Below are 57671 nucleotides of genomic sequence, written 5' to 3' on the forward strand. Positions count from 1 at the left end.
AAGCATCAACCTTAATTCCTATACCAGCCAAACGTGAGTCGACATCAATGCCCGCATTGCGCATTCCTTGAATTAAATACATTAAACCAAGTATCGACCGTTTCATTCTTCTATCAATTTCCCTAGACTCAAATGTTTTACTATAAAGAAGAAAGAAAATTAATTGCCGAATCTATCAATTTTCACGTCGATACAATCATGTTTAAACTGATTAAAAAACGTTAGTCTTGCCTGCAATCCTCTTTTCAGCTTATGCAGGGTTTCCAATGCTAAACACAAAGCAAGATGCTATTCAAAAAACTAAAATCGCTATTATTGGCGCTGGATTTGGTGGCCTAGCAATGGCTATCCGTTTACTGCAAAATCAACAGCAAGACTTTGTTATTTTAGAAAAATCAGACGATGTCGGCGGAACTTGGCGAGAAAATCGCTATCCAGGTGCGGCATGTGATGTTCAATCTCATATGTATTCTCTCTCTTTTGCACCCAAAACTGACTGGTCAAAACGCTATGCTGAAGCACCAGAGATTTTTCAATATATTCAAGATATTACAAAAAAATATAAGATTAAAAATTATTGTAAATTCAACCATGATGTAACTCATGTCCAATATGATGAAATGCGTCATGTGTGGACTTTAGATTTTAAAAATCAACCTTCGATTGAAGCTCAATTTGTTGTTTTTGCATCAGGCCCGTTGCATATCCCACAAATCCCTCATATTCAAGGCATCGAAAAATTCAAAGGAAAAGTTTTTCACTCTTCACAGTGGGAGCATGACTATAACCTAAACGGTAAATCAGTCGCTTCTATCGGTACAGGTGGTAGTGCAATCCAATATATTCCAGAAATAGCCGGAGATGTTAAACAGCTCTATGTATTCCAAAGAACGGCAGCTTGGGTAATACCACGTGATGAACGCAAATACTCTCGTTTGAGTAAAGTATTATTCAAATCTTCTAATCTTTATCGCCAAATTCATCGTAGTCGTCTTTATTGGAGTAATGAGTCGCGCGTTGTACCCATTGTTCAACCCCAAATTATGAAATATGGTCAAAAGTTGGCAGAAGCTTTCATTCGCTTCCAAGTGAAAGACAAAGAAGTAGCCAAGAAACTTACACCTGACTTTGTGATGGGATGTAAACGTATTCTTATTTCAAATAAATATTTCCCTACATTTAACCTTAAAAATGTTGAGCTAGTAACGGATAGTATTCAAGAAATCAAAGAAAACAGTATTGTCACTAAAGATGGTAAAGAACGATCTATTGATTGTTTAATTTATGGTACTGGTTTTATTACTGACCCACGCATTTACTTGAAACATTTCACTTGTATTGGACGCAATCAAGTTGAGTTAAAACAGGCGTGGAAAAATGGTGCTGAAAGTTATTATGGCATTATGACTAAAAACTTTCCGAATCTGTTCCAATTAGTCGGACCTAATACAGTACTAGGCCATAATTCGATTATTTTTATGATTGAATCTCAAGTAAATTACATTTTACAACTCATCCAACTTGTAGAAAAGTCTGGGCAAAAAGCAGTTGAGATTAAACCAGAAGTTCAAGATACTTTTAACGAACGGATTCAAAATCAGCTTAAAGGAACTGTATGGCAAGCTGGAGGTTGTAGTAGCTGGTATCAATCTGCCGACGGAAAAAACTTTTCACTATGGCCTACCTATACATGGAAGTACTGGTTAGAAACGCGCAAAGTTAATCCTAAAGATTACTTACTTCTAAATAAAAGCTCACAGAGCTATGCAGCTTAAGATGTTCAAGACATAATAGGTGGGTTAAAAACAATCCACCTTTTATATGCAATCTTTTTATCTCATTATTCAAATTTTTTTAGCACTTGCTTCAGGCTATTTTCTAGCACCCAAACTATCTTTAAATATCCAAAAGTTTATTTTTAAAATACTGCCCTATTTTTCTTATATTCTCTTAGCAAGTGTAGCTTTAGAATTAACGCTAGCACTTGATCAAATTGAGAATCCTTCGGCCATACTTCCACCAGCTATTATTATCGCTATTACAACATCTTTTGGTTCTTTCTTTATCTGTTTATTGGCTTATACAATTTTTGATAAAGAAAGTGTCAAAGGCAAAATCTCACTTCAACTTTTTGTAAATGCTTTAAAAAATATTGCAAAGGCCTTTCTTGCTTTAGGCGTGGGTGTTCTATTAGGAGCTATCGCCACTCAATTCAATTCACATATGGCTTTTAATAGTTGGTATTTATTATTACTGTTTATTTTCTTAATTGGTATTGAACTTGCCTTCACTCATTTTAATCGTACATGGTTAAGCTGGAAGATTTTAATTGTACCTTTGGCTGCATTTATCGGTTCATGTATAGCGGGTTTCTTTAACTACTTTTTGCTTAGTAAGCATTTTGCACTGAATGAAACGTTAGCATTAGCACAAGGTTATGGTTGGTATTCAATGTCAGGGATATTATTTACGCAATTACACTCGGCAGAACTAGGTGGTATTGCATTATTAACAGATTTATTTAGAGAAATTGTTGCTATATTTTTAATGTATACAATGGGATGGCGTTTTCCACGCCCTGCTATCTCAAGTGCTGGCGCAACGTCAATGGATGTTACCTTGGCCATGGTAAAACAGTCATGTGGTACACATTATGTACCACATGCCATGATGAGCGGCTTATTATTAAGCCTACTCGCCCCGCTATTAATTAGCTTATTCCTAAATTTTTAAGCAATTGAAGTAAGAATAGACTTCAACATTTCTGTTGGATTTTCTGCTTTAGTAATCGGTCGACCAATGACTAAGTGTGTAGAACCATCAAGTATAGCTTGCTTCGGAGTCACAATACGTTTTTGGTCGTCCGCATTTGAACCTTCTGGACGAATACCAGGTGTTACCAAAGAGAAGTCTTGTCCAATTAAGTCGCGAAGAATTTTCGCTTCTTGCGCCGAACAAACCACACCATCTAATCCACTTTCTTTAGTGAGTTTAGCTAAACGTTTTACATGCTCTACTGGCTCAACATCTAGACCAATATCTTTTAAATCTTCACGTCCCATTGAAGTTAACACAGTAACCGCAATTAATTGAGTTTGATAGTTACCTGCTTTTAAGCGTTCTACACAAGTTTCCATCATTTTACGGCCACCAGAAGCATGGACATTGACCATCCACACTCCTAAATCAGCTGCTGCACAGACAGCCTGAGCGGTAGTATTTGGAATATCATGAAATTTAAGATCAAGAAAAACTTCAAAGTTTTGTTCTTGAAGTTTTTTTACAACAGATGGGCCTTCATGAGTAAAAAGCTCTTTACCCACTTTTACACGACATAAAGTAGGATCAAGTTGTTCAACAATTTTTAAAGCGTCATATTGGCTTTTTGCATCTAACGCAACAATGATACTCAAGAGACTTTCTTCCATCATATAAAATCAGCATCATTATAATAGACAAGGCATCAAGTAATAAAGGAATGTATAAGGAAGGCTTTCAAATTTAGAGACAATAATGTTATGGGAACTTATTTTTAGAAAAATACAAAGAAGAACAGACTAATAAATTAAGGAATATACTACTCTTTACTCGTAAATAAAGAGTAGTGTTCGAATTATAACGGAGTAGAGTTTTTATCTTGGGGATAAACATCTAAAACGGTTTTTTCATGTCTTACATTTGCAGCGGCTTCTGCTGCTGCCAATTGAGCACTTTGAATCTGTTCTTTTCTCAAATGGTCAATATCTTTACGAAGACGTTTAATTTCCCAGCCTTTTTGAAATACTCTGAAAACTTGCACACCTAACAAAAGACCAACCACTGTTCCAAGCACCAATGTGAGTAGCAATAATAAGCCTAAACGCATAGCTGGAACTTGGGTAAATAACAAATCAACAGACAGCTCTGTTGGATTTTGCAATACAAGTGCTAAAGAATAACCAAATACAACAATAAGCAATGCAATTAAAATATAACGCATAGGCACCCCGCTTATAAATTTTTATTTATTTCCCGGATTCATTGACTGCATCACGCAATGCTTTACCGGGTTTGAAATGTGGAACAGCTTTAGCTGCCACTTCTACTGATCTTCCAGTTTTAGGATTACGACCAACTCTTGGATCACGGTGGTGTAAAGCAAAGCTACCGAAACCACGGATTTCAATTCGATTATCAGTTGATAGGGCCTCTATCATTTGATCAATCATAATTTTAACCGCCTCTTCCACCAAAGGTTCAGCTAAGTGTGGGTTTTTCAGCGCAATGCGTTCAATCAAATCAGACTTATTAAGAGCTTCAGTAGTCATCTACGACCTCGTTATTTATTGCTACTCTATGTCGTTTGATAATAACCTGTTTAAATACAAAACGGTAGCGCAGTATGTTGAATACTAGGCTACCGTTTACAGTAATTTGTATAAAAAGTACAATTCCGTTACATGAAACTGTACTTTGTTAACCTATTACTTCATTTGAGCTTTAATCAAATCACCAATAGTCTTAGGACCATTTTCTTGATTTGTTGTTGCTGTACGCAAGCTAGCAACCGCTTCTTTCTCTTCAGCTTCGTCTTTTGCTTTAACAGACAAGTTGATAGAGCGAGATTTACGATCAACGTTGATGATTTTCGCTTCAACTTCTTGACCAACTTCTAAGAATTTAGTTGCATCTTCAACGCGGTCACGGTTGATTTCAGAAGCTTTAAGAGTAGCTTCTACTTCGTCAGCCAACTTAACAGTTGCGCCACGAGCATCAACTGCAGTTACAGTACCTTTAACTAAAGCACCGCGTTCGTTAGCAGCTAAGAAATCATTGAACGGATCGCTGTTCAATTGCTTGATACCAAGGCTGATACGGTTACCTTCAGCGTCTACAGACAAGATAACAGCTTCAACAGTGTCACCTTTCTTGTAACGACGAATAGCTTCTTCGCCTTGCTCGTTCCAAGAAATATCAGACAAGTGTACTAAACCATCGATACCGCCATTCAAGCCGATGAAGATACCAAAGTCAGTGATAGACTTGATAGTACCAGATACTTTTTCGCCTTTCTCATGAGCTTTAGCAAACTCTTCCCATGGGTTAGCACGAGTTTGTTTGATACCAAGGCTGATACGACGACGTTCTTCGTCAACTTCAAGAACCATAACATCAACTTCATCACCAATCTGAACAACTTTAGATGGGTGGATGTTTTTGTTAGTGTGGTCCATTTCAGAAACGTGAACTAAACCTTCAACGCCTTCAGCGATTTCAGCGAAACAACCGTAGTCAGTTAAGTTAGTTACACGAGCTTTAACGATAGAACCTTTAGGGTAACGGCTCATGATCGCTAACCATGGATCTTCGCCTAATTGCTTAAGGCCTAAAGATACGCGGTTACGCTCACGGTCAAATTTAAGTACTTTAACAGTAACTTCTTGACCAACTTCAACAACTTCTGAAGGGTGCTTGATACGTTTCCAAGCCATATCTGTGATATGGAGAAGACCATCAATACCACCAAGATCAACGAATGCGCCGTAATCAGTAAGGTTTTTGATTGTACCTGTAACTGTTTGACCTTCTTCAAGTTGAGCAAGTAATGCTTCACGGTCAGCAGAAGATTCAGCTTCCATAACAGCACGACGAGATACAACAACGTTATTACGTTTAGCATCAAGTTTGATTACTTTAAACTCTAACTCTTTACCTTCAAGGTGAGTAGTGTCACGGATAGGACGAGTGTCAACTAATGAACCTGGTAAGAATGCACGAACAGGACCGATGTCAACAGTGAAACCGCCTTTAACTTTACCAGAGATAACACCAGTAACGATTTCGCCATCTTCAAAGATTTTTTCAAGTTTAGTCCAAGTTTCAGCACGCTTAGCTTTTTCACGTGATAAAACTGTTTGACCCATACCGTTGTCAAGAGCTTCAACAACTACATCAACAGTATCACCAACCTGAACTTCAAGTTCACGTTGTTCATTTAAAAATTCAGCACGGTCAACAATGCCTTCAGACTTTAGGCCAGTGTCAACAGTTACCCAGTCGCTATCGATGTTTACAACAACACCTTGGATGACTGCACCCTTTTCAACGTTGAGGTTTAATTCACTTTCTTCAAAGAGGGCTGCAAAAGATTCGGTCATGATATACCTGATAAATTCAGCGGTCTTGGATCAGACAAGGCCGGTTTAGTTAAGTATCAACATAGTCTTTATAGACTGATCAAGCTATGCGTCAACTGATAATTCTATTTGCTAAATGGTACGGCTATCGACATAATCAACCATCAACTTAAATACCTGATCGATCGTTAATTCCGAACTATCAATGATATAAGCGTCTTTGGCTGGCTTGAGCGGAGCAACTTCTCGCTCCATATCTCTTTTGTCACGCGCCTGTATATTAGCTAAAATGTCGTTTATTTTAGCATCTAGGCCCATGCCCTGCAACTGTTTTACTCTTCGCTCAGCACGCGACTCAGCCGAAGCAGTCAGATAAATTTTTGCATTTGCTTCTGGAAAAATAGCTGTAGCCATATCACGACCATCTGCAACTAAGCCAGGTTTTAGTGCAAAAGCTCTTTGTCTCTCAAATAATGCCTGTCTAAGTTCAGGAATTGCCGCAACTTTCGATGCATATTCACCCACACGTTCTGTACGAATTGTTTGAGATACATCTTCGCCATCTAGAAAAACTAGAATACCTGCTGCGGAAGTTTCAAATTTAATATCTAATTGACGTGCATATTGAATACATTCGTCGAGTTGACTGTCTAATTTATCTAATAAATCGTGCTTATGTAATGACAACCCCAATAAACGATATAAGGCACCAGAATCGAGTAAGTGATATTTATAATATGCTGCAAGTTTTGCTGCCAATGTTCCTTTACCCGAACCACTCGGACCATCAATAGTAATAATTTGAACTGTCATTGAACTCTCACTAAGAAGCAACTGCTTTAGCTAATCTCGAAAAGCCTAGTGTAATGGCTAGTTTTAGCTGTGCAAGGATTAATTTACTTACCACTGGAGCTTTTGCCGTTAGCTCGATGCGATATGTAACTAAAGTTATGTATGGGGTGATTTCAGAAAACTCGATTCGACCTAAATGATGTTTAATCAAAGGATTGTCTATTAATTTATATTCAATGCTTTTATTCTCTTCAAGCAAGGTAATTTCTTCTTTAATTGGCTTGATTGGACCAAACCCCATACGACGAACTGAACCTAAACCATCAGGTCTTTTAGAATCTGCTGAGTCTTTCACACGTACGACTTGTAATGGCGCAAAAGCAGTATTGTAAGTTGCATGTTTAGAAAGCAAATTAAATACGTCACCAAGAGGAGCATTAAATTCTTTTTTTACGGTAATTACATTACGCATTGAATATTCCTTATTAAAAAACATGGCAGTAAAATCGCGTTAGTTTGCCATAAGCTCGTGTTACTTTTTAATCATTTAAGGACGTTTTCTGTTGTTTTTCTTGTTTCTTTTGCTCACGTCTTTGTTTAAAAAAATGACTGAGTTGTTGGGCACATTTTTCTTGTAAACAACCTTGCTGAAAGGTAAATCTATGATTGTAATAACCATCTTGTAGTAACTGACGAGCACTTACCAATGAACCTGCTTTAGGTTCTGTTGTACCAAAAACCACATGTTTGATTCTTGCATGTACTAATGCACCTACACACATTGTGCATGGCTCAAGAGTGACATATAAAGTCGCATCGTCAGGCAATCGATAATTATTTAATGATAAGCATGCTGCACGGATAGCTTGAATTTCTGCATGTGCAGTTGGGTCTAACAAACTAATTGGAGCATTATAGCCAGATCCAATCACTCGATTTTGGCTTACTACAATCGCGCCAACAGGAATTTCACCCTGCTGTGCAGCTAATTCAGCTTGCTCGTAAGCAAGCTGCATCCAATATTCATCACTATATTCAGTCATGTATTTTAGGTGATCACACCGTGTTGTCTAAGTAAGGCATTCCAGCTATCTATTGAAGTCACTGGCGGACAATCAGCTAATATGCCTCTTAAGCTTAAGTCTTCACATGGTTTCCATTCTGGTGATAAATCTTTATCAACTAATCGTGCACGAACCCCTTCAACAAAGTCAGGATGATTAATTTTCCACTCAGAGATCTGAGCTTCAAGATCAAACACTTCATCCCAAGAATGTATCTGTTTACCCCATTGCCATAGCAACCAAGTGATTGCCGCAGTACTAGGAGATCCTTTTTGTAAGTTCTCACTCGCTTGGCGCAACCAATCACTACTAGCATCACGCAAGCTCACAATAGCTTGATAATCTTGTTCAAAATTAAAACCGCGGCAAACGCTATGAATCACATCAAGTGAGTTTTGTAATGGGCCGGCCGCAACAGGACGATGCAAACTATTTAAAGTATCATCAATTGCCCGGAAATCCCCAGCAGGATAATGAGCCCAATTAATATTTAAAACTTTTTGCAAAACATTATCACGCTGTGCTTCACAAATATGTGTTGCCCAACCAATGCTATATGCTCCAGCGGCTGTCATGATTGAACCAGTTAAACCAGTAAACAAGCCTATTGGCCCACGATCTGCCAAGAAACGGCTCGCCCCTACATCTGGATATAAACCAATATTAATCTCAGGCATTGCCAAACGAGAATATGGAGTTACTAGACGGAATGGAGCTGCCATAAACAGGCCCAAACCACCACCCATAACATAACCTTCGCCCCACACAACTACAGGCTTAGCATAATTATGTAAGAGTAAATCTAAAGCATACTCTTGCTGGAAAAACTTATTCGCCGTGTCTACTTCTTGATTTATAACAAGTTGACGTAATTTTCTAACATCACCACCTGCACAAAAAGCTTTTGGTGTAGTTGAATCTAACCAAATTGCTTTAACGCTCTCATTATCACGGAAATCTTCAAATACTCGTAATAATGCCGTTACGATTGATTCATCTAAAGCATGCAATGATTTAGGACGATTCAAACGTACTATACGCCAGCCGTTTTTTGCTTCTTCGACCACCAAGTCCGGGTGATAGTTATTTAGATTGGGAGAGTTCATCATGCGTCCAATTGCCAGTCTATGGGCTCAATGCCATGTTGTTTCAAATATTGATTTGTTTTTGAGAACACTTTGCATCCAAAAAAACCACCTCTGTTTGCAGCAAGGGGCGATGGATGTGCAGCGGTTAAAACCAAGTGTTTATCTCTATTTATACGTTGTCCTTTGCGCTGTGCATAAGCACCCCACAAAATAAATACTACATGTTCTCTTTGCTCATTCAGGACATCAATAACTTCATCCGTAAATGCTTCCCAACCTTGCTTTTGATGGGAGGTTGGCTGTCCAGCTTCGACAGTAAGCACGCTGTTCAGTAAAAGTACGCCTTGCGTAGCCCATTTCGTTAAGTCGCCATGACGAGGAGCAGGAATACCCAAATCTGTATGTAATTCATGAAAAATATTACGTAAAGATGGTGGTAATGCAATACCTTTTTGAACAGAGAAACTTAATCCATTTGCCTGGTTTGGTCCATGATATGGATCTTGTCCAAGAATAACGACCTTCACATCAGCCAATGGTGTCGTGTTTAGAGCACTAAAGATTTGTTTACTCGGTGGATATATTATTTTTTGTGCTTGTTTCTCTTGAAATAAGAAATCGCGCAAATTATCCATTTGAGGGCTTAACAAAAAAGGCGCTAAAGATATTTTCCAGCTTTCTTCTAATTGAACTTTACTGAGTTTATCTTGCTGTTGCTCAGTTAATTGCATTAATGTCATCCTAGATCAATTTTCAATTCTACAAATACTGTGAGTAATTCGACTTATACTTCGACTTGTAAATCAACTTGAGGATTATTAAATTTAATCCCATTTTTCAAGTCTTCATACATTTGAGGATTTGCCCACTCTATCTGAATTTGTTCTGAAAAAACAATTCCATCGAGGCTTAAAATCCCCATTTGTTCATTTTGAATATCTTCAATAAAGCTTTGTGCATATCCAGTATCAGTCTCATGAACAATAACTGAATAAACCTCAACATCACCTTCCCCATTTTGAGTGATAGTTGATTGTAAAACTTGCTGAGCTAGATAAAAGAAAATACGTGAAAATTGTTCAGCCGAAGGCGAAACAGGTAAAGAAATCCAACGAGCACTAAAAGTCTGACAAGCATCAATGTATTGAGAATCATCTTTTTCCCAAAAACAGATTGCATGATCAAAGCTGTCAATAAGATCTTTTATTACCCCTTTTAGAAGCCCAAAATCATAAACCATTTGTCCATGATCTAATTTCGAAGCTTTAAGCAATAATTCGACTTTATAGCTATGTCCATGAATTGATCGCTTACAACGATCCGATGTACAGTTACGTACAACATGTGCATTTTCAAACTTAAATAACTTACGAATTAACATGTGCCAAATCGATCATTCCTTCTAGGAACATTATTATAAAGCAAAAGACGAAAACTTCGCACCACTTTTCAATTAGAAACAATTAGCGAAAAGTATGATAAGACTTGTGAAGAAATATTGAAGATAAATATATAGAAAATTTATCTTCATTTTATTTAGTCATCAGAGAAGTTTCTAAATATGACTTTTTATCAACATGATAAAAACAAATAAACCAAAATTTTTCAATCAGTTAAATGGTGACATGTTTCTAGAATAAACATAAACCTGCTTATCATTACGCATTAGTGCACTTGTAAATTGTCTTTTCCGATTATTTAGCAAGACCTCAATTTGTGCTTGAAAAAAACTCGACTTTACATCTAACAAGCTATTCACTTCAGTTCTCTTTTGAGTGTCGACTGTTGAAAAAGCATTCAATTGCCATAATTCATCAACATTTTGAAAGAACTTTAAATTTTGTTGGCGCATCTGGAGCTCTTTTTCTACCGCCCCTAAATCTAATTTTGGATCAATACTCGCTAAAACTAATGGCGAGGCTGTATTAATATTCACTTTTGTACTTTCAGGTAATGCAGAAATATAAGGAGCAATTAAATCATATTTCTTACCGTCAAAACCTCTTACTAATTTTAACTCTTCAATACGATGAAATTTAGCATTTGAAGCTAAATAGTTAGGATCAAGACCTTCATAATAACTGCTTTCAGCACCCATAGGTCCAGATGGTTCGTCATCTGGATCTTGCCAATCAATAACTGCTTGACTTAATTCTGCTGGCAAGCCTACACGTACAAGTAATCGCTCAAACCAATTTTTAGCATCTTCGTTTACCTTACCTTCATTCGTCGTCAAATTGTTTAGGTTAAATTTGCCTGAGTCATCCAGTAAACGTCCTGATACTGTTCCATCTTCTATTGGAAAAGGTGGCATCGGTTGTGCCCATGTTTCTTTTAAATGATCAATGCCACCAGCATTGTTTGCATCTTGAATTAATAATTCAGAAAAAAAGGCCTCTGCACTTTTTGCATAGAGTAATGACTGATTTTGACGCATCAAATAACCAGTATTTTCCATCGTATTGGTTTGATGCTTTGCAATAGAGGCAGCTAAAATTGTAGCCAAAGCAACCATAATTAGAATGGTGAGCAAAGCAACGCCTTGCTGGCTTTTTTTATAATGCAACACTACCCCACTCCTTTATTGGAGAGCGATAAATCACCTTGATTTAAGCTATAAATCCACTCATAACTTACACCAGCAACTGTGAGCTGTATTTTTATTCCTTTCGGCAGCTTTCTAAATTCTTCAGGTTTTGTGGGATCAATATTAATTTCTGGCCACTTTGTCACTTCTTGAGGCGTTAGTACCATAATTTGAAATTGTTCAACTTGGCTTAACAGCGTACTTGATAGTGGTTGCTCTCTGTTTGAAGTATTTAAATTACTATATTTAAGACGATAAAGCTTTTTTTGATCAGGATCATATTGATATTCAATACGCTCAAAAGGTGATAACCCTTGTTTTAAGGGATCAGTAACACCAGCCTTACTAAAATGAAGAACTTGATTATCAAGTTCTAAGGCTGGACGTAATTGCCCGCCTTGATTAGCTGATACAGGTATAATCTGTAATGTATCTCGCAAAACTTGTTGATAAGCATCTTGTAATTCGAATAACTGTACTTCGTGTTGTGCATTACGATCACGGACTTTTAATAAATAATCAAAAATCTTCCACCCCAACAAAGATAGAACAGCAAAAATTGCAATTGCGACTAAAAGCTCAACTAAAGTAAATCCTGAGCGAGGATTAACAAAGTGAAGCTTTGTCTGAGCGCAAGACGAAGAGCTTTGCTCGGAGTAACCTCTCATCATCTGCTCCGATCGTGCAGCAAGACGAGAAGCTGGAGTTCTCGAGCGAACATATTTATTTTTTATCATTATTTTGCTTTCATTGGATAATTAAAAAATACCAAGTGGGTAATACCATTTTGAACTTTCCCTTTATCAGAATCATATAAGCTAATTTGCAAATCTACTTTCTGAACATTCGGGCTGACTGTAGATTCAGCAGATTTATCAATCTGCCAGGTTTCACCTTGAGAAGTAACTTGCTTACTTTGAGTACCTTGAAGCCATTCTTGATTTATCTCCATTAAGGCAACTTCATTCATTGCTACAAACTGAGCTTTTGTTCTAAGAATTGCATTTGAGGTAGATTGGGTATATTGCATGGCTACTTTAGTTAACGCGACGGCAGCTACCGCAAAAATTGCTAAAGCTACCATTACTTCTAATAGAGTAAAGCCTTTAGATTTCATTTATTTTACCCAAATGATCAATCTGTATTTCTGAACCAATTGGTTTTTGTTCAAAGTAAAACTGTATTTTAACTGTTTTAGCTTCACCATTTCCAAACCAGATTAACTGCGGAGCCTGCCCACCAATTAAATCTGTATTTGTAGCTTTTGAATAGGTTTGACCATCTAAAGGTTGTACTGTAAACGATACATGTTTAGGCAATTGGCGCGTAGTAAATTCTGGGTATTTCTGCCAACGATTTTTTAAATCTTGTACCTGTAACTTACTCTGATCGTGGTATTCATACAGCTCATAAGAAAATGGAGAAACGTCAGTTTCACTCATAGTAGATAGAGCTAAAACACGAGACTGATCAAGTGACTCTTTACCAATTTTATGGACATCAAGCAAAAATAACTCTCTTGCTTGCATCGCTTTCTTTTGGTCAACCCCACCTATATTAAGTACAACAAGAGAGGTCATAATCGTCATAATAACAATCACCACCATCACTTCAATGAGGGTAAAACCTTTTTGTGATTTAGGCGGTGATTGAGATTTCATATCGACCTATTAAGCATATTGTTCAGCAGTTTGTTTAGGTAAGGCTAATGCCTGATCAATATAAGCCACTCTTAAAGTGTCCCGTGAACCCAAATAGCGTTGGTAAAAACTTGAGTTGAGAATAGCTGCTGCACCATGCGTTAACGACCAAATAGAAGCCAGATAATCTCGCGTTGTCATATTGCTTTGAATCGATTCTAAATAGTGATCAGTCATGCGAATGATAATTCGTAATCGCTGTTTACGCACTTGATAAAGCTCATTAAAAAGGTGATGCACACCTTGAGCTGTAATCGAAAGTTTTTCCTCAATTTGATGAAATAAAACTGTCCGTTCAGGATGGTGTAAATGATGCAGCATAAAAAAGGCCAAATGTTCTGGAAAGGCCTTTTCAGTATCTTGAACCATTTCGAGTAACATACGTTCATTACGAATAATCAATAGCATGTACAATTCATCTTTACTTTGAAAGTGTTTGTACAAAGTTCCTTTTGCTAAATCAAGCTCAGCAGCCAAGACATCAAGTGTCATTCCAGCTTCGCCATTTTCTAGCAATAATTGCTCCGCAACCTGAAATATTAATACTTCTCTTGCTCGGAACTGAGCCTGACGATCCATCTTCACGCAATTACTCTCTTATATAGTTTCTATAACTTAAATCGCTTTTAGCAAGTTCTCAAAATTTTGTGAGGTGATCATTGCAATTTCCTCAACCGATTTATCATATACATCGCTGAGCGCTTTGGCTACATAAGGTACATATTTTGGTTCATTTGTTTTACCTCGATATGGCACAGGTGCTAAATAAGGGCTATCTGTTTCAATTAAAAGCCGATCTAGTGGCACTTGTTTAGCTACATCACGTAAGTCTTGTGCATTTTTAAATGACACAATACCGGAAAAAGAAATGTAATAACCACAATCCAAAACAGCCTTTGCTGTTTCCCAATCTTCGGTAAAACAATGCAAAATTCCATGGGTGGAGTTTTCAGCACGAATAATATCTACCGTATCATGCTTTGCTGAACGCGTATGAACGACAACTGGTTTTTTTACAGTTTTCGAAGCTTGGATATGTCTTGCAAAACATGCCTTTTGCTCTTCAACAAAATCTGTACTGTGATAGTAGTCCAGTCCAGTTTCACCCAGAGCCCATACTTTTTTCGACTGAGCCAATTCAATCAAGTATTCGGTCGTGGCACGAGCCATTGTATCGGCATCTTCGCAAGGATGAACACCTACTGTATAACCAACGTCTTCATGTCTCTTTGCAATTTCTGCTAGTGCAATGTGGTCATCAAGATCAACGGATATTGCCATAAATTTAGACACGCCTTCTGCTCGCGCTGCTGCGAGCGCAAGGTCCAGATCACCGTTATAAGGCGTTAAATCTAACATCGTTAAATGGCAATGCGTATCAACAAACACTTTTCTATCCTATTTGATTACATGGTATAACTTGGACGATCTAGAGACATACTACCAGCCAAAACTCTTTCTGCCTCAGCTTTATAGTAAACTCCCTTATCTCCACTTAATTGAATAGCAAAACCTTGAGGTTTAAATCCACTCTGCTTGTACGATATCCAGATCACCTTACCAGTAAGAGGAATCTTTTGAGACTGCTCAGGCAAAGTAGCTAAAATGAAAATTTCTTGTCCCATTTTTACTTTTTGTTTTGATGGTACAAATAGGCCTCCACCTTGCACATATCCCATATAGCTTGCTTGCAAAGTAGCTCTATCAGGAATATTTACCTGAATAATCCCCCCCATTTGCGGCTGCATAATCTTCCCCTTAAATATTCATTAAAGTTATAAACAATTGATCTATAATAAGTTGACTTTGTACATTTTGCTCAACAAGCTTTTTTGCCTGTTGTAGTTCACTATAAATATTGAATAAGCTTTCTAAATCGTAATATGGACTTAATTGATCAAAATCTAAATCTGTATTTTTCTGCGGTTGATTTAGCTTGACACAAATTAAATCTCCCAACAAGTACTCAAAAAGTACGATAAAATCGCTAAAACTTAATTCTTTTTGCCATTTTCCTGAGAAAAATAAAGGCATATTTTTTTGAGCTACAATTTTTAGCCAGTCATTTAAGAAAATCTGTCGTTTAGTAAACCAATCACTTTTTGCAATTTCTATGGCTTGTAAAGGCATATCATTAGATAGACCAAGCAATAAATCAGGTTGTACTTCTGCAATTTCAGATAAATGCTCATCCAAATATGAAGTAGCCTGCTCATATGAAATGCGATCTAAAGCAAAGTGCTGCAATCGGCTGCGAATAGTGGCTGGTAATTTAAGGTAGTGATCGGCCAATAAAATTAAAACAACACGCTCACCTGGTTCTTCTAAGGTTTTTAATAGCGCATTTGAAGATGCCAAGTTTAGAGCTTCAGCAGGTTCAATAAGAATAACGCGCCAACCCTCTCCTGTTTGTTGCACAAAAGGCAGTAAATCTCGAATCTTTTCGATTTTTATTTTTGCATTTTGCTTTTTATTTTCTTCATCTGTTGTGATATGGACATAATTTGGATGAGTATCCGATTTTAACCATTGGCAACTGCTACACTCACCACAAGCACCCTGAGGTTGCTTATTTAGACAAAGTACCCACGCCAAAAAATGCTTAGCAAAAGCATGTTTCCCACAGCCTTCCTTGCCATAGAATAATAGGCCATGTCCAATATTGGGAAACCTTGTTGTTAAGGTATCCCAAGTTGTTTTCTGCCAAGGATAAACCATTGAAGTTACATTCGGATTCATTAAAAATTAACGCTTATTCAAAAGATTCGACAGGCATATTATTTAAGCGATCAAGATCAGCTTGAGTGTCCACACCAGGTGGTAAATTTGCTTGAGCAACAGCAATCGCAATACGATGTCCATTTTCTAAAACACGTAATTGTTCAAGACTTTCTAATTTTTCAAGCTTACCCATATCCCAGGTCACATATTCTTGCAATAAGCTCACTCGATACGCATATAAACCTAAATGACGAAATGCTTGTGTATGTAAAGTCGGTTCTTCATGTTTAGCCCCATCCCGATCATAAGGAATAGTTGCTCGGCTAAAATATAAAGCTTCATTTTGTTTAGACATGACGACTTTTACAATGCTATCGCGCTGAAATTCATCTAAGCTATGAATAGGCTCGCACAACGTCGACATTGAACAATTTGGTTTATCAACCAAAAGTTTTGCAACTTGCTTAACAAGTTGGGCTGGTAATAAAGGTTCATCTCCCTGAACATTTACAATAATGTCATTAGAATCCCAACCCTTAATGCGCGCAACTTCACTTAATCGGTCTGTTCCTGATGGATGATCAGGACTTGTAAGAACAACATCTACACCATCTGCACGGCAAATCTCAGCAATACGTTCATCATCTGTTGCCACACATAGATCATCAAAACCTTCAACTTTTTTGGCTTGATCGACTACACGTAAAATCATAGGACGGTCATGAATAAGCAACAATGGTTTACCTGGCAAACGCGAACTTGAAAAGCGTGCTGGAATGACGATGTGTTTCATTTTTTCTTCCTAAGATAATTGGATATCAAGTTGTTGCAGTTGCTGCTTTAAAACCTGATAACACTCTACAGACAGGATAGCTTTAACAGGAACAACCCAAATAGGTTGTTTAAATTCTGGATATTTTTCAAGCAATGGCAATAATTTAACTGCATCTTTTTCAGTTGTAATAAGTGGCAGTTCATCATTAAAAATTAAATCATCGATTGAGTAATCATGATGATCACGAAACGCATGTTCTTGAAATTGTTTCAGGCCTAAACCTTTAAGTGTTTGATAAAAACGCTGTGGAAAGCCAATACCCACTACAGCATGATAATTACTTTGAGGATTAAAACCGTATTCGGCGCTTTGCGAAGGATTGAGTAAATATGGCTGTCCAGTCTCAAGATGCATATTTAACTCTGTAGTTGGTTTATACGCATGTTCAATTACTGTTCCAGTTTCTAAACGCTCAATTGGCTCTCTCAGATATCCTTCAGGTAATAGTTTTTGATTTCCTAAGCCGCGATTTTGATCGAGTACAATCCACTCGATTTGTCGTCCCAGTGCCCAATGCTGCAAACCATCATCACTAATAATTAAATCTACTGATGTTGATGCTAATAATAGTTCTATTGCAGCCTGTCTATTAGGCCCCACTGCCATTGGTACACTTGTCGATTGAACAATTAATGCAGGTTCATCTCCAACCTGAGTTGCTTGAGCACCCGAAGTAACCAACATTGGGAAAGGACCAATCCCCCCATACCCACGGCTAATGACCCCAACTTTGACATTATGCTGTTGTAGATAATTCACCAGTTGTATTAATAACGGAGTTTTTCCACTTCCACCCACGGTAATATTACCAATCACCATGACAGGTACAGGTGCCTTATAAACTTTCTTTAAACCCGCAGTATAAAAATTACGATTTAATAGAAACCCAGCACGATACAAACAAGATAATGGACGTAAAGCAATCAACCAACTCGATTGCTTATTCCATGCATCCTGGATCAGCTGGGCTAATGACATGCTTAGTTATCCTCAAAATTACGCTGATGTAATTGATAATAAGCACCATGTTTCTCGAGAAGCTCTTTATGAGTACCTTGCTCAACGATTTGTCCTTGATCCATCACTACAATACGATCAGCATTTTCAATTGTTGATAAACGGTGTGCAATAACGATTGTTGTACGATCTTGCATCGCTTCATCAAATGCTTGCTGAATAAAATGTTCAGATTCATTATCGAGAGCACTTGTAGCTTCATCTAAAATTAGAATTGGAGCATTCTTTAAGATTGCTCGAGCAATTGCAATTCGTTGACGCTGACCACCAGATAGGTTTAAACCTTGTGCGCCTAAAACAGTGTCATAACCGTTTGGCAAATTCATGATGAAGTCATGTGCATAGGCTGCTTTTGCCGCTGCATAGATTTTTTCATCTGATGCACCTTCCAACTGACCATATGCGATATTTTCACGAACAGTACGGTTAAATAATATAACCTGTTGATTTACCATTGCAATTTGCGTACGCAGGCAAGAAAGTTCAATATCATTAATTGGCAAATCATCTAAATAAATTTGTCCACTCGATACTTCTTGGAAACGTACCAACATATTAACTAATGAACTTTTACCAGCTCCTGAACGACCAACCAATGCCACTGTTTGACCTGGGAGAATATCTAAAGAAAAATCTTTAATAGCTGCCACATCATCAGCATAATTTAATGTCACATGATCAAAACGGATTGCCCCATTTAATTTAGGTTTCAATTGACCGTTATTTTGCTCTTCAGGTAAATCTAGTAATTCGAAAACAGAATGAGCTGCTGCTAAACCACGTTGTAACTTTTCATTAACATCAGTCAAGCTTTTAACAGGTTTTGCTAACAGGCCAGCTGCAGTAAGGTAAGCTACAAATTCACCAGCACTTGTATTACCTAAAATCTGAGGTCGTAAAGCTAACCATACAATAAGGGCCATAGCACAAGCCATTACGACCTGAACAACTGGACTATTCAGGTTTTGCACAATCACCATTTTTAAACCACGTTTTAAGTTCTCTTCCGATGACTTATAGAAACGTTTTTGTTCAGATTCTTCACCAGCAAAAGTCTTTACTACAGCATTACCATTAATACTTTCCTGAACAACATGGTTCACATCACCCATCGTATCTTGAACTTGTAACGAAAGCTTTCGCATACGTTTAGAAGCTTTACGTACCAATACACCAATTATTGGTAAAAACACAAAAACGCATAAGGTAAGACGCCAATTGGTATAGAACAGATAGCCTAATAGTCCAATAGTAATCATCCCATCCCTAACAATGGTTCTTAATGATTCCGAAGAAGCAGCTGTTAGCTGTTCAACGTTATACATAATTTTGGCAGTAATATGGCCTGATGAGTTATCTAAGTAATATTGTGCTGGGAGTCTTAAAAGCTTGGCGTAAACTTCCTGACGAATACTAAAAACTAAACTACGGGAAATCACAGCAGTATAGTAGCCGCCCATAAATAGGCCTAAGCCGCGGAAGAATACTAATAAAATAATTAATAACGGGAACCAATCCAAATCTGCTCTACTACTGTTTTGGATTGCATCAATAATAAATTTAATCAATTTAGCAACGGAAACTTCTGTTGCTGAGTTAATACCGAACCCGATAAGTACTAATAAGGCCACGCCCCAATAAGGTTTTAAATAGGCTAAGAGACGCGTATAAACCTTAAAATCTTGATTCACTCAGAAAAACCTCTAGAAGGAACTTTGGTACTAATATTGATGTTAACAAAACCGAGTTGTCCTGCCACATCCATAACGCGAATTACATCCTGATGAGACGCTTTGGCATCCGCAGCAATGATGAACATAAAGTCACGGTGCTCTTGAGCAACTTGCTTAATTGCAGTACTCAGATCAGCAACCTCTTTAGATGAAAGCGCTTGACCATTCACAGCATAATGACCAGCAGAGTCTACCACGACTTCAATTTTATGATCGTACTGTTTTGGTGGAACACCTTGTGCATCTGGTAATGTTAAATTGATGCGACTTGGCTGATTAAAAGTGGTCGACAGCAATAAAAAAACCAAAATGAACAACAAACAGTCAATCATAGGCGTTAAATTGATATGAATGTCTTCAACTTGAGAACGTTTAAACTTCATTTGGCGTCCACCTCTTAACCAACACGGCGGTGTTCAGCTACAGACGAAGAACGCTTATAAAACAATGAAGCATGAAACAAGGTCGATTGCTGTTCTAATTCAGCAATATAATCTTGCACTACTCTTTGAAAATAGCGATAAGCAATTAGAGCAGGAATTGCAATTAACATTCCCACAGCTGTGGTAATTAATGCTTTAGAGATACCAGGAATCATTAAACTTGGACTACCAGCCGATCCAAAATCAATCACAAGAAATGACTCAATAATTCCCACCACAGTGCCAAGCAATCCGAGTAACGGCGCTACAGCACTTAAAGTACCCAAGAAATTAATATTTTTTTCTAAATAGGAAATTTCTTGAGAAGCTGCAACTTCCATTTGCGCACGAGCAAATTGCTCGCCCTGTTCGCGATGCTCAAAGCCTGCTTTTAAAATGTGTCCCAATGCACTATTTTGCACTTCTACATTTTGTTCTAAACTTTCCACTATATCTTCAGCTCTTAAAGAGCTCTTACCGCTTAATGCTTCGGGTAGAACTTGTGAACGTCTTAACCGAACAAAACGTTCAATACTGATCGCAACAGTTAAAATTGAGCATAAAATTAAAGGCAGCATCAACCAGCCACCCGCTCTCACAAGTTCCCACATATGTTCTTCCCCAAGAATATAAAATTAGAAATACATGACCCAACTGCAAATTATTCTGGCAAGCAAATATTTAAAATGCCATCTAACTCATCCAAGGTATGGTAATGAATAACAAGTTTACCTTTACCTTTTTGGTTATGATCAATTTTTACATTAGCGCCAAAACGCTCTGATAATTTCTGTGTCAATTGCTCAATATCTGGTGCTACAGGCGCTTTTTCCTTTTCCTGCTTAGGCTCACTTCTATCACGCACCAATTGCTCTGCTTGACGAACGGACAATCCTTTCTCGATTACAATTTTAGCAACTTCTAATTGATCTTTACCTTTCAAGGTCAAAATTGCTCGAGCATGCCCCATATCGAGCTGCCCTTGCTGCATGAAATCTTTAATATCATCAGCTAAACTCAATAAGCGCAGTAGATTACTGACAGTAGTACGTGCTTTACCAACTGTGTCAGCAATTTCTTGATGACTTAAACCAAATTCATCATGAAAGCGTTGTAGAGCTATTGCTTGATCAATTGGATTTAAATCTTGACGCTGAATGTTTTCGATTAACGCTAATGCAATTGCAACCTGATCATTTAAGTCACGAACAATTGCAGGAATTTCAGTTAAGCCCGCAAGTTGAGCTGCACGCCAACGACGCTCACCCGCAATGATTTCATATGGATGTGTTTCATCATCAACTGGACGGATTACAATAGGCTGCATCACGCCATGTTTTTCAATAGAAGATGCTAACTCTTGTAAATCATGCTCATGAATAAAACGACGTGGTTGATATTCACCACGTTTCAGTAAATTCACATCAATTTGCTTTAACTGTCCGTGGTCTAACGCCTGTGCTTCCAATTGTAGTTTTTCTTTTTGAATTGAACCAAGTAATGCATCTAAACCACGTCCTTTAGCCAACCCGCGTTTTTTGATGCTCATACTTTACTTCCTTTCTTCACTTTACTTCTCTTTAACATCTCAGCTGCAAGATTTAAGTATGCAACTGCACCTTTAGAACTTTTTTCGAAATAGATAACAGGCAACCCGTGTGCTGGTGCTTCTGCTAAGCGAACATTTCGTGGAACAACAGTATCATAAAGTTTTTTACCGAAATATTGCTCTAGTTCTGCAGATACATCACGTGTTAAAGCATTTCGTGCATCGTACATCGTACGTAATACACCAATAATTTCTAAATCAGGATTGAGTGCTTTTTGAATACGATCAATAGTCTGAGTTAAATCAGCCAAACCCTCTAGCGCATAATATTCACATTGCATTGGAATAATTACACTATCTACAGCCGCCAAAGCATTGACAGTAATCAAACTCAAACTTGGAGCACAATCTACAATGATATAGTCAAATGAGTTTCTGATTTCATTCAAAGCATTCTTTAGAATGAATTCACGACCTTCCTGCTCTGCGATAGCGAGCTCTACACCTGAAAGCTCACGATTAGAGCCTAGAACTTTATATCCAACTTCTGCTTTTTGAATGGCTGTTTCAATTGGAACTTCGCCAAGAAGAACATCTGTAATTGAATACAAAAGATCGTTCTTTTGAATACCAGACCCCATCGTAGCATTACCTTGTGAGTCCATATCTACAAGTAATACACGTTTTTTTAATACAGCTAGAGACGCTGCAAGATTTACTGCAGTCGTTGTTTTACCAACACCACCCTTTTGGTTTGCAATCGCAATAATTTGAGCCATGGTAACCTTAATACTTTTTATTTAGATACGTTGAAGTAAAAGTAAATGACGTTGTTCATCAAGTCTTGGTACGCGCAGTTCAATCACTTTACATGAAAAGTCCTGCTTGAGCTGCTCAATTTCCTCAACTGGCACTACACCTTTCATCGCTGCGATTATACTGCTCTGATGAAGATATGGCTGAGCTGCATCTACAAAGTCCGTTAAAGAAGCAAAAGCTCGACTTGTTATGACGTCAAACTGGCCAAGCTCATCAATTGTATCTTGATTCTCAACACGAGTTTGCACTGCCACAACGTTACTCAACTTAAGATCAGCAATAAATTGCTTCAAAAAACGAATTTTTTTACCATTAGAATCTAAAAGAACACATTGGCGTTGAGGCTGACAAAGAGCAATAATCATGCCAGGCATACCACCACCTGTACCCACATCAAGCAGTCTACCTTCAGGTAAGTCATTTAAAATACTTAGACTATCCAACAAATGCTTCACTAACATTTCTTTCGGATCACGAATTGCTGTCAGATTATATGCTTTATTCCAAAGTACCAAAGCATCTTGATACTTTAACAATAATGCCAAAGCTTCATCGCTAAGCGATAAACCTAATTTTTGACTACCCTGTTGTAACTCTTGAAAAAACGGATGCATAAACAGATAACATCTAAGTAAAATTTAAAACAAAGTATACCCATTTATGCATCGTGGAACACTAGTTAACGATTAGGGATTACACACTTAATCGTAGAAGCCTTCACGAATTTGCAAATCTAGCTCTAATAAACGCTCAGGCGTTCCCACATCTACCCATGCACCTTTAAGCTTTTCACCAGATATTTTTTGATTGTGCATCGCTTGCTTCAACAGTGGAGCTAAAGGACGTTTACCTGGTTCCAATCCATCAAAAAGCTTAGGATGGATAACAGACACACCACTAAAAGTGAGGTTCTCACCCGTCACATCTTGATCGAATGTGAAAGCGCGTCCATCGAATAATGTAAAGTCGCCTTCAGGGTGCTGTTTAGGGTTATCAACCAATACAAGATGAGCTAAATCATCATTTAACTTAATATGGGGTAGAGCTTCAAAATCCATTGTGGTCCATACATCTCCATTCACCAGAATAAACGGATCTGTTCCAAGCAGTGGCAAAGCATTAATAATTCCACCCGCTGTTTCTAGCCCCTCATCCTCTCGTGTCCAACGGATATCCACACCAAATTGCGAACCATTACCTAAGCTACCAATGAGTTTATCGGCCAACCATGCAGAATTGATGACGATTTCAGTTACACCAATTTTCTTAAGTTTTTCAATATGCCACACAATTAGCGGCTTACCACCAACCTCAAGCAGAGGCTTTGGTGTATATAGCGTAAGTGGACGCATACGATTACCTAAGCCAGCAGCAAGAATCATTGCTTTCATTATGCTGCCACCTCATAGTTACCATATTTCTCGATAAATTTAGGCATTACTACGTTATTGATAAATACCATAAATTCCTCAAGTTCAGCGTAACCACGGCTTTCTTCGAGTAAATACCACATGACTCGCGGCAAGTCTTTTAAGTATCCAGACTTACCATCACGCTCAAACAAACGAACAAAAATGCCAAGAATTTTAATATGGCGCTGAATAGCCATTAAATCTGCATCACGCTTGAACTGCTCAAAACTGCGGTTCTGCTTGGCAGATTCAGGCAATAAGTCATAAAAGGTTCTAAACCATTGATAAACATGCTCAGCATTCCATTGAACATATGCATCACGTGTAATCGAAATTAAGTCATATGTATCAGCACCAATAACAGCATCTTGGAAGTCGATTACTCCAAGTTCTAGTTCATTTTCAATTTTCATCAGATTACGACTGTGAAAATCTCGGTGTACAATAACTTGCGGTTGGGCTACTGCGGCACGAGCCAAGAACTCAAATGCGTCATCAATCGTTTTTTTCTGCTCAGCAGTCGGCTGAATAGCAAGCGATGGCAACATCCATTCTGTGAGTAACTGCATTTCCGACATTAATTTTTCGTAGGAATAAGCTGGAAACTGGTTAGTCCCATCAATAGATTGCAATTGAATAAGTTGTTTAAAACTTTGTTCATAGTATTTATCGACTGTTTCATCATTTAATAATGTAGACAACAGCACATCACCAAAATCTTCCAATAACAGAAAACCTTGAGCCAAATCTTTCGCGACGATCTGAGGTACGCGCACACCATGGCCTGCAAAAAATTCGTCAATGGTCACAAACGGAACACAGTCTTCTTTTTCTGGAGGGGCATCCATGAGCATATACGTTTTATTTTGTAACTGGATACGCGCATAACGTCGGAAGCTTGCATCACCTGCTAAAAAAGCGATCTTAAATTGATCATTTTTAAGAACAGATGTAAGCCATGTATATATCAATTGTTCACGTTGTGTATTCATTTGCAATAAAATCTAAAACAAGCTGAGATTTTTGAAGGGTTAAGTGTAGCCACTTATAAACTTTTTCTCTATGATGCGACAATAATTAATTGTGAATTAGCATACTTGGTTAATGAGACAATGAAGCATCAGTTTAAATTTAATCCTTTAGCGACAGCTATTTTTACGCTCTTATGTGGCTCCATACAATCAAGTTATGCTGAGTCAGCTGATGTTGTCTCCAATATAGACAATAATCAACTTAAAGCGAGCATCAAAGAAGCCTACCCGGGTCAAGAATTCTTTCAGCAGTACTATGTTGATAAATCTGCACCTGAGGCCCAGCTTCGTGACAATAAATATTTAAGCTCGGCATTTTGCCAGGGTACTTGGGTTACACCGATTAACCCACAGACCAAAGCCTTAGATGCTGATAAGACGACTTCTGTCGTTACGGCTAATTATGGACATTATAATCCTGCCGGCGACTCAGTTTTAGAAGGCGATGTTGTTATTGATCAGGAAGGACGCACAGTTCGTGCTGACAAGGTTACGATTGATAAGACCCAAACCTTTGCACACGCACAAGGCCGAGTACAACTCGCTCAAGGCGGGTTGCTTTCACAGAGTGACGAAATTAATTACAACCTAAAAAACCAGACTGGTAATTTAGAAAATAGTTTTTATATTTCTGAACAGCAACATGCTCATGGTCACGCAGGGAAAATCGAAAGAACATCACCAAATGTCATGGTTCTTAACGATGCGACCTACTCGACTTGTCCACCGGGTCAAAAACCAGGTTGGAAAATTCAGGCAAATAAAATTGAGTTAAATCAGGAAACTGGACGTGGTACAACCCACGGAACAAAACTATATGTTAAAGATGTTCCAGTTCTAGCAATTCCCTACTTTAACTTCCCAATTGATGATCGCCGCACTACAGGTATTCTTAATCCACAGTTTGGTTTCTCAAACGATGGTGGTGTTGAGCTTTCTGTTCCAGTTTATTTAAACCTTGCACCGAACTATGACCTGACACTTACTCCGCGCTATTTAGCAGACCGCGGTGCAATGTTAAAAGGTGACTTTAGATATTTAACGGATGGCTTTGGTGCAGGTGAGATGTGGGGTGGCATGTTGCCATCTGACAAAGAATATGATGATAAAGATCGTAAAGATTTCCATTTCTTACATAACTGGAATATCAACGATCAATGGTCGACCAATCTAGAATACAACTACGCTTCAGATAAAGACTATTTCTCAGATTTAGATAGTAGCCCTAACTCTAAAACAGACCTAAACTTACGTAGAGCATGGGAACTTAACTATCAACACGGTATTCCCGGTTTAAAAGCTCAGCTTAAAGTCGAAGATTTCCAAACACTTGACCCTGACATTGCCGATGTTGATAAGCCTTATGCACGCTTGCCACAATTCTTATTAAATTATGTCACGGGCAATCCATTAGGTTTACAATACGAATTTAATAACGATACTGCATACTTCAAGAAATCAATTAATGATGATTCTGCTCAGGAAAGTAGCGGTACACGTATCTACAACCAGTTTGCAACACGCTACAACTACCGCACACCAGCAGCATTTGTAATCCCTGAAGTTTCAGTACGTTCTATTCAAACATTCTACGATAAAGACAGTATCGCATCTCAAGGTCTAGATGGCGGTTCTGAAAATAAATCAGTCGTTGTACCTCAATTCACATTGGATACTGGACTGAATTTTGAACGTGAGGGCAAGTACCTACAAACACTTACCCCTCGTGCGTTTTATGCCTATGCTCCATACAAAAACCAAGACAACTATCCAAATTTTGACTCAACTTCAGCATCAGTAAGTTACGATCAATTATTTAACCCTTACCGCTTCTACGGACATGACCGTCTTGAAGACAACAACTTTCTATCACTTGGCGTAAGCTATAGCCTTTTTGACACAGTCGGCTTAGAGCGTTTACGTGCAAGTGTTGGTCAAAGTTATTATTTTGAAGATCGTCGTGTGACATTAAAGCAACAAGATGAGATTGATACTGAAAGTAACACTGGTCCAGTTGTAAGTTTAACAAGCCAGTTAAACCAAAACTTCACCATTGCTGCTAACTCAGCATGGATGTCGAATGGTGACAATGCTCAGCGTGATTTCCAAGTTTATTATACTGGAGATAAAGGAAACCTATATAACTTAGGCTATTTCTACCGTAAAGATATTGCAGGACGTCAAGATACTTACGATCAGGTTGTTGCATCGTTTATACAACCAGTTAAAGATAATTGGCGTATTATGGGTCACGTACAATATGACATGGACAATGATGTTGCCCGCGAGATATTACTAGGGGTTAACTATGAGTCATGTTGCTGGGGCATTTCTGTCTATGGTCGCTCATACTATAACGATCTAGATGATCCAAAATCTCCAGATGTTAGTGAAAAACGTGCCATTATGGCCGAAATTACGCTAAAAGGTTTAGGTGGTTTAAACAATAAACTCGCGTCTTTACTTGAAAATCGCGTTTTAGGTTTTAACAAAATTAATCAATCTTGGACACAACGTTAATGAAGACAAAGCATCTTAAACAGTTTTTTAAAGCAACTACCCTTGCTGCCCTAATCTCTTCATCAATGCATAGTTTTGCCCAACCCGCTGATGAAGTTGTGGCAATTGTGGACAATAGCGTAATTTTAAAAAGTGATCTTCAACAAGGGATGGCTGAAGCCGCTCACGAACTACAAGCACAAAAAAAAGAGGTTCCACCTCAGCAATATTTACAATTTCAGGTGTTAGATCAACTCATCTTGCGTGAGGCACAACTTGAACAAGTTAAAAAATATGGCATCAAACCTGATGAAAAAAGCTTAAATGAAGCAGTCTTAAAAGTAGCAAGTCAATCTGGAAGTAAAAGTTTAGAAGCTTTCCAGCAAAAGTTGGATGCTATGGCACCAGGAACTTATGAAAGTTTACGTGGCCGAATCGCTGAAGATTTAGCGATTAGCCGTTTGCGCCAACAACAAGTCATGTCCCGTATTAAAATTAGTGACCAAGACGTAGAAAACTTCTTGAAATCACCTCAGGGACAGGCTGCTTTAGGCAACCAAGCACACGTAATTCATATGCGTATTACTGGTGATAATCCGCAGGAAGTTCAATCTGTAGCTCAAGAAGTACGTTCGAAGCTTGCACAAAGTAATGATATAAACGCATTGAAAAAACTTTCAACTGCAAATACAAAAGTTGAAGGTGCTGACATGGGATTCCGCCCACTTTCAGACATTCCCGCCGAACTTGCAGCCCGTATTACCCCATTACAAGAAGGTCAAACAACCGACTTAATTTCAGTACGTGATGGTGTACATGTTTTAAAACTTATTGAACGCAAACAAAATGAGCAAAAAGCTTTAGTACCTCAATATCAAACTCGCCATATTCTTATTCAACCGTCTGAAGTGGTTAGCCTTGAAAATACCAAGCAAATTATTGACAACATCTATAAACGCTTAAAAGCTGGCGATGATTTTGCAACTCTTGCAGCGACCTACTCAAATGATACAGGCTCTGCGCGAGATGGCGGCAGCTTAGGTTGGGTTACTCCAGGCATGATGGTGCCTGAATTTGACAAGAAAATGCAGGAAATTCCTGTCGGTGAAATCAGCGAACCATTCCAAACTCAATTCGGTTGGCACATTTTACAAGTAACTGAAAAACGTGAAAAAGATATGACTCATGAATATCAAGAACGTATGGCACGTCAAATTTTAGGTGAACGTCAATTTAATACTGAAATCGACAGCTGGTTGCGTGAAGTGCGTGCGAATGCTTATGTAGAAATTAAAGATCCAAGTCTAGACAAAAAGAACTTACAAAAGTAAGTCTTTTGTCTTCATTAAAACCTGCGTTCATCGCAGGTTTTTTTTATGAATAAAATTCACTTAATAAAAAACCGGTTATAAATAACCGGTTTTTTTAAATTAAACCCTAACGGGAATTATTTATAACGATCAACCATTTTCTCTAAAGAAATTGGACGAATCTTGTCAGCATTTCCAGCTGTACCAAATGCTTCATAACGATCGATACAAATTTGCTTCATTGTATCAACTGTTTTAGCAAAGTATTTACGTGGATCAAACTCAGATGGATTCTCTGCCAAAAATTGACGAATCGCACCAGTTGAAGCTAAACGTAAATCAGTATCAATATTGATTTTACGTACACCGTGTTTGATTGCTTCTACAAGCTGCTCAACAGGTACACCATAAGTTTCGCCAATATTACCGCCAAACTCATTGATTACCTTTAACCATTCTTGCGGAACAGAACTCGAACCATGCATTACAAGGTGAGTATTTGGTAATGCCGCATGAATTTCTTTAATGCGGTCAATTGCCAAAATATCTCCTGTAGGTGGACGCGTAAATTTATACGCACCGTGTGAAGTACCAACTGCAATTGCTAGTGCATCAACATTTGTATCAGCAACGAACTGAGTCGCTTCTTCAACAGAAGTTAAAAGTTGTGAGTGGTCTAGCACACCTTCTGCGCCAACACCATCTTCTTCACCAGCCATACCAGTTTCAAGGCTACCTAAACAGCCAATCTCACCTTCGACAGAAACACCACATGCATGCGCTAAAGCAACAACATTACGAGTTACATCAACGTTGTATTCGTAAGTTGTAGGTGTTTTACCGTCTACACCTAATGAACCGTCCATCATCACAGAGCTAAAGCCAAGCTGAATTGAACGCTGACAGATATCAGGGCTTGTACCATGATCTTGGTGCATTACCACTGGAATATGTGGCCATTCTTCAATTGCAGCCAAAATAAGATGGCGTAAGAATGGAGCGCCTGCATATTTGCGAGCTCCAGCTGATGCTTGAACAATTACAGGTGAATTGGTTGCATCCGCGGCAAGCATGATTGCGCGCATTTGTTCTAAGTTATTTACGTTAAATGCTGGTACGCCGTAGTTATGTTCAGCAGCGTGATCCAAGAGCTGGCGCATTGAAATGAGTGCCATAATATCCTCCCAGGTAGTGCGGGTTATTCTACCCTTTCATTTATTTCAATTCAGCAACAAATCACAGTATTTCAAAAAAAATCCCCGCATATGCAGGGATTTTTTAACAAAAAACAACAAATTAATGTGTTTCTGAAGCAGCCGTCTCACTTGATGCACTACCTTCAACCACATCAGTATTCTTTTCATCTAAAACTGGCTTATCAATCGCATCAATTGCTGCTTGTTGCTCAGGCGTTACTTTTTCAGAAACAGCAGTAGAAGCTGCCGATTCTTGTCCAGCCTGAGATGCTTCATCTTTCTTAGCACAAGCAGTCAACATCATCGGTACAATTAACACAGCAGCAAATGTAAGCTTTAAATTCATCACTATTGTCCACAGTTGGTGATTTAATGCTCGCTATTTTATTGCAGATATATGACAGTTTAATGACCTATCCATGAAAAAAGGGACTGGCAACCCAATCCCTTATTGTTTTTAGATAACAGTATTAAGCACGCTCAAGTAAAACTGCAACTGCTGGCAAAGTCTTTCCTTCAACAAACTCAAGGAATGCACCACCACCTGTAGAAATATAACCAATTTGATCAGCAACGTTATATTTATCAATCGCAGCTAAAGTATCTCCGCCACCAGCAATAGAGAAACCAGCAGATTCAGCAACAGCAAGCGAAAGCGCTTTCGTACCTTCACCAAACTGATCAACTTCAAATACGCCTACAGGACCATTCCAAAGAATCGTTTTTGACGTTGTTAAAATATTTGCAAATGCTTTAGCTGTTTCCGGACCAACATCTAAAATCATGTCGTTTGAAGTTACATCTTCTACTTTCTTCACAACTGCTTGCGCTGCTGCTAAAGAACCCAAGAAATCTTCAAAATTAATTTGCGAAGCATCCGCAACTACCACATCTGTAGGAAGTGGAACACTTACTTTCGCTGCAATTTGTTTTGCAGTTTCAACTAAATCAGCTTCGTATAGTGACTTACCAACATTGAAACCAGCAGCTGCCAAGAATGTATTTGCAATACCACCACCAACGATAAGTTGATCACAAATACTAGAAAGTGAGTTTAAAACATCCAGTTTAGTTGAAACTTTAGAACCTGCAACAATTGCAACCATCGGTTTTTCAGGAGTTTGCATTGCACGGCCTAGTGCATCTAACTCAGCTGCCAATAAAGGGCCAGCTGCAGCTACAGGAGCAAAACGAGCTACACCTTCAGTAGAGGCTTCTGCACGGTGAGCAGTACCAAATGCATCCATCACAAATACATCGCATAATGCAGCATATTTTTGTGCAAGCTCTGGATTATTTTTCTTTTCGCCATGGTTAAAGCGTACATTTTCAAGCAATACAACTTGGCCAGCTTCAACTTCTACGCCATCTAGGTAATCAGTTAACAATTTAACTTCTTGACCCAATACTTCTGTTAAATAAGCAGCGACTGGTGCAAGTGATTGTTCCGGCTTTGGTTCACCTTCAACAGGACGACCTAGATGTGAAAACACCATCACTGCTGCGCCTTTTTCTAAAGCAGCCTTGATTGTTGGTAATGCTGCACGTAAGCGAGCATCACTAGTAATCACACCATTTTTGACAGGAACGTTTAAATCTTCACGAATAAGGACGCGTTTACCTGTTAAGTTAAGGTCAGTCATACGCTGAAAATTCATGTAAAGCTCTCTTTATGATTTTAAAAACGCGCCAATTTTAAATGATTACATCAAAAAAGGTTAGTTTTTTTGCATAAAAGCTGTAGAAAGCGTGAGTTTTGATTATGATAGACATAGTCATTTGATATTTCATCCATTATGTCTATTCATCCAGATCCGCAAATTAATCGTTTAAATGTTTTAGGTGAACCGTTAGCAAGTTGTTGTTTCGACCCTATTACTGGCTATTTTAGAAATGGCTTCTGCCACACAGCAGTAACAGACCTTGGTCAGCATACCGTATGTGCGCAAATGACCTCTGATTTCTTAAATTTTTCACAAAAAATAGGTAATGATCTTATTACCCCGTTACCAGAAGTAGATTTCCCTGGTCTAAAACCCGGTGATTTCTGGTGTATCTGTGTAACCCGCTGGGTAGAAGCATATCAAGCAGGTCAAGCACCTCCTATCAAAATACATGCATGTCACCAAGCTGTATTAAGCTATGTACCTTTAGATGTTTTAATGGAATTTGCAGTGTAATGGTTCAGCCACAAATTATTTTGGCATCAAGCAGTCAAACGCGTAAAGCCTTAATGGATCGCTTAGGGATTAATTATATCTGTGTTAGTCCTGATATTGATGAGAGCCCTCGCAATGAAACCCATGCCGATGAACTTGCAAAAAGGCTGGCTTTCACAAAAGCCCAAGTGATTGCTGCACAAAACCCACATGCAATTATTATTGGTTCCGATCAAGTCGCATGGCGAGAACACGCTCCTAACGACTTTATTGGTAAACCAATGACCACTGAAAATGCCAAAATACAGTTAGCAGAAAACTCTGGTCGAACTGTCTTCTTTAGTACGGCACTCAGTGTGCAATGGCTTGAAGGGAATTTTGAGCAAACGCTTGTTGAACATTATCAAGTTAAATTCCGAACCCTAACTCAAGCTGAAATTGAACGATATATTGCATTAGATCAACCACTCCATTGCGCTGGTAGCTTTAAGTGTGAAAGTTTAGGAATTAGTTTGTTCAAAAAAATGACTGGCCTAGATCAGACGACACTTATGGGTTTACCCATGATTCAACTTTGCCATATTTTAAGGCAGCTTGGTCTACAAATTCCTTAATTTTAGATGTTTTTATAAATAGGTTATTTCCATGACAGAACCTTTAGCAGTTTTAGGCGGTATTACTGCCGAACAATTTTTAGCAGAATATTGGCAGAAAAAACCTTTACTAGTACGTAACGGGTTGCCAGAAATTGTAGGTCTTTTAGAACCCCAAGATGTGCAAGAACTTGCTTTGGAAGAACATGCGAGTGCCCGACTCATTCGCCAAAAAGATAAAAATCCAAATGAATGGCACGTCAAGTCTTCACCTTTAACCAAGGGTGATTTTCAAAAGCTCCCAAAACTATGGACGCTTTTAGTACAAGCTGTAGATCATTATTCATTTGATCTGTCTGAACTTTGGAAAAAATTTCCATTTATTCCTCAATGGCGCCGCGATGACATTATGGTCTCCTACGCTCCTAAAGGTGGCTCAGTAGGAAAGCATTTTGATTTTTATGATGTGTTTCTAGTTCAAGGTCATGGACATCGTCGCTGGCAGTTAGGACAAATGTGTGATGCAAATACTTCCTTTGTACCAAATCAACCATTAAAACTCTTGCCAGAAATAGATGTACAATTTGATGAAATTTTGGCACCTGGTGATTTACTATATGTTCCGCCTGGAATGGCACATTATGGCGTTGCTGAAGATGATTGCCTAACGTTCTCATTTGGCTTTCGCATGCCAAACGTTGCAGGGATGATGGAACGTATTAGTGATCAATTTTCAGCTAACACTTTATTGCAAAATCCTGTTGTCGACATCGCACGCAAACAGATGAGTCAAGTTGGTGAAATTAATACCTCTGAACTTGGCTACTTAAAAGACTTAGTATTAGCTCAATTACAAGATTCAGCAGCACTTGATGCCGCTATTATGTCTTATATGAGTGAACCTAAATATCCAGATAATATTCCAGAGGCTGATGAAATCGAAGCCGATGACTTGAAGGAAATTTTGCACGAAGGTTACGAGGTTCTTTTAGAGCCAGCCTCTCGACTACTCTATACAGAAAAAAGCGGAAGCCTAAACTTTTGGGGAAATGGTGAAGCGCTATTTATAGTTGAGTCCTTTGAGCAAAAATTAAAAGCAATTGCTAATGGAGAAAGTCTAGCTTTCGATAGCCAATTTAGTGATGATGAAACGCTAGAAAACGTTGCTCACTTGTTAAATGAATCTATCCTGATGCTTTTACCTCCTGCAGAGTAAACATCTTAATAAAAGTAGACTTTTTCATGAGCGTGGAAAAGTCTACTTTTTAAATTAACAACCTAACTCAAAATAAACTCGATTATTGCTCATTAAATTTATCTGCAAATCCTTAAATAGCGCGTAATCAAAGTTATTAAGCGTAAGAAATCTTGAAATCAAAATTAAAAATAGAAAATCTTATTATTAAAGAAATAGCATACCTCTTACTTACTTTTTCCTTAAAATCTAAACGATACCGTTTAAAAAAATAATATCTTTTTTCTATCAATAACAAACAATACCTTGTAAAATTAAAGGTCCAGATTCTCATTAATACAGATCACATTTCAAGCAAATAGCAATTCATTTGTGAGAGGCTAAAAAAATATGTCGAAAAAAGATGACATTATTAACACCGCATTAAGACTTTTTAACTCGTATAGCTATAATTCTATAGGTGTAGATCGCATCATTAATGAATCTGGTGTTGCAAAAATGACTTTCTATAAGCATTTTCCATCAAAAGAAAAGTTAATTGAAGAATGCCTACTTCTACGGAATACGCTTTTACAAAATTCGCTTACTTCTGCTTTATCACAACATGATGAGTTAGATCCTCTCGCGAGAATTAAAGCAGTATTTTTATGGTATTCCGACTGGTTTAATAGTGAAGATTTTAATGGCTGTATGTTTCAAAAAGCTTTGGAAGAAGTTTTAAAACAGTATCCATCAACACACCAACCCGCTACGTTGTATAAAGCTTGGTTGACTCAACTTATGCAAAATCTTCTTAATCAATATGATGTAAAAGAACCAGGTCCTTTATCTTTATTACTCGTTAATATATTGGAAGGTATGACCATTCAAGCTCAGGTCGAACATGGTTCAATAAAAATCTATGATTATTGGAATCGGGTTGAAAAGTTAATCGACTTTGAAAGAGCAGCTTAAAAATAAAGCGTGATGTTCTTCTTCTTATATTAATGTTCTTCTTATCTATCACGCTGCGTCTGAAAGTCATTTTGGTTCTAAATTAGACGTTTTTTTCGACCCTACCGAACCAAAATATACAGACCTGTCTGTACAAAACAGATTATATATTTAAAAAATAAAAACTCAATCACTTTTTATGATTCCTTTAAAGATAAATTAGATTTAACTATTTATCCGAGTGAAATAGCAGTTATTTCATATTAACTTCAATTCACTTATACTTAACAATTAAACTTATAACACAATGCAACACTTTAGACACAAAAGAACTACAAACAACTGTTTTTAATTAAAAATACTACTTATTTATCAGTTCCCCTTATATTGCTTTTCAACAAAAACAATTGGATTGATTAGTTTTGCTACATTCATTTCTGCAAGATCAATCTATACTATGCCCGCTATATTGATATAGGTATAAAGTATGAAAGATGGACTCCAAATTGAAGAAATGAAAAATGCGGCTGATTCAGTCGTTGGAATTCTCAAATCTTTGGCTAATACAGATCGTTTATTAATTTTATGTCACTTAGCTTATGAAGAGCTAAATGTCTCACAAATTGAAGAGAAGACTCAAATTACACAGCCCACTCTTTCACAACAGCTTATGATGTTACGTAAAAGTGATGTTGTATCAACTCGTCGCGATGGTAAGCAAATTTTTTATTCTATTAAGGATGATAATATGCATTCAATTTTAAATACGCTTCACCAACTGTATTGTGCAAGTAAATAAAATCTTTAAATTATAAATTTATAATAATAGTAGTAATTTCCTGAAATATGCGATTTTTCAGCTTGAAAGCTTAGAGTCTAGTCCAAGCACAAAGTTTTGAAAATTCGCGTAGCTTTTCCAAAGTTTTACTTACCTCTTTACTCTTTTAAAATTCATTTCTCTGTAGTTTATCGGATACTTGCACAGCTTTTTGATCTAATTAATTTTTCAATGAGCATTTAACAAACAAAATCACCAATTATAGATTCCCATATTTAAAATTAATCAAAATAAAAACAATGACTTAATATTACCAATAATTATAAAAACTTATACTTGCTATAAAAAAGCTTAAGATTCACAGCACTTAAGTATAAAATACTCCGCTTGTTCAACCTTTAGCCATGATTAGGTTAATAAGGCCTTTATATGCTTGCATTCTTTTCTCGATTAAGCTTAGTCACTAAGATTATTATCGCCATTATTCTAGGGATAGGCGTTGCATTACTATTTCCGAACGTTACGCCTTATTTAAGTTTATTTGGTGAGCTTTTCATTAAAGCCTTAAAATCGGTTGCCCCTATTTTAGTTTTTGTATTGGTGCTTTCCTCTATTGCCAACTTCCAAGTAGGCCATAGTGCAAATTTACGCCCAGTCTTACTTCTATACGTAATAGGTATGTTGCTAGCCGCTTTTAGTGCTGTTATTGCAAGTTTATCTTTTCCAAGCACTCTTTATCTCAACACGGTTTCTCATAATAATTTACAATCACCAGGAAGTTTAGCTGATATTTTAAAAAATCTGCTTTTAAGCTTTATTGCGAACCCTGTTCAAGCAATTAGTGAAGCAAACTTTATTGGTATTTTAGCTTGGGCAATTGGTTTAGGTTTAGCCATGCGCCATAGCTCAGACACCACAAAACAAGTGATGCAAGATGTTGCACATGCTGTCAGTGCTATTATTCACAAAGTAATTGCTTTTGCACCAGTCGGTATTTTTGGATTAGTTGCAGTGACTTTTGCAGATGCTGGTCTCGCGACGCTTGAAAGCTATGCACACTTATTAGCGGTATTACTAGGAACAATGTTATTTGTTGCCCTCGTGGTTAACCCTATTTTGGTAGGCTTAACAATCCGCGGCAATCCATATCCATTAGTTTTTAAATGTTTAAAAGAAAGTGGTATTACAGCATTCTTTACACGAAGTTCTGCAGCCAATATTCCGGTTAACTTAGATCTGGCTGAGCGATTAGGTGTTAATCCATCTACAGCAAGTGTGTCTATTCCATTAGGTGCGACAATCAATATGGCTGGTGCGGCAGTGACAATTACTGTACTCACACTTGCAACTGTACATACACTTGGTATTCATGTTGATTTAGCTACAATGGTTATTTTATCAGTTGTTGCTACAGTTTCAGCATGTGGTGCATCTGGTGTTGCGGGTGGTTCTTTACTTTTGATTCCAGTAGCATGTAGTTTATTTGGTATTTCAACCGAAATTGCTATGCAAGTTGTTGCAGTGGGTATGATTATTAGTGTATTGCAAGACTCTACAGAAACAGCGCTTAACTCTTCTACGGATATTTTATTTACCGCAGCTGTAGATATTCGCTCTAAACAAGCTTATTAAACACATGCCATTTCAACGTCTACCAAACTGGTTCCAACTCGGAGCCTTTTTACTGGCATTCAATGCCGGAATGATTAATGTATTAGGGTTAATTACCCTTTTGCATCAATCTATTTCACATATGACTGGCAACGTTAGTATGCTAGCTATGAGTTTGGTAGAGTGGCAGCCGAAACATATCATTTTCTTGCTTCTAGTAATTATTTGTTATGTTTGTGGTTCATTTTACAGTGGTTTTATTTTAGGCAGCAGTCACTTTCGATTAGGTCGTCGCTATGGCTTACCTTTGAGTCTGGTTGCCTTATTCATTTTTCTTTGTTGGCTATTACTACCTTATTTTCCACGCTATGGATTATTATGGGCTTGTACAGCGATGGGCCTACAAAATGCGATGGTAAGCCATTATAAAGGAACCATTATTCGAACTACCCATCTATCTGGTGTTTTAACAGATATTGGTTTAGCCCTTGGATACAAAGCTCGAGGCTTACCAGTAGAAAACCGACGTATTGTTTTACACTTACTTATTTTTACAGGTTTTCTGCTTGGTGGGATACTCGCAGCACTAGTACATCCGTATTTAAAGTTACAAGCATTTTTATTGCCAGCAACTTTAAGCTTAGTCTTAAGTATTTCTTACTGGGTAGTTTATCTCTATAGCCCTTCAACTTCACATAAGGATTAAGTCATGGTTAAAAATGCCTTACAAGCACAGCTACTGAAAGCTGGGTTAGTGGATAATAAAAAAGCAAAGAAACTAACAAAACAAGCTCACCATGAGCAACGTATCGGTCAAAGTGATGAACCAGCAATCAAAGCAAATATTGAAAAAGCTCAACAAGAAAAGTTAGCTAAAGATCAGGCTTTAAACTTAGAAAAACAACAACAGCTTGAGGAAAAAGCCCTCAAAGCATCAATCATTCAAATGATTAAACATCATAAAATTTCAAATACTGATGGCGATAGTGTTTATCAATTTATTGATGAGAGTAAGATCAAGAAGGTATATATTTCTCAGCAAGTATATAATGCACTTGTTACCGGTAGCTTAGTCATTGCTAAAGACCAAGATCAATACGCTTATTTGCCAAAAGCTTTAGCTGAAAAAATAGATCAAAAAATGCAAGGTTTCATTTTAATGAATAATGCTGAGAAAAATGAACAAGCCACTGATGAAGAAGATCCTTATGCAGCGTATGTTATTCCTGATGATTTAATGTGGTAATACATACAAGGGCCTTTATGATGCAGGTATAAAGGCCTTTTTCGATTTGGCTTAAAAAGTATTAATTTAACAAACGTTCAAAATATTAAGAAAAAAATACTTAAAGAATAAATTCCTTCACCACTTTATCTATTAATCCCGATATAATAAATCATAATTTTTAAGTCCTCGCGACAGTCTTGAATATTTCTTCAGACATCCAATTTTTACGTCATGTACTAATGAATGACGTACAAAGTAATCAGTTCATATGTATTTACACATGCTCAAAAGATCAAAAACCTAAGTAATATTGATCTAACTGACTTTTCTGTAAATTTAATTGCAAAAACTTAATTAAGTGGCTTTTGTCTTAAAGGTAGTAATTCATGCTGAAGTGGTTTGAAAAACTTGTAGATCCCTACCCAACAAAAGGTCTGGATGAACCTTTACCAACTCGTTTTTTCCCATTTGTCTGGCAAGCGACAGAAGGCTTACGCCCCTACTTATTCTTACTTATTCTTTTTACAGCAGGTGCTGCAAGCTTTGAAGCCTTACTTTTTTCAAAGATTGGACAACTCGTGGATTGGTTAAGTAAAAGTCATCCTGAAAGTTTTTTAAGTCAACATGCGACTGATTTACTAATTTTAATTAGTGTTTTATTTGCTAATATCTTTTTCGTAAATTTTCAATCTATTATTAAACATCAGATTTTATATAGTACTTTTCCAATGCGTTTGCGTTGGCGTTTTCATAATCTGTTATTGAAACAAAGCTTAGATTTTTTCCATAATGACTTTGCTGGAAGACTTTCTGCAAAAGTTATGCAAACTGCCCTAGCAGTCCGTGAATTCTGGATTATTTTGGGTGACATGTTAGCATACGTGGCTATTTACTTTATTACGGTTAGCATTGTCCTTGGGGCTATTTCCCCTATTTTGTTAATACCACTTTTAGTTTGGTTAACTTTATTTCTCTTAAGTGCATGGTTCTTTATTCCCCGTTTAAGTAAAGTTTCTCAGCAACAAGCTGATGCCAGAGCAGTTATGACTGGCCGCATTACTGATGCTTACACCAATATTCAAACTGTTAAATTGTTTGCTCATGCGGGACGTGAGAGCCAATATGCAAAAGCCTCAATGAAAGAGTTTATGACAACAGTCTATGCTCAGATGCGTTTAGGCACTCTTTTTGAAATAAGTATCAACATGCTATCAGCTGTTTTATTTATTGGTGTTATTGGCACGTCAGTTTGGCTATGGACTCAAGGTTTAGCAGCATTAGGTGTAATTGCAGCGACTACTGCCATGATTTTAAAGCTTAATAGTATGGCTGAATTTATGATGTGGCATATGTCCGCGTTATTTGAAAATGTCGGAACCATTCAAGATGGTATGCAGACATTAGGTAAAAAAATCAATATTCAAGACAAACCAGATGCAAAAACTCTTGAAGTTGCCAAAGGTGAGATTGTATTTAAAGATGTGAGTTTTGCTTATAACAATAAAAATGTAATTGATCACTTCAATTTACATATTAAAGCAGGTGAAAAGATTGGTATTGTTGGGCGTTCAGGTGCAGGTAAATCAACTCTAATCCAACTGCTTTTACATTTTTATCATCTTAAGGACGGTGAAATTTTAATTGATGGCCAAAATATTGAAAATGTGACTCAAGATAGTCTAAGAGCCAATATTGCCTTAGTAACCCAAGATACGTCTTTATTACATCGCTCAGTGGCTGAAAATATTAAATATGGCCGTCCAGATGCATCTGATGCCGAGATGGAGAATGCTGTAAATAAAGCCAAAGCAGCCGAATTTATACCTCAATTGGTTGACTTAAAAGGTCGTAATGGATATCACGCCCAAGTCGGTGAACGTGGTGTAAAACTTTCTGGTGGTCAAAGACAACGTATTGCTATCGCACGTGTATTCTTAAAAGATGCTCCTATTCTCATTTTAGATGAGGCAACCAGTGCACTAGATTCAGAAGTTGAAGCAGCGATTCAATCCAGTTTAAATGACCTGATGGTTGATAAAACGGTTATTGCAATTGCACACCGATTATCTACTATTGCACAAATGGACCGTTTAATTGTTCTTGATGAAGGTCGAATTGCTGAGCAAGGAACACATGAAGAGTTAATTGCACAAAATGGAATATATGCACAATTATGGAAACGCCAAACAGGCGGTTTCCTATTTGAACAAAAAGTTTTACAGGGTCAAGATTAATGCTTTATTTAGAAGATTTGAAAATTGGTGATCGTTTCATTAGCCGTGAATATGAAATCACCTTAGATGAAATCAAAAAATTTGCAAACTCCTATGACCCTCAAACATTTCACACAGATGAAGAGCAAGCTAAGCATGACCCTATTTTTCAGGGGATTGCTGCAAGTGGCTGGCATACGTCAGCTATCACTATGCGTTTATGGACAGAATGCATGCCTATTCATGGCGGCCTAATAGGTTCTGAATCTAGTCTACGATGGCCACGCCCTACTCGACCTGGTGATAGAATTCATGTTGAAGCTGAAATTTCAGCTATCACACCATCCAAAACAAAATTAGATCGTGGTATTGTTAGTTACGTTACGCAAGCCTTAAATCAACATGGGGATGTTTTACTTATTTCAACAACAAAAATTGTTGTCTTTAAAAAAAATGTTTAAAAATGGTTGATATGATTGTCTAACAGTTTTTATAAACTCAGATTATATTTCATGACAATATGTGTAAGAAATGCATGTGAAAAATTGATGAGAGCAATGGAACGCATATGAAAATTACCTCAGCTCGTCAAGATCAGGGTATTCCGGGTGTCTATGGCTTATTGCTATTAGATGTTGTTTCACGTTGGGGATACAACGACGAAACATTATTTGCTCCATTTCATCTTACTAGCGAGCAACTGGCGGATCCTGACTATCGTATTTCTACACCAGTAGCAAATGAACTGGTAAAACACGCGCTTAATTTAACTGGCGAAACTACGTTGGGTTACCATCTTGGTACTCAAATGCGTATTTCAATTCATGGCTTCATTGGCTATGCAATTATGACAGCCAAAGATATTACTGAAGCAATTGCTCTTGCGGCTCGCTTTATTCAGCTACGCTTACCCTTTTTACAATTATATTTCTCAACTTTTGGGCCCAAAGCAACCTTACAATTACAGTGTGATATTGAACTTGAACCTTTGCGTACAGAAATCGTTTTAGGTTTAACCATTGGTATCATGAGCATGGCGAAAGCGATTACTGGTATTGAAGATTTAGCTGGTGATGTAGATTTAGATTTCCCAGAACCAGAAGGTTTTGACAAATATAGAAATAAGCTAAGCAGCACAATTCGCTTTAACCAACCTCATTTAATTTCAAGTTTCGATAAAAAATATTTAGGGATAAAATTGGTTAATGCTGACCCTATCGCAAGTCAAGTTGCTATTAATCAGTGCGAAGCTGAACTATCCGCTTTAGGTGAACGCCGTCGTTTAGCAATGCGAGTTCGTGATATTTTAAGTAATTCTGAACAACATTATTTAAGCATCGAAAATGTAGCTGAATGTCTACATATGTCTGATCGAACGCTCAAACGTCAATTAGCAGCGGAAGGAACATCATTTTCAACGTTAGTTGATGAAGTACGCTATCGACATGCAACATCTTTACTTTCACGTACAGATTATAGTCTTGAACAAATTGCTGATGAACTTGGCTATTCGGACGTTGCAAATTTTAGCCGTGCTTTTAAACGCTGGAGCGGCCGCAGTCCGAGCAACTGGCGTAAAGACCCATACTTATAATTTTTAAAACTATTGGACACAAGCTTAAGGAGTTACCATGAATCATCCTTCGGAACTGAAGTATGCACGTACACATGAGTGGGTAAAGATTGAGGGTGATCTTGTTATTACAGGGATTACCGATCATGCACAAGATGAACTTGGCGATTTGGTTTACGTTGAAACTCCAGAAGTTGGAAGCCAAGTTACCGCGGGCGAACAAGCTGGTGTAGTTGAATCAGTAAAAACTGCTTCTGATATCCATGCTCCAGTTTCAGGCACTGTAGTAGAAGTAAATACTGACCTTGAAGATGATCCTGATTTTGTAAATGACGATCCATACGGTAAGGGTTGGATTTATAAAATCAAACCAGACAATATTGCCGATGTTGAAAAACTTTTAACAAATGCAGAATATGAAGCCGGCCTATAAAAGATAGTCATAGCTTTTCATATTTAATAAAAACCAGTTTAGTCTTAAACTGGTTTTTTCTTTATCTATTCAAATTCACTTTTATGAATCGGTGACTTCTATGACAAAGCTTGTTGTATTCTCTGGCGCAGGAATGAGTGCCGAAAGTGGAATTAGCACTTTTCGTGATAGTAATGGTCTATGGGAAAATTACGACATTCAGCAAGTTGCCACACCTGAAGCATGGCAAAAGAACCCTGCTCTAGTTCAACGCTTTTATAATGAACGACGTAGAAATATTTTAGAATCTCAACCCAATTCAGCTCATCAATATATTGCCAAGTTACAGGACTATTTTGACGTACAAGTTATTACTCAAAACATTGATGATTTACATGAACGTGCCGGAAGTTTCAACGTTTTACATTTGCATGGAAACATTCGATTAGCAAAAAGTTCTGGCCCCAATGCACAATTTACAACCCAGTTTTATGACATTAACGGTTGGAAACTAGACTTAGAACATGACTTTTGCCCAAATGGTTATCCCCTTCGTCCACATGTAGTTTGGTTTGGTGAAGCTGTACCTGCTTATGAGGAAGCCATTAGAGTCGTGCAAAGTGCAGATATTTTTATTGTAATCGGCTCCACATTAAGCGTATATCCAGTTGCGGGTTTAGTGCATGAAGTTACAGCTCAATGTAAAGCATACTATATAGATCCCAAAGCAGATCATAGGCGTGTTCCCCACCAATATGAATTATTAAAGATGTCAGCGACTCAAGGAATGCATGAACTTTTTGAAAATTTAATCAATTAATTGCTAATTTTAAGGATTAAATAAATGTAATTTGAATAAAAACTACTATCTTTTAGATAAAACTTCCTAACATTGTTCTAATTTTGCTCAATAAAACTTTATCTCCTAACCATTTTGTAACTAGATTTAGAGTTATTTTTTTGAAATATTTTTTATTCTCCCCAAAATTTAAAAAAAACAAATATTAAAAAATTATAAGCTAATGATTAATATTATAATTTTTCTCTTTAAAAACCCACTTATTTTAAGTTACACAATGATACAAAAGTATAATATAAAAATAACAGAGTAAAAAAAATCTTTTGTGGTTGAATCTCAACCTCTTGAATGCCGTACAAGAAAACAGCGACCTGGATTAGGTTACAATCACGGATTATGGATATAAGGACACACATCCATCATGAGTTATTTTGATCCCACCCTCATCATGTTTATGGTGTACATCGTAGCAATGGTACTTATTGGCTTATTTGCCTACCGTGCTACAAGCGACTTCTCCGATTATATTCTCGGTGGTCGTAGTTTAGGCAGTTTCGTTACTGCGTTATCCGCAGGCGCATCAGACATGAGTGGCTGGCTACTCATGGGTTTACCTGGAGCGATTTATCTTTCTGGTCTATCTGAAGCGTGGATTGCAATTGGTCTAATTATCGGTGCTTGGCTTAACTGGCTACTGGTTGCTGGTCGATTACGCGTTCATACTGAAATTCAAAACAATGCATTAACTTTGCCAGATTATTTTACAAGCCGTTTTGATGATCAGAAAAAAGTACTTCGCATTTTCTCTGCCGTTATCATCTTGGTTTTCTTCGCTATTTACTGTGCTTCAGGCATGGTAGCTGGTGCCCGTTTATTTGAAAATTTATTCGGCATGTCATACAACACAGCCATTTGGCTCAGTGCTATTGCAACCATCAGTTATGTTTGTATTGGTGGATTCTTAGCAATTAGCTGGACTGATACATTCCAAGCTGGATTGATGATTTTTGCTCTATTGTTAACACCAATTGTGACTTATCTTGCAATCGGGGACACAACTCATTTTGTTACCCTCATTGAAACTGCTCGTCCACATGCATTTAACATCTTCTCAGATTTTGGGGTGGTAGCAGTTTTATCCTCCATGGCATGGGGCCTCGGTTACTTTGGTCAACCCCACATTCTTGTACGTTTCATGGCGGCTGATTCAGTAAAATCTATTCCTGCTGCTCGTCGCATCGGTATGACGTGGATGATTTTATGCTTAATCGGTGCTGTAGGTGCTGGTTTCTTCGGTATTGCTTATTTTGAACAACACCCTGAATTAGCAGCAGTTGTGAGTAAAAACCCTGAAACTGTATTCATGGAATTGACTAAAATTTTATTCAATCCATGGATTGTGGGTATCATTTTGGCTGCAATTTTAGCTGCCGTTATGAGCACGCTAAGCTGTCAACTTTTGGTATGTTCAAGTGCTTTAACTGAAGATTTATACAAAGGTTTCCTCCGTAAGAATGCATCTCAAAAAGAACTCGTATGGGTTGGTCGTCTCATGGTTCTCGCCATTGCTCTTCTTGCAATTTTTCTTGCAGGGAACCCTGATAGTAAGGTTCTTGGTCTTGTTGCTTATGCATGGGCTGGCTTCGGTGCAGCGTTTGGTCCGCTTATCATCTTGTCATTGTTCTGGAAACGTATGAATTTACAAGGTGCTTTAGCTGGTATGATCGTTGGTGCAGTTGTAGTAATTGGCTGGAAAAATCTTTTCGCAAGCACAGGTGTTTACGAAATTATTCCAGGCTTTATCCTTGCATTTATTAGCATCATTGTTGTTAGTCTTTTAACTAAAGCGCCAAATACTACGGTAACTGGGCGTTTTGAAAAAGCAGATGAACTCTACAAAGAAAGTGTATAAGTTATTGAAATAAATAAAGGGGCTTCGGCCCCTTTATTTATTCTTGGTTTTAATTTTAATTTTAGAAGTGTCTTTTACCACTTGCATGACTGGATAACTACGAGTCTCTTTGACTCCGGGCAATTGCCACAACACCTGCCCAGCAATGCGTCTAAATTCCTCCATACTGCCACTGCGTAATTTAATTAGAAAATCAAAGCCACCACTCACCATATGGCATTCAACAATTTCCGGATAGTGCACCACAGCATCAATAAATTCATCTAAAACGTTAGGTGTCGTTTTATCCAGTAATACCTCAACAAACACCAGAAAATTAGCATTTAACTTAACTGGATTTAATTTAGCTTCATATCCTAAGATGAATTCATCTTTCGTTAATTTCTGAACTCGGGCCATCACAGCTGTTGGAGATAAATTCACAAGTTCGGCCAATTTACTATTAGAAATTCGCCCATCTGTTTGAAGAATATCCAAAATTTTTAAATCAGTGCGGTCAAGGCTTAATATTGGGCCATTCATCTGAATTTTCCTCTAAAAAATTGGCTAAATATAGTGAGTTATTCGGTGTTTCTTCTGTAATGATAAATTATCTAAACCTCTCTACTCAAGATGAGTTTACGAGAGCTGGTTGGCGGAAACAGATATGAACACAATGGATACTTTTCATCAAATGGATAAATCTCACCAAGGCTATATCACCGAATTCAACGATAAAAGTGAGTTTGAACAACGCATCAATACAGCTTGGCGACGTGCTGAACCAGAAGCTGTAGAAGAGCTATTACAAGCTGCTGCGGTATCTGATGATTTAGATCATAAAATTTATGACCTTGCTTTTAATCTTGCTAATAATTTACGTGAACGTAAGACCTCTTCGGGTAAAGCAGGTATTGTTCAAGGGTTATTACAAGAATTTTCTCTTTCTTCACAAGAAGGCGTGGCACTCATGTGTCTTGCTGAAGCTTTGCTTCGTATTCCAGATTCAGCAACACGTGATTTGCTTATTCGAGACAAGATCAATCAGGGTAACTGGAAAGAACACGTTGGCCAAAGCAGCTTAATGTTTGTAAATGCTGCTGCATGGGGCCTCATGTTAACTGGTAAGCTTATGGAAACTCCAAAGCAAACCAGTCTTTCAAGTGTACTTACTGGCCTCTTAGCACGTAGTGGTCGTGGTATTATTCGTAAAGCTGTTGACGTTGCAATGCGTATGATGGGTGAACAGTTTGTAACTGGTGAAACCATTGAAGAAGCTGTAGACCATGCGAAAGTACTCGAAGACAAAGGTTTCCGCTATTCTTACGATATGTTAGGTGAAGCAGCCTTAACCGAACATGATGCTGAACGCTACTTTAACGATTATACACAAGCCATTCATGCAATTGGCAAAGCGTCTAATGGTAAAGGTGTTTATGATGGCCCGGGCATTTCAATCAAGCTTTCTGCTTTACACCCTCGCTATCAACGCGCGCAAATTGAACGTGTTCATCAAGAACTTTACGGCAAAGTATTTGAACTCGCTCTTTTGGCTAAAAATTACAATATTGGTTTAAATATTGATGCAGAAGAATCAGAACGCTTAGAAATTTCGCTTGAATTACTTGAACGTCTTTGCTTCGAGCCAGAACTTGCAAACTGGAAAGGCATCGGTTTCGTTATTCAAGCTTATCAAAAACGCTGTTTCTTCGTGGTTGATTATATTATTGACCTTGCTAAACGCAGCCAAAAACGCCTCATGATCCGTCTTGTGAAAGGTGCGTATTGGGATAGCGAAATTAAGAAAGCACAAATCGAAGGTATGGATGACTACCCTGTCTTCACTCGTAAAGTACATACCGATTTATCTTATATCGCTTGTGCTAAAAAATTACTTGCAGCGCCAGAGTTCATCTATCCGCAATTTGCTACTCATAATGCTCAAACATTGGCAACGATCTATCATTTAGCTGATCCAAGCAAATATTATGCTGGTCAGTATGAGTTCCAATGTTTACATGGCATGGGCGAGCCGCTTTATGAACAAGTTGTTGGTCCACGTGAGCAAAATAAATTAGGCGTGCCATGCCGTATTTATGCTCCTGTTGGTAACCATGAAACTTTGTTGGCTTATTTAGTTCGTCGTTTACTTGAAAATGGCGCGAATACTTCATTCGTTAACCGTATTGCCGATAAAACGCTTAAAGTTGATGATCTTATTCAGTCTCCAATTTACGATATTCGTAATGCAGCTAAGCTTGAGGGTTCGATTGGTTTAAAACATCCATCTATTCCACTACCTTTAGATATATACGGAACACTTCGTAAAAACTCTAAAGGCTATGATTTAGCAAATGATGCTCCACTTGCAGCTCTAGACAGCAAAGCTCAAGAATTACGTAATCGTGTTTGGCAAAGCCATCCATTATTGGCAAATAACGATTCATTAGAGCAAGGTCATTCTGTTGCAATTACAAACCCAGCACAAAATGATGAAATTGTTGGTTATGTGCAAGAAGCTGATCTTAAGCATGTCGAAATCGCTCTTACTGCAGCTGAACAAGCTCAATCAGAATGGTCAAATACGCCTAAAGAACAGCGTGCTCAACACTTAAAACGTGCAGCTGACCTAATGGAAAGTCGCATTCAAGAATTGATGGTTTTACTTTGCCGTGAAAGCGGGAAAACTTATGCCAATGCCATTGCAGAAGTTCGTGAAGCTGTAGATTTCCTACGTTACTACGCAACTCAAGTTGAGAATCTTCCTGCAAATACAGCTATTCAGCCTTTAGGTACTGTACTTTGTATTAGCCCATGGAACTTCCCTCTTGCGATTTTCTCTGGCCAAATTGCTGCAGCATTAGTGAGTGGTAACTGTGTTATTGCTAAACCTGCTGAACAAACACCATTAATCGCAGCTCAAGCAGTTCAGATTTTATGGGAAGCTGGTATTCCACATGGTGCTGTACAGCTACTTCCTGGTCGTGGTGAAACAGTGGGTGCTCAGCTTAGCCAAGATAGTCGTATCGATGGCATCATGTTTACTGGCTCGACTGAAGTTGCAAAAATTTTACAGAAAACTGTTGCGAAACGTTTATCTGATAATGGTCAATCTATCCCTCTCATTGCAGAGACTGGCGGTCAAAACGCCATGATTGTGGACTCCTCAGCTTTAACTGAACAAGTTGTGCTTGATGTTGTTAGTTCTGCTTTTGATAGCGCGGGTCAGCGTTGCTCTGCTTTACGTATTTTATGTGTGCAAGAAGACAGTGCTGCAACCGTGATTAAAATGCTTAAAGGTGCAATGCAACAGTTAATTGTAGGTAACCCTGCAATTTTAAAAACTGACATTGGTCCTGTTATTGATGACGAAGCAAAACAGACGATTGACCAGCACATCCAAAAAATGAAGTCTAAAGGCTACCCTGTACATCAGTTGATGTTTGGAGCAACAAGCCAAAATGAATTAGATAAAGGAACTTTTGTTGTACCAACGGCAATTGAGTTACCTAATCTTGATGATTTGCAACGTGAAGTCTTTGGTCCAGTTTTACACATCATTACCTATAAGTATGGTGAACTCGAACAACTCATTTCACGTATTAATGCCAAAGGTTATGGTTTAACAATGGGTCTACATACCCGTATTGATGAAACCATCCAAACCGTCATTCAACATGCTGAAGTTGGTAACCTCTATATCAACCGTAATATTGTTGGTGCTGTAGTTGGTGTGCAACCATTCGGTGGTGAAGGTCTATCTGGTACAGGTCCAAAAGCTGGTGGTCCGCTATATATGTACCGCTTAATGCAGCACTGTTCAAACAAAGTACTGGCAACACCATTTGCCATGAAGAATGAGCAAACTGCTTTTGAAGGCTTTAACCGTGAGGTTTATCAGAGCTTACAAAATTGGGCGAAACAGCATTTACCGCAAGCAAATCGTGAGATTGAACCATTTGGTGTGGGTAAATTCTATGAGTTACAAGGCCCTACTGGGGAAAGTAACCAATATATTATTTTGCCGCGCCATCGTGTGCTTTCAATTGCAGACACTGAACAAAATCAATTGCATCAGTTGCTCGCAATTTTTGCAGTGGGTAGCCAAGCAGCAGTAATGCCTAATAGTCCATTATTGGCAAAATACAAACAAACTTTGCCAAAAGATGTGCTTGCAGCAATTACTACGGTTAAGAACATCACATCAGATGATTTTGATGCAGTTTTACACCATGGTAACCGTGAAGAAATCTTCTCATTACAGCAAGAAGTTGCTAAACGTTCTGGTGCAATTGTTGGTATTACACACGTTGAGCCGAATGAAACTATTCCACTTGAACGTTTAGTGATTGAACGTGCGATTAGTGTGAATACAGCTGCAGCTGGTGGTAACGCAAGCTTAATGACAATGACTGATTAATCGATAATTTTTCTAAAAAAGCCCAAATCTCAGTATTTGGGCTTTTTTATTTAATAAAGTAATCTATTCTTAAATATATAAATTTTAGCAAATTGAGATTTTCATAATGGTCTTTTTAGAACCAGAACAATATCAACAAAGATGCGCTCAACTTTTTAATTCGTATCACAAAGATATTTCCTCACTTCTACCATTTGCCCAAATTGAGCACATTGGTTCATCTGCAATACCGAATGCTATTTCAAAAGGTGATCTAGATATTTACATTGAAGTTAAACCTGAGCATTTTGAATTCGCAATAGCGCAGTTAAAAACACTTAATTTTATAGAGAAGCAAAATACGCTAAGGACACATGAGCTTTGTATGCTCGAATCACTCAACAACGATGATGTGGCATTTCAAATTGTAGTAACGGATTCAGTATTCACATTTTTCTTAACATTTAGAAATAAGCTTATGGATTCTCCAACTCTAGTCAACGAATATAACCAATTAAAATTAGAGTGTAGCCATTTAGATCATGATCAATATAGAACAATAAAAACAGGTTTTATTAATCGCGTTTTGAAACATCCTTAATTATAACGTTAGTCTTGCTTATTGATATCTAGCTAAAATTGGCTCCTGTAACCCCGTTTTTTTTGATACCATTCACTATTTGATTCTGTCTAAATTTTCTTTGTCTATGACCTCTTCTTATCATCAACAACTTCAAACTAAAATTGATCGCATTACTGCCCAATTTTCCGAATTTACTCCACCTACATTAGAAGTGTTTGAATCACCTGAACAACATTTCCGTATGCGTGCTGAGTTTCGTATCTGGCATACAGAAAATGACATGTTCTATGCCATGTTTGAACGTAACAATGATGACAAGCAAAAAACAGTTGTACGCATTGATGAATTTCCGATTGCAGACCAAAGCATTAATGATTTAATGCCAAAGCTTTTGGAAGAACTTAAAGCGGAACCCAAGCTTTCTAGCCGTATATTCGAAGCTGATTTCCTTGCTACACTTAGCGGAGAAATGTTAGTTACCTTAATCTACCACCGTAAATTAGATCAAGAATGGGAACAGGCAGCTAAAGCACTTGCAGAGAAGTTAGACATTAAAATTATGGGCCGCAGTCGTGGCCAGAAAATTATTATTGGTGATGATTTTGTCGTTGAAGAATTTGAACTTTTAAACCGTTCATTTAAATACAAACAAATTGAAAGTAGCTTTACTCAGCCAAATGCACAGGTTTGCAAAAAAATGCTGCAATGGGCATGCGATGCGGCGGAAGGATCGAAAAAACACTTATTAGAGCTTTACTGTGGTAACGGTAACTTTACTCTTCCGCTTTCTTTAAAGTTTGAACGCGTTTTGGCAACAGAACTTGCAAAATCCTCTGTTTATGCTGCTCAATGGAACATCGAACAAAATCAGATTGATAATATTCAAGTAGCCCGTCTTTCAGCTGAAGAATTCACTCAAGCTTATCAAGGTGAGCGCGAATTCCGCCGTCTACAAGAAGCAAATATTGATATTCAGAGCTATGATTTTGATACCGTATTTGTTGATCCCCCACGTGCAGGGATTGATGATGAAACTTTGAAATTATTACAGGGTTTTGAACGTATTATTTATATTTCATGCAACCCAGATACATTGTATGAGAACTTAAAAATATTAGGTTTAACTCACCGTATTACTAAGTTTGCATTGTTCGATCAATTCCCTTATACGCATCATGTTGAGTCAGGTGTATTACTTGAGAAGATTTAAACAAAATCTTTCATTGTAAATTTTTAAGTAAGGAGGTTATATACCTCCTTATTTTTTAATGTTTTTTATTTAACTATTTAAATTTTAAAAAAATATCAAGTCATCTATCTGTCATAATTTCGTTTAACTCGAGCATTCCTATCGAAAATTCTTGAGTTCAATTGGTGGTTTTATCACTTATAGAGACTTGTATTTTATTTTAAACTGGCTATATTTCGATCTATGTTAAGTTGTATATGAAGGCTCTATGAGTTTTTGGCAAAAGCTGTTCTTAGCAGATCAACAGCATAACGAGCATAAAAACCAAACTGCTTGTGTTGAAAATGACTGCTCATGTAAAACAAATGAACAACTTCTAAGTGCTCTTGCACTAGCAACAGATGAAGATGTCATTAAGGGAATAAAAAAAGTTCTTATTTCCCGTGGTTATAGCCGAAAAGAGTTAAATGAACTCACTCAAAAACCATCTATTCACTAATAAAAAAGCCAGTCTTGTACTGGCTTTTTTATATTTCACTTTACTCGACAGTCTGTCTGATTAACCGAACCCACCATTGGCCCCATTTCAAACAATTGATCGTTACGCTTGTTTTTTTGAATATATAAACTAGAAATAGAACCATCAAGATATAAAGCCTGCTCTACCTCAAGATTTCTTTGAAAGAACTGAGCAAATCTGTAGAAACTCACGCTATTTTTCGATATTACAAAGTAGAGCTTATTATTTCGAATACCCACGCCATTACGAATTTTATTCGATTGAGAGTCTGGTAAAAAAAGGGAGTTTATCTTCCCATCAATAACTAACATCGGGCCAGATTGTGTCGCATACTCAACGTTCAAATCGCGTCGACTATATTGCTGTGTTGTTAAAATAAAGGCCTGTTTTTTATTCCAACCTAGCACACCATTCGGCTGTAAAAAGAAATTTCCCAATCCTTTATTTTCATTTAATGGCTGAATTACTTTAGCCTGTTCAACATACAGCCCTACTGGAGAAAATCCCGGATGAAACATCCCTGCATTCATTGCAAAAGAAAGACGCTCACATTGCTTTAAATTTTTCTGAATATTATTAAAGCTTTTGTAATACTGTTGATTAGTGGAATTCTTAAGAAACAAACGCAACTGTTTTAAATTGCTAATTGCAATCACATCATATTGATCGCCCTCCGCCGTTTTAAGTTGCTGATGTTCTATGGCATAGACAGACTGAATCAAAAGACCATATATCGTTAAGCACCATATCAACCATTTCATTTAGTGTCCCCAAGCATGACATTTTTCCTTCATATGAAATCTTTAAATTATATACAATAAAGACAAATAGATTAGGTATGTACCAAACTCATTCATTCGACGTAATCAATACACTCCACATGACTGATATTGGTTATAATGTTGGCAGCTTTCAATAAAAGCCATTTACACTTTATTGGATCAGCGTAAGCATGCAACAACCGAATAAGCGCTACCCCCTAGGGGCTCATCTCATCGTAAAACATCTCGGCTATAGCCATCATGGTATATATGCGGGGAGAGGTCGAGTTATCCATTATTCAGGCTTAGCGCATTTCATCAAAAAACGCCCAATTGAAATCACTTCAATAGATGCATTCTCGCATGGCAAAAAAATACACGTTCGCTCTTATGACAAGCCGCGCTATAAAGGCAAAGCTATCGTGCGCCGCATGCGTTCACGTATGCATGAAAACAATTACCATCTGATTATTAATAACTGCGAACACTTATGCAGTTGGGCAATTACCGGAATTGAAAGTAGTACCCAAGTTGAACGTATGATGCACCGATTAACGACCATCGGTTATGTAAGTTCAATCATGAGCTATATGAATGGTATGATGCTTACTGTCGCAACCACATGTTTTGCTCTTGTTCTTTATATTAAGAAGAAATTGCGTGATCAAGCAAAAATGAAGGTTCCTACTTACCAATTCCTCAGAGAAAAATCTGAAAAAAGGAATATTGATCCTTCAGTCCCTTTAATATTTATAGATCCCGATAAAAAAGAACCAATTTAATAAAAAAGCCCTCATATCTGAGGGCTTTTTAGAAAACTTAAAACTTATTTTTTAGCTACACTAGCAGCAGTTGCTTCAGTGGTAATATTTACAGTGATCTTATCGCCTACATTTGGAACGTAGTTACCTAGACCAAAGTCAGAGCGTTTGAATGAAGTTGTAGCATTGAAACCAATCGCTGGAACTTTTGCCATTGGGTGTTCGCCTTGCTTGTTTAAAACAGCATCAAGTACAACAGGTTTAGTTACACCTTTAACAGTTAAGTCACCAGTAATTTTAAAGTGCTTTTTGTCTTTGGTTTCAACTTTAGTACTTTTAAAAGTAATGTTTGGATATTTAGCTGCATTAAACCAAGCTTCTTCTTGGAACTCTTTATCTAAAGCAGGAACGTTTGTATTTAAGCTGCTTAAAGGAATAGTTACATTAACAGATGAGTTTGCTGGTTTAGCATTATCAACTTTAATTACACCTTGGATATCTGAGAAGTTAGCGCTTGGAGTAGAGAAACCAAAGTGATTCCACGAGAAAACAGTAGCTGTATGTGTTGGATCAATTTTGTAGTCAACTGGAGCAGCTAAAGTAACTGAACTAGCCAATGCTACTGCCAAACCGAAGCTTAATGTTTTAAGATGCATTTTTCGTATCCTTTATTGATATAGTCATTAGTGTATACATCAAGTAATTTAATTCACTATTCTTTATAAAACGATATGTTTCATCCATGCAACAATAAACGCGTTACAGTTATTATTTAAAAACAATATTATAAAGTATAGGTACTATCGTACCGTGTCTGGATTCTTAAATTAATTCGTTTTTACTTCGATTTTTGATTAATAATAAGGTAAAACATGGCTAACACTGCTCAAGCACAAAGTACTTCCACTCCATATCGAGTAACTCTTACCGATCCTTCAGGTCACCAATGGTTTGCTGATGAACCAACTGATAAAGGTGGGCAAGATACTGCACCAAACCCAGTTCAAATCTTACTGTCTGCTTTAGGTGCTTGCACTACCATCACATTAGAGATGTATGCAAATCTTAAAGGTATTAAGATTGATCATGTTCAAGTGGACTTAACATTAAACCCAAATGGTGAACCAGAGAAAGGCCAAAATAATATTGAACGCAAAATCACACTCAAAGGTGAATTCACGGAAGATCAACACAAGCGCTTATTAAAAGTTGCTGAAAACTGCCCTATTCATAAATTACTGACATCTCAAATTAATATTCAAACCGAACTTAGCATTTAATCTTCAAATATAAAAAAGCGCTCCATGAGGAGCGCTTTTTTTACACTACTTTAATATTTAAGCAGTTAATTCTTTTACTGCCGTAACAACAGCTTCAGTTGTAATACCAAAGAATTGGAACAAGTCTTTTGCTGGTGCAGACTCACCATAAGTTGTCATACCAATTACTTTGCCATCAAGACCAACAAACTTCCACCAGTAGTCCACATGAGCTGCTTCAACTGCAACACGTGCACGGATATGAGCTGGTAATACAGCTTCACGATATGCAGCGTCTTGTTTCATAAACTCTTCTGCACATGGCATAGAAACTACACGCACACCATCAAGTTGAGCATAAGCTTCCATTGCTAAAGAAATTTCAGAACCAGTTGCAATAATGATTGCTTTCAATTCGCCTTTTTCTTGAGCAAGAACATAACCACCCTTTGCAACATTTTGAATTTGTTCTTCAGAACGTGCTTGGAATGGTAAGTTTTGACGAGAGAAAATAAGTGCTGTAGGGCCATCTTTACGCTCTAGAGCAGATTTCCACGCAGTAGCAGTTTCTACAGTATCAGCAGGACGCCATGTATTTAGGTTCGGTGTACCACGTAAAGAAGCAATTTGTTCGATTGGTTGGTGAGTTGGACCATCTTCACCTAAACCAATTGAGTCATGTGTATAAACATGAATTACACGTTGTTTCATCAATGCAGACATGCGTACTGCATTACGCGCATATTCCATAAACATTAAGAATGTTGCAACGTAAGGAACAAAACCGCCATGCAATGCAACGCCATTCGCAATTGCAGTCATACCGAACTCACGTACGCCATAATATACGTAGTTACCAGCTGGGTTTTCTTGAATACCTTGGCAACCTTTCCAAAGCGTTAAGTTAGAACCAGCTAAGTCAGCAGAACCACCTAACAATTCAGGCAATAAAGGACCAAATGCTTGTAATGTGTTTTGGCTCGCTTTACGTGTTGCGATGGTTTCGCCTTTCGCATTTGTTTCACGAATGAAAGCATCAGCTTGTGCTGCAAATTCAGCTGGTAAGTCACCGCTAATACGACGAAGTAACTCAGCTGCTTCAGTTGGGTATTTTGCTTGATATTGTGCAAATACCGCATCCCAAGCTGCTTCAGATTCAGTACCTTTTGCTTTCGCATCCCATGCAGCATATACATCAGCAGGAATAACGAATGCTTCTTCTTTCCAGCCTAATGCTTCACGAGTTAAAGTAATCTCATCTTTACCTAATGGCGCACCATGACAGTCTTCTTTACCTTGTTTATTTGGTGAACCTAAACCAATAATCGTTTTACACATAATGATTGTTGGTTTTTGAGTTTCAGCTTTTGCTTCGATTGTTGCTTGACGAATCGCATCAGCATCATGCCCATCTACACGAAGAACTTGCCAACCATAGGCTTTAAAACGCTCTTCTGTATCATCGCTGAACCAACCTTCTACTTCACCATCAATTGAAATGCCATTGTCATCATAATAAGCAATCAATTTACCAAGCTGTAAAGTACCTGCTAAAGAACATACTTCGTGAGAAATACCTTCCATTAAACAGCCATCGCCTAAGAAACAATAAGTAAAGTGATCAACTACTTTTAAATCATCTTTATTGAACTGAGCAGCTAAAGTCTTTTCTGCCAATGCAAAACCAACTGCATTAGCAATACCTTGGCCTAAAGGGCCAGTGGTTGTTTCGATACCTGGTGCATAACCATATTCAGGGTGACCAGGAGTTTTTGAATGTAATTGACGGAACTGTTTTAAATCTTCAATTGAAAGATCATAACCTGTTAAATGAAGCAAAGCGTATTGCAACATTGAACCATGGCCGTTTGATAAAACGAAACGGTCGCGGTTTGCCCATTGTGGGTTAGTTGGGTTGTGATTTAAAAACTCGCGCCAGACGACGTCAGCAATATCTGCCATCCCCATTGGAGCACCAGGATGCCCTGAGTTTGCCTGTTGCACAGCATCCATTGCCAATACACGAATTGCATTTGCAATACGACGTTCGTTTAAAGGGGTCGTCATAAGATCAGAATCCAATTTTAATAGATTGATGAAAAGAAGAAGATGAATAACAATTCAATGCCGCTATATTGTCTTAAAAAAAAGGCTGAGGGTAAACCCCAACATAGTATATTTCTTTATTTTTAACCGTTTCTTGGTTACACAAAAATCATTTGGACCTTTAAGTTATACAAAACAGTGCTCATTTTCTTAAATACTGCTTCCCTATACGAACAGACCGTTCTATTAGACTTTGATATATAGATAAAATATTTTGAAATCTCTATCTAGGTCGATCATGTTTCTTTTCTTTAAAATCCTACTTGTAAGACATAATCTTTTTGTTAATTCATATGTCTAAAAAGTACTCTAATAACTAGTTATTAAAATACCAATACTTTAAATAAACATTCTTTATATCAATTTTACTAATACACTTATCAATTAAAACACAGTATAAATGAAACAAATTCATGCTTTTTGGCCAGTATGAACTGGTCCTTAAGCTCAAGTCGATGTAACATATTATGTCTTTTGAAATAACCAAGATAGGACTTTCATGCGCGAGTACGCTGTTTTTACCTCGGAATCTGTAAGCGAAGGTCATCCCGATAAAATGGCCGACCAAATTAGCGACGCTATTTTGGATGCAATCTTAAAAGAAGACCCATACGCACGTGTTGCATGTGAAACACTGGTAAAAACAGGCGCTGTTGTACTTGCTGGTGAAGTAACAACGACTGCTAATATTGATGTTGAAGCTGTTGTTCGTAATACTGTTAACGGTATTGGATACCACCACTCTGATCTTGGCTTTGATGGATCAACATGTGCTGTAATCAATATGATTGGTAAACAATCACCAGAGATTGCTCAA

General features: G+C 37.6%; 61 protein-coding genes (2 of these 61 only partly in view). 25 read left to right on the plus strand and 36 right to left on the minus strand.

The window, feature by feature from the left end:
* A protein-coding gene (locus tag F968_RS09910) for an AraC family transcriptional regulator (RefSeq protein ID WP_013198070.1) crosses the window boundary here: on the minus strand, positions 1-106 show its start. It extends 917 nt beyond the left edge of the window; the window shows 106 of its 1023 coding nt (coding positions 1-106); it begins with the start codon at positions 104-106; the stop codon falls past the left edge of the window.
* Between the two features lie 121 nt (positions 107-227).
* On the opposite strand from F968_RS09910, the gene F968_RS09915 reads away from it, so the two are divergent.
* Together F968_RS09915 and F968_RS09920 are read left to right on the plus strand one after the other, a co-directional pair.
* Positions 228-1775: a flavin-containing monooxygenase gene (locus tag F968_RS09915; RefSeq protein ID WP_081399522.1), complete on the plus strand. Its 1548-nt coding sequence runs from the start codon at positions 228-230 to the stop codon at positions 1773-1775.
* 46 nt (positions 1776-1821) lie between these two features.
* Positions 1822-2733 carry a LysO family transporter gene (locus F968_RS09920; RefSeq protein WP_004792710.1) on the plus strand — a complete coding sequence of 304 codons (912 nt, stop codon included), beginning with the start codon at positions 1822-1824 and terminating at the stop codon, positions 2731-2733.
* On the opposite strand, the gene pyrF is transcribed toward F968_RS09920, so the two are convergent.
* From pyrF to F968_RS10060, 28 genes are all read right to left on the minus strand, one after another.
* The gene (pyrF, locus tag F968_RS09925) at positions 2730-3428 is read right to left on the minus strand and encodes an orotidine-5'-phosphate decarboxylase (RefSeq protein ID WP_034596617.1); all 699 of its coding nucleotides are present in this window, start codon (positions 3426-3428) and stop codon (positions 2730-2732) included. The two genes, F968_RS09920 and pyrF, sit on opposite strands and share 4 nt — an antisense overlap.
* A gap of 185 nt (positions 3429-3613) precedes the next feature.
* Complete coding sequence (locus F968_RS09930; RefSeq protein ID WP_004792713.1) at positions 3614-3979, minus strand: lipopolysaccharide assembly protein LapA domain-containing protein; 366 nt, start codon at positions 3977-3979, stop codon at positions 3614-3616.
* Between the two features lie 25 nt (positions 3980-4004).
* Positions 4005-4307, minus strand: coding sequence for an integration host factor subunit beta (locus F968_RS09935; protein ID WP_003651488.1), 303 nt, complete (start codon positions 4305-4307; stop codon positions 4005-4007).
* A gap of 156 nt (positions 4308-4463) precedes the next feature.
* The gene (rpsA, locus tag F968_RS09940; RefSeq protein ID WP_004792715.1) at positions 4464-6137 is read right to left on the minus strand and encodes a 30S ribosomal protein S1; all 1674 of its coding nucleotides are present in this window, start codon (positions 6135-6137) and stop codon (positions 4464-4466) included.
* Positions 6138-6248: 111 nt separating this feature from the next.
* Positions 6249-6929, minus strand: coding sequence for a (d)CMP kinase (gene cmk, locus F968_RS09945; protein WP_004792716.1), 681 nt, complete (start codon positions 6927-6929; stop codon positions 6249-6251).
* Positions 6930-6939: 10 nt separating this feature from the next.
* Positions 6940-7380, minus strand: coding sequence for an SRPBCC family protein (locus F968_RS09950; protein WP_004792717.1), 441 nt, complete (start codon positions 7378-7380; stop codon positions 6940-6942).
* Positions 7381-7447: 67 nt separating this feature from the next.
* Positions 7448-7951, minus strand: coding sequence for a tRNA adenosine(34) deaminase TadA (gene tadA, locus F968_RS09955; protein WP_004792719.1), 504 nt, complete (start codon positions 7949-7951; stop codon positions 7448-7450).
* Between the two features lie 5 nt (positions 7952-7956).
* Positions 7957-9081, minus strand: coding sequence for an enoyl-CoA hydratase/isomerase family protein (locus F968_RS09960; RefSeq protein WP_081399523.1), 1125 nt, complete (start codon positions 9079-9081; stop codon positions 7957-7959).
* A complete protein-coding gene (ung, locus tag F968_RS09965) occupies positions 9078-9791 on the minus strand; it encodes a uracil-DNA glycosylase (RefSeq protein WP_004792723.1) in 714 nt (237 codons plus the stop codon). The genes F968_RS09960 and ung overlap by 4 nt, the downstream gene beginning before the upstream one ends.
* A gap of 53 nt (positions 9792-9844) precedes the next feature.
* A complete protein-coding gene (locus tag F968_RS09970; protein ID WP_004792725.1) occupies positions 9845-10441 on the minus strand; it encodes a 6-pyruvoyl trahydropterin synthase family protein in 597 nt (198 codons plus the stop codon).
* A 228-nt stretch (positions 10442-10669) separates the two neighbouring features.
* Positions 10670-11629 carry a type II secretion system minor pseudopilin GspK gene (gene gspK, locus F968_RS09975; RefSeq protein ID WP_004792727.1) on the minus strand — a complete coding sequence of 320 codons (960 nt, stop codon included), beginning with the start codon at positions 11627-11629 and terminating at the stop codon, positions 10670-10672.
* Positions 11629-12384 carry a type II secretion system minor pseudopilin GspJ gene (gspJ, locus tag F968_RS09980; RefSeq protein ID WP_004792730.1) on the minus strand — a complete coding sequence of 252 codons (756 nt, stop codon included), beginning with the start codon at positions 12382-12384 and terminating at the stop codon, positions 11629-11631. The genes gspK and gspJ overlap by 1 nt, the downstream gene beginning before the upstream one ends.
* The gene (gene gspI / locus F968_RS09985; protein ID WP_004792732.1) at positions 12384-12764 is read right to left on the minus strand and encodes a type II secretion system minor pseudopilin GspI; all 381 of its coding nucleotides are present in this window, start codon (positions 12762-12764) and stop codon (positions 12384-12386) included. The genes gspJ and gspI overlap by 1 nt, the downstream gene beginning before the upstream one ends.
* Positions 12754-13308, minus strand: a complete 555-nt coding sequence (locus tag F968_RS09990; RefSeq protein WP_004792734.1) for a type II secretion system protein — start codon at positions 13306-13308, stop codon at positions 12754-12756. The genes gspI and F968_RS09990 overlap by 11 nt, the downstream gene beginning before the upstream one ends.
* A gap of 9 nt (positions 13309-13317) precedes the next feature.
* Entirely contained in the window at positions 13318-13926 is a 609-nt protein-coding gene (locus F968_RS09995; protein ID WP_013198082.1) for a TetR/AcrR family transcriptional regulator, read from the minus strand.
* Positions 13927-13962: 36 nt separating this feature from the next.
* Positions 13963-14736, minus strand: a complete 774-nt coding sequence (locus F968_RS10000) for a TatD family hydrolase (protein ID WP_004792737.1) — start codon at positions 14734-14736, stop codon at positions 13963-13965.
* 17 nt (positions 14737-14753) lie between these two features.
* Positions 14754-15095 (minus strand): PilZ domain-containing protein, encoded by a 342-nt coding sequence (locus F968_RS10005; protein ID WP_004792739.1) that lies wholly within the window; start codon positions 15093-15095, stop codon positions 14754-14756.
* A 10-nt stretch (positions 15096-15105) separates the two neighbouring features.
* The gene (locus F968_RS10010) at positions 15106-16086 is read right to left on the minus strand and encodes a DNA polymerase III, delta' subunit (protein ID WP_004792742.1); all 981 of its coding nucleotides are present in this window, start codon (positions 16084-16086) and stop codon (positions 15106-15108) included.
* Between the two features lie 13 nt (positions 16087-16099).
* Complete coding sequence (gene kdsB, locus F968_RS10015; RefSeq protein ID WP_004792743.1) at positions 16100-16861, minus strand: 3-deoxy-manno-octulosonate cytidylyltransferase; 762 nt, start codon at positions 16859-16861, stop codon at positions 16100-16102.
* A gap of 9 nt (positions 16862-16870) precedes the next feature.
* The gene (gene lpxK / locus F968_RS10020) at positions 16871-17881 is read right to left on the minus strand and encodes a tetraacyldisaccharide 4'-kinase (protein WP_004792745.1); all 1011 of its coding nucleotides are present in this window, start codon (positions 17879-17881) and stop codon (positions 16871-16873) included.
* Between the two features lie 2 nt (positions 17882-17883).
* On the minus strand, positions 17884-19611 hold the full coding sequence (gene msbA, locus F968_RS10025) for a lipid A export permease/ATP-binding protein MsbA (protein WP_004792748.1): 1728 nt from the start codon (positions 19609-19611) through the stop codon (positions 17884-17886).
* On the minus strand, positions 19608-20036 hold the full coding sequence (locus F968_RS10030; protein ID WP_004642621.1) for an ExbD/TolR family protein: 429 nt from the start codon (positions 20034-20036) through the stop codon (positions 19608-19610). The genes msbA and F968_RS10030 overlap by 4 nt, the downstream gene beginning before the upstream one ends.
* Before the next feature lie 14 nt (positions 20037-20050).
* The gene (locus F968_RS10035; protein ID WP_004792750.1) at positions 20051-20686 is read right to left on the minus strand and encodes a MotA/TolQ/ExbB proton channel family protein; all 636 of its coding nucleotides are present in this window, start codon (positions 20684-20686) and stop codon (positions 20051-20053) included.
* Positions 20687-20736: 50 nt separating this feature from the next.
* A complete protein-coding gene (locus F968_RS10040) occupies positions 20737-21624 on the minus strand; it encodes a ParB/RepB/Spo0J family partition protein (RefSeq protein ID WP_004792751.1) in 888 nt (295 codons plus the stop codon).
* The gene (locus F968_RS10045; RefSeq protein ID WP_003651453.1) at positions 21621-22403 is read right to left on the minus strand and encodes a ParA family protein; all 783 of its coding nucleotides are present in this window, start codon (positions 22401-22403) and stop codon (positions 21621-21623) included. The genes F968_RS10040 and F968_RS10045 overlap by 4 nt, the downstream gene beginning before the upstream one ends.
* A gap of 21 nt (positions 22404-22424) precedes the next feature.
* On the minus strand, positions 22425-23057 hold the full coding sequence (gene rsmG, locus F968_RS10050) for a 16S rRNA (guanine(527)-N(7))-methyltransferase RsmG (protein WP_003651451.1): 633 nt from the start codon (positions 23055-23057) through the stop codon (positions 22425-22427).
* An 87-nt stretch (positions 23058-23144) separates the two neighbouring features.
* On the minus strand, positions 23145-23834 hold the full coding sequence (gene murU / locus F968_RS10055; protein ID WP_004792753.1) for an N-acetylmuramate alpha-1-phosphate uridylyltransferase MurU: 690 nt from the start codon (positions 23832-23834) through the stop codon (positions 23145-23147).
* Positions 23834-24847: an aminoglycoside phosphotransferase family protein gene (locus tag F968_RS10060; RefSeq protein ID WP_004792755.1), complete on the minus strand. Its 1014-nt coding sequence runs from the start codon at positions 24845-24847 to the stop codon at positions 23834-23836. Before F968_RS10060 ends, murU begins: the two co-directional genes overlap by 1 nt.
* 120 nt (positions 24848-24967) lie before the next feature.
* On the opposite strand from F968_RS10060, the gene F968_RS10065 reads away from it, so the two are divergent.
* Positions 24968-27406, plus strand: a complete 2439-nt coding sequence (locus tag F968_RS10065; RefSeq protein ID WP_004792757.1) for an LPS-assembly protein LptD — start codon at positions 24968-24970, stop codon at positions 27404-27406.
* Positions 27406-28716 carry a peptidylprolyl isomerase gene (locus tag F968_RS10070; RefSeq protein ID WP_004792758.1) on the plus strand — a complete coding sequence of 437 codons (1311 nt, stop codon included), beginning with the start codon at positions 27406-27408 and terminating at the stop codon, positions 28714-28716. The genes F968_RS10065 and F968_RS10070 overlap by 1 nt, the downstream gene beginning before the upstream one ends.
* Positions 28717-28832: 116 nt before the next feature.
* On the opposite strand, the gene fba is transcribed toward F968_RS10070, so the two are convergent.
* The 3 genes from fba to F968_RS10085 form a co-directional block, all read right to left on the minus strand.
* Positions 28833-29870: a class II fructose-bisphosphate aldolase gene (fba, locus tag F968_RS10075; RefSeq protein ID WP_004792761.1), complete on the minus strand. Its 1038-nt coding sequence runs from the start codon at positions 29868-29870 to the stop codon at positions 28833-28835.
* Between the two features lie 121 nt (positions 29871-29991).
* Entirely contained in the window at positions 29992-30237 is a 246-nt protein-coding gene (locus F968_RS10080; protein WP_004792763.1) for a hypothetical protein, read from the minus strand.
* Positions 30238-30361: 124 nt separating this feature from the next.
* On the minus strand, positions 30362-31549 hold the full coding sequence (locus F968_RS10085; protein ID WP_004792764.1) for a phosphoglycerate kinase: 1188 nt from the start codon (positions 31547-31549) through the stop codon (positions 30362-30364).
* Between the two features lie 138 nt (positions 31550-31687).
* Between F968_RS10085 and F968_RS10090 the strand changes: the two genes are divergently transcribed.
* The 14 genes from F968_RS10090 (at position 31688) to putP (ending at position 45297) form a co-directional block, all read left to right on the plus strand.
* Positions 31688-32071: a DUF2237 family protein gene (locus tag F968_RS10090; RefSeq protein WP_003651438.1), complete on the plus strand. Its 384-nt coding sequence runs from the start codon at positions 31688-31690 to the stop codon at positions 32069-32071.
* Positions 32071-32664, plus strand: a complete 594-nt coding sequence (locus F968_RS10095) for a Maf family protein (RefSeq protein WP_004792766.1) — start codon at positions 32071-32073, stop codon at positions 32662-32664. The genes F968_RS10090 and F968_RS10095 overlap by 1 nt, the downstream gene beginning before the upstream one ends.
* A 31-nt stretch (positions 32665-32695) precedes the next feature.
* A complete protein-coding gene (locus tag F968_RS10100) occupies positions 32696-33859 on the plus strand; it encodes a ribosomal protein uL16 3-hydroxylase (protein WP_004792768.1) in 1164 nt (387 codons plus the stop codon).
* A gap of 369 nt (positions 33860-34228) precedes the next feature.
* Positions 34229-34792: a TetR/AcrR family transcriptional regulator gene (locus tag F968_RS10105; RefSeq protein ID WP_004792769.1), complete on the plus strand. Its 564-nt coding sequence runs from the start codon at positions 34229-34231 to the stop codon at positions 34790-34792.
* 466 nt (positions 34793-35258) lie between these two features.
* Entirely contained in the window at positions 35259-35570 is a 312-nt protein-coding gene (locus F968_RS10110) for an ArsR/SmtB family transcription factor (RefSeq protein ID WP_002121379.1), read from the plus strand.
* A gap of 408 nt (positions 35571-35978) precedes the next feature.
* Complete coding sequence (sstT, locus tag F968_RS10115) at positions 35979-37181, plus strand: serine/threonine transporter SstT (RefSeq protein WP_004792771.1); 1203 nt, start codon at positions 35979-35981, stop codon at positions 37179-37181.
* A gap of 4 nt (positions 37182-37185) precedes the next feature.
* The gene (locus F968_RS10120) at positions 37186-37866 is read left to right on the plus strand and encodes a YoaK family protein (protein WP_004792773.1); all 681 of its coding nucleotides are present in this window, start codon (positions 37186-37188) and stop codon (positions 37864-37866) included.
* A gap of 3 nt (positions 37867-37869) precedes the next feature.
* Positions 37870-38406, plus strand: a complete 537-nt coding sequence (locus F968_RS10125) for a DUF2058 domain-containing protein (RefSeq protein WP_004792775.1) — start codon at positions 37870-37872, stop codon at positions 38404-38406.
* A gap of 368 nt (positions 38407-38774) precedes the next feature.
* A complete protein-coding gene (locus tag F968_RS10130) occupies positions 38775-40622 on the plus strand; it encodes an ABC transporter ATP-binding protein (protein WP_004792777.1) in 1848 nt (615 codons plus the stop codon).
* Positions 40622-41062, plus strand: a complete 441-nt coding sequence (locus tag F968_RS10135) for a MaoC family dehydratase (RefSeq protein WP_004792778.1) — start codon at positions 40622-40624, stop codon at positions 41060-41062. The genes F968_RS10130 and F968_RS10135 overlap by 1 nt, the downstream gene beginning before the upstream one ends.
* A gap of 107 nt (positions 41063-41169) precedes the next feature.
* On the plus strand, positions 41170-42195 hold the full coding sequence (locus F968_RS10140; RefSeq protein WP_004792780.1) for an AraC family transcriptional regulator: 1026 nt from the start codon (positions 41170-41172) through the stop codon (positions 42193-42195).
* A 37-nt stretch (positions 42196-42232) separates the two neighbouring features.
* Positions 42233-42607: a glycine cleavage system protein GcvH gene (gene gcvH / locus F968_RS10145; protein WP_003651425.1), complete on the plus strand. Its 375-nt coding sequence runs from the start codon at positions 42233-42235 to the stop codon at positions 42605-42607.
* Positions 42608-42698: 91 nt separating this feature from the next.
* Positions 42699-43406 (plus strand): SIR2 family NAD-dependent protein deacylase, encoded by a 708-nt coding sequence (locus F968_RS10150; RefSeq protein ID WP_081399524.1) that lies wholly within the window; start codon positions 42699-42701, stop codon positions 43404-43406.
* 400 nt (positions 43407-43806) lie between these two features.
* Complete coding sequence (gene putP, locus F968_RS10155) at positions 43807-45297, plus strand: sodium/proline symporter PutP (protein WP_004792784.1); 1491 nt, start codon at positions 43807-43809, stop codon at positions 45295-45297.
* A 33-nt stretch (positions 45298-45330) separates the two neighbouring features.
* On the opposite strand, the gene F968_RS10160 is transcribed toward putP, so the two are convergent.
* Positions 45331-45819: an Lrp/AsnC ligand binding domain-containing protein gene (locus F968_RS10160; RefSeq protein WP_004792785.1), complete on the minus strand. Its 489-nt coding sequence runs from the start codon at positions 45817-45819 to the stop codon at positions 45331-45333.
* A 124-nt stretch (positions 45820-45943) separates the two neighbouring features.
* Between F968_RS10160 and putA the strand changes: the two genes are divergently transcribed.
* The 4 genes from putA (at position 45944) to F968_RS10180 (ending at position 51946) form a co-directional block, all read left to right on the plus strand.
* The gene (putA, locus tag F968_RS10165; RefSeq protein ID WP_004792788.1) at positions 45944-49696 is read left to right on the plus strand and encodes a trifunctional transcriptional regulator/proline dehydrogenase/L-glutamate gamma-semialdehyde dehydrogenase; all 3753 of its coding nucleotides are present in this window, start codon (positions 45944-45946) and stop codon (positions 49694-49696) included.
* Between the two features lie 106 nt (positions 49697-49802).
* The gene (locus tag F968_RS10170; RefSeq protein WP_004792789.1) at positions 49803-50276 is read left to right on the plus strand and encodes a GrpB family protein; all 474 of its coding nucleotides are present in this window, start codon (positions 49803-49805) and stop codon (positions 50274-50276) included.
* A 106-nt stretch (positions 50277-50382) separates the two neighbouring features.
* The gene (gene trmA, locus F968_RS10175; RefSeq protein ID WP_004792791.1) at positions 50383-51468 is read left to right on the plus strand and encodes a tRNA (uridine(54)-C5)-methyltransferase TrmA; all 1086 of its coding nucleotides are present in this window, start codon (positions 50383-50385) and stop codon (positions 51466-51468) included.
* Positions 51469-51715: 247 nt separating this feature from the next.
* Complete coding sequence (locus tag F968_RS10180; RefSeq protein WP_003651412.1) at positions 51716-51946, plus strand: hypothetical protein; 231 nt, start codon at positions 51716-51718, stop codon at positions 51944-51946.
* Between the two features lie 35 nt (positions 51947-51981).
* Here F968_RS10180 and F968_RS10185 read toward each other — a convergent pair whose 3' ends face one another.
* Entirely contained in the window at positions 51982-52728 is a 747-nt protein-coding gene (locus F968_RS10185) for a phosphodiester glycosidase family protein (protein ID WP_004792793.1), read from the minus strand.
* A gap of 191 nt (positions 52729-52919) precedes the next feature.
* Between F968_RS10185 and F968_RS10190 the strand changes: the two genes are divergently transcribed.
* Entirely contained in the window at positions 52920-53510 is a 591-nt protein-coding gene (locus F968_RS10190; protein WP_004792795.1) for a lecithin retinol acyltransferase family protein, read from the plus strand.
* Positions 53511-53554: 44 nt separating this feature from the next.
* On the opposite strand, the gene F968_RS10195 is transcribed toward F968_RS10190, so the two are convergent.
* On the minus strand, positions 53555-54145 hold the full coding sequence (locus tag F968_RS10195) for a YceI family protein (RefSeq protein ID WP_004792796.1): 591 nt from the start codon (positions 54143-54145) through the stop codon (positions 53555-53557).
* A gap of 216 nt (positions 54146-54361) precedes the next feature.
* Between F968_RS10195 and F968_RS10200 the strand changes: the two genes are divergently transcribed.
* Entirely contained in the window at positions 54362-54769 is a 408-nt protein-coding gene (locus F968_RS10200; RefSeq protein ID WP_004792798.1) for an OsmC family protein, read from the plus strand.
* Between the two features lie 57 nt (positions 54770-54826).
* Here F968_RS10200 and tkt read toward each other — a convergent pair whose 3' ends face one another.
* Positions 54827-56815 (minus strand): transketolase, encoded by a 1989-nt coding sequence (tkt, locus tag F968_RS10205; protein WP_004792800.1) that lies wholly within the window; start codon positions 56813-56815, stop codon positions 54827-54829.
* Positions 56816-57353: 538 nt separating this feature from the next.
* On the opposite strand from tkt, the gene metK reads away from it, so the two are divergent.
* A protein-coding gene (gene metK, locus F968_RS10210; protein WP_004792802.1) for a methionine adenosyltransferase crosses the window boundary here: on the plus strand, positions 57354-57671 show its start. 849 nt of this gene lie beyond the right edge of the window; 318 of the gene's 1167 nt are visible here — the first part of the coding sequence; its start codon is at positions 57354-57356; its stop codon lies beyond the right edge, outside the window.

This window comes from Acinetobacter sp. NIPH 817, assembly GCF_000368405.1.
Lineage (GTDB): Bacteria > Pseudomonadota > Gammaproteobacteria > Pseudomonadales > Moraxellaceae > Acinetobacter.

What these genes read in the sequence shown, in the direction of transcription:
- F968_RS09920 (WP_004792710.1), top strand. Translation starts at nt 1,822, where the DNA reads ATGCAATCTTTTTATCTCATTATTCAAATTTTTTTAGCACTTGCTTCA.
- pyrF (WP_034596617.1), bottom strand. Translation starts at nt 3,428, where the DNA reads ATGGAAGAAAGTCTCTTGAGTATCATTGTTGCGTTAGATGCAAAAAGC.
- F968_RS09930 (WP_004792713.1), bottom strand. Translation starts at nt 3,979, where the DNA reads ATGCGTTATATTTTAATTGCATTGCTTATTGTTGTATTTGGTTATTCT.
- F968_RS09935 (WP_003651488.1), bottom strand. Translation starts at nt 4,307, where the DNA reads ATGACTACTGAAGCTCTTAATAAGTCTGATTTGATTGAACGCATTGCG.
- rpsA (WP_004792715.1), bottom strand. Translation starts at nt 6,137, where the DNA reads ATGACCGAATCTTTTGCAGCCCTCTTTGAAGAAAGTGAATTAAACCTC.
- cmk (WP_004792716.1), bottom strand. Translation starts at nt 6,929, where the DNA reads ATGACAGTTCAAATTATTACTATTGATGGTCCGAGTGGTTCGGGTAAA.
- F968_RS09950 (WP_004792717.1), bottom strand. Translation starts at nt 7,380, where the DNA reads ATGCGTAATGTAATTACCGTAAAAAAAGAATTTAATGCTCCTCTTGGT.
- tadA (WP_004792719.1), bottom strand. Translation starts at nt 7,951, where the DNA reads ATGACTGAATATAGTGATGAATATTGGATGCAGCTTGCTTACGAGCAA.
- F968_RS09960 (WP_081399523.1), bottom strand. Translation starts at nt 9,081, where the DNA reads ATGATGAACTCTCCCAATCTAAATAACTATCACCCGGACTTGGTGGTC.
- ung (WP_004792723.1), bottom strand. Translation starts at nt 9,791, where the DNA reads ATGCAATTAACTGAGCAACAGCAAGATAAACTCAGTAAAGTTCAATTA.
- F968_RS09970 (WP_004792725.1), bottom strand. Translation starts at nt 10,441, where the DNA reads ATGTTAATTCGTAAGTTATTTAAGTTTGAAAATGCACATGTTGTACGT.
- gspJ (WP_004792730.1), bottom strand. Translation starts at nt 12,384, where the DNA reads ATGATAAAAAATAAATATGTTCGCTCGAGAACTCCAGCTTCTCGTCTT.
- gspI (WP_004792732.1), bottom strand. Translation starts at nt 12,764, where the DNA reads ATGAAATCTAAAGGCTTTACTCTATTAGAAGTAATGGTAGCTTTAGCA.
- F968_RS09990 (WP_004792734.1), bottom strand. Translation starts at nt 13,308, where the DNA reads ATGAAATCTCAATCACCGCCTAAATCACAAAAAGGTTTTACCCTCATT.
- F968_RS09995 (WP_013198082.1), bottom strand. Translation starts at nt 13,926, where the DNA reads ATGGATCGTCAGGCTCAGTTCCGAGCAAGAGAAGTATTAATATTTCAG.
- F968_RS10005 (WP_004792739.1), bottom strand. Translation starts at nt 15,095, where the DNA reads ATGCAGCCGCAAATGGGGGGGATTATTCAGGTAAATATTCCTGATAGA.
- F968_RS10010 (WP_004792742.1), bottom strand. Translation starts at nt 16,086, where the DNA reads ATGAATCCGAATGTAACTTCAATGGTTTATCCTTGGCAGAAAACAACT.
- kdsB (WP_004792743.1), bottom strand. Translation starts at nt 16,861, where the DNA reads ATGAAACACATCGTCATTCCAGCACGCTTTTCAAGTTCGCGTTTGCCA.
- lpxK (WP_004792745.1), bottom strand. Translation starts at nt 17,881, where the DNA reads ATGTCATTAGCCCAGCTGATCCAGGATGCATGGAATAAGCAATCGAGT.
- F968_RS10030 (WP_004642621.1), bottom strand. Translation starts at nt 20,036, where the DNA reads ATGAAGTTTAAACGTTCTCAAGTTGAAGACATTCATATCAATTTAACG.
- F968_RS10035 (WP_004792750.1), bottom strand. Translation starts at nt 20,686, where the DNA reads ATGTGGGAACTTGTGAGAGCGGGTGGCTGGTTGATGCTGCCTTTAATT.
- F968_RS10040 (WP_004792751.1), bottom strand. Translation starts at nt 21,624, where the DNA reads ATGAGCATCAAAAAACGCGGGTTGGCTAAAGGACGTGGTTTAGATGCA.
- F968_RS10045 (WP_003651453.1), bottom strand. Translation starts at nt 22,403, where the DNA reads ATGGCTCAAATTATTGCGATTGCAAACCAAAAGGGTGGTGTTGGTAAA.
- rsmG (WP_003651451.1), bottom strand. Translation starts at nt 23,057, where the DNA reads ATGCATCCGTTTTTTCAAGAGTTACAACAGGGTAGTCAAAAATTAGGT.
- murU (WP_004792753.1), bottom strand. Translation starts at nt 23,834, where the DNA reads ATGAAAGCAATGATTCTTGCTGCTGGCTTAGGTAATCGTATGCGTCCA.
- F968_RS10060 (WP_004792755.1), bottom strand. Translation starts at nt 24,847, where the DNA reads ATGAATACACAACGTGAACAATTGATATATACATGGCTTACATCTGTT.
- F968_RS10065 (WP_004792757.1), top strand. Translation starts at nt 24,968, where the DNA reads ATGAAGCATCAGTTTAAATTTAATCCTTTAGCGACAGCTATTTTTACG.
- F968_RS10070 (WP_004792758.1), top strand. Translation starts at nt 27,406, where the DNA reads ATGAAGACAAAGCATCTTAAACAGTTTTTTAAAGCAACTACCCTTGCT.
- fba (WP_004792761.1), bottom strand. Translation starts at nt 29,870, where the DNA reads ATGGCACTCATTTCAATGCGCCAGCTCTTGGATCACGCTGCTGAACAT.
- F968_RS10080 (WP_004792763.1), bottom strand. Translation starts at nt 30,237, where the DNA reads ATGAATTTAAAGCTTACATTTGCTGCTGTGTTAATTGTACCGATGATG.
- F968_RS10085 (WP_004792764.1), bottom strand. Translation starts at nt 31,549, where the DNA reads ATGAATTTTCAGCGTATGACTGACCTTAACTTAACAGGTAAACGCGTC.
- F968_RS10090 (WP_003651438.1), top strand. Translation starts at nt 31,688, where the DNA reads ATGTCTATTCATCCAGATCCGCAAATTAATCGTTTAAATGTTTTAGGT.
- F968_RS10095 (WP_004792766.1), top strand. Translation starts at nt 32,071, where the DNA reads ATGGTTCAGCCACAAATTATTTTGGCATCAAGCAGTCAAACGCGTAAA.
- F968_RS10100 (WP_004792768.1), top strand. Translation starts at nt 32,696, where the DNA reads ATGACAGAACCTTTAGCAGTTTTAGGCGGTATTACTGCCGAACAATTT.
- F968_RS10105 (WP_004792769.1), top strand. Translation starts at nt 34,229, where the DNA reads ATGTCGAAAAAAGATGACATTATTAACACCGCATTAAGACTTTTTAAC.
- F968_RS10110 (WP_002121379.1), top strand. Translation starts at nt 35,259, where the DNA reads ATGAAAGATGGACTCCAAATTGAAGAAATGAAAAATGCGGCTGATTCA.
- sstT (WP_004792771.1), top strand. Translation starts at nt 35,979, where the DNA reads ATGCTTGCATTCTTTTCTCGATTAAGCTTAGTCACTAAGATTATTATC.
- F968_RS10120 (WP_004792773.1), top strand. Translation starts at nt 37,186, where the DNA reads ATGCCATTTCAACGTCTACCAAACTGGTTCCAACTCGGAGCCTTTTTA.
- F968_RS10125 (WP_004792775.1), top strand. Translation starts at nt 37,870, where the DNA reads ATGGTTAAAAATGCCTTACAAGCACAGCTACTGAAAGCTGGGTTAGTG.
- F968_RS10130 (WP_004792777.1), top strand. Translation starts at nt 38,775, where the DNA reads ATGCTGAAGTGGTTTGAAAAACTTGTAGATCCCTACCCAACAAAAGGT.
- F968_RS10135 (WP_004792778.1), top strand. Translation starts at nt 40,622, where the DNA reads ATGCTTTATTTAGAAGATTTGAAAATTGGTGATCGTTTCATTAGCCGT.
- F968_RS10140 (WP_004792780.1), top strand. Translation starts at nt 41,170, where the DNA reads ATGAAAATTACCTCAGCTCGTCAAGATCAGGGTATTCCGGGTGTCTAT.
- gcvH (WP_003651425.1), top strand. Translation starts at nt 42,233, where the DNA reads ATGAATCATCCTTCGGAACTGAAGTATGCACGTACACATGAGTGGGTA.
- putP (WP_004792784.1), top strand. Translation starts at nt 43,807, where the DNA reads ATGAGTTATTTTGATCCCACCCTCATCATGTTTATGGTGTACATCGTA.
- F968_RS10160 (WP_004792785.1), bottom strand. Translation starts at nt 45,819, where the DNA reads ATGAATGGCCCAATATTAAGCCTTGACCGCACTGATTTAAAAATTTTG.
- putA (WP_004792788.1), top strand. Translation starts at nt 45,944, where the DNA reads ATGAACACAATGGATACTTTTCATCAAATGGATAAATCTCACCAAGGC.
- F968_RS10170 (WP_004792789.1), top strand. Translation starts at nt 49,803, where the DNA reads ATGGTCTTTTTAGAACCAGAACAATATCAACAAAGATGCGCTCAACTT.
- trmA (WP_004792791.1), top strand. Translation starts at nt 50,383, where the DNA reads ATGACCTCTTCTTATCATCAACAACTTCAAACTAAAATTGATCGCATT.
- F968_RS10180 (WP_003651412.1), top strand. Translation starts at nt 51,716, where the DNA reads ATGAGTTTTTGGCAAAAGCTGTTCTTAGCAGATCAACAGCATAACGAG.
- F968_RS10185 (WP_004792793.1), bottom strand. Translation starts at nt 52,728, where the DNA reads ATGAAATGGTTGATATGGTGCTTAACGATATATGGTCTTTTGATTCAG.
- F968_RS10190 (WP_004792795.1), top strand. Translation starts at nt 52,920, where the DNA reads ATGCAACAACCGAATAAGCGCTACCCCCTAGGGGCTCATCTCATCGTA.
- F968_RS10195 (WP_004792796.1), bottom strand. Translation starts at nt 54,145, where the DNA reads ATGCATCTTAAAACATTAAGCTTCGGTTTGGCAGTAGCATTGGCTAGT.
- F968_RS10200 (WP_004792798.1), top strand. Translation starts at nt 54,362, where the DNA reads ATGGCTAACACTGCTCAAGCACAAAGTACTTCCACTCCATATCGAGTA.
- tkt (WP_004792800.1), bottom strand. Translation starts at nt 56,815, where the DNA reads ATGACGACCCCTTTAAACGAACGTCGTATTGCAAATGCAATTCGTGTA.